At 41.2% G+C, this 57,671-nt stretch carries 46 protein-coding genes, 11 tRNA genes, 1 rRNA gene and 2 pseudogenes (2 of these 60 cut by a window edge); 53 read left to right on the forward strand and 7 right to left on the reverse strand.

Going from position 1 to position 57,671, the window contains the following annotated elements:
- The 8 genes from EKN16_RS26735 to EKN16_RS26770 all read left to right on the forward strand — a co-directional run.
- Positions 1 to 1,533 (forward strand): 23S ribosomal RNA (locus tag EKN16_RS26735); it begins 1,398 nt to the left of the window's first position.
- A gap of 126 nt (positions 1,534 to 1,659) precedes the next feature.
- Positions 1,660 to 1,735: transfer RNA gene (locus tag EKN16_RS26740), tRNA-Asn, on the forward strand.
- Between the two features lie 4 nt (positions 1,736 to 1,739).
- Positions 1,740 to 1,815, forward strand: a tRNA-Thr gene (locus EKN16_RS26745).
- Between the two features lie 28 nt (positions 1,816 to 1,843).
- A tRNA-Glu gene (locus EKN16_RS26750) sits at positions 1,844 to 1,918 on the forward strand.
- 11 nt (positions 1,919 to 1,929) lie between these two features.
- Positions 1,930 to 2,005 (forward strand) — tRNA-Val (locus EKN16_RS26755).
- 7 nt (positions 2,006 to 2,012) lie between these two features.
- Positions 2,013 to 2,087 (forward strand) — tRNA-Gln (locus tag EKN16_RS26760).
- Positions 2,088 to 2,099: 12 nt separating this feature from the next.
- Positions 2,100 to 2,175, forward strand: a tRNA-Lys gene (locus EKN16_RS26765).
- 32 nt (positions 2,176 to 2,207) lie between these two features.
- Positions 2,208 to 2,287: transfer RNA gene (locus EKN16_RS26770), tRNA-Leu, on the forward strand.
- 367 nt (positions 2,288 to 2,654) lie between these two features.
- Here the strand turns inward: EKN16_RS26770 and EKN16_RS26775 are convergent.
- Positions 2,655 to 2,981: an iron chelate uptake ABC transporter family permease subunit gene (locus EKN16_RS26775; protein ID WP_408636323.1), complete on the reverse strand. Its 327-nt coding sequence runs from the start codon at positions 2,979 to 2,981 to the stop codon at positions 2,655 to 2,657.
- Complete coding sequence (locus EKN16_RS33270; RefSeq protein ID WP_232016038.1) at positions 2,954 to 3,409, reverse strand: iron chelate uptake ABC transporter family permease subunit; 456 nt, start codon at positions 3,407 to 3,409, stop codon at positions 2,954 to 2,956. Before EKN16_RS33270 ends, EKN16_RS26775 begins: the two co-directional genes overlap by 28 nt.
- 357 nt (positions 3,410 to 3,766) lie before the next feature.
- On the opposite strand from EKN16_RS33270, the gene EKN16_RS26780 reads away from it, so the two are divergent.
- The 24 genes from EKN16_RS26780 to EKN16_RS26895 all read left to right on the forward strand — a co-directional run bounded on the left by EKN16_RS26780 (position 3,767) and on the right by EKN16_RS26895 (position 30,624).
- Entirely contained in the window at positions 3,767 to 4,627 is an 861-nt protein-coding gene (locus EKN16_RS26780; RefSeq protein WP_125663973.1) for an ABC transporter ATP-binding protein, read from the forward strand.
- On the forward strand, positions 4,624 to 5,439 hold the full coding sequence (locus EKN16_RS26785; protein WP_125663975.1) for a hypothetical protein: 816 nt from the start codon (positions 4,624 to 4,626) through the stop codon (positions 5,437 to 5,439). The genes EKN16_RS26780 and EKN16_RS26785 overlap by 4 nt, the downstream gene beginning before the upstream one ends.
- 135 nt (positions 5,440 to 5,574) lie before the next feature.
- Positions 5,575 to 5,649, forward strand: a tRNA-Gly gene (locus EKN16_RS26790).
- A gap of 8 nt (positions 5,650 to 5,657) precedes the next feature.
- Positions 5,658 to 5,734 (forward strand) — tRNA-Arg (locus EKN16_RS26795).
- Between the two features lie 26 nt (positions 5,735 to 5,760).
- A tRNA-Pro gene (locus EKN16_RS26800) sits at positions 5,761 to 5,837 on the forward strand.
- A gap of 9 nt (positions 5,838 to 5,846) precedes the next feature.
- Positions 5,847 to 5,920 (forward strand) — tRNA-Gly (locus EKN16_RS26805).
- A gap of 236 nt (positions 5,921 to 6,156) precedes the next feature.
- On the forward strand, positions 6,157 to 8,958 hold the full coding sequence (gene ppc, locus EKN16_RS26810) for a phosphoenolpyruvate carboxylase (protein WP_125666717.1): 2,802 nt from the start codon (positions 6,157 to 6,159) through the stop codon (positions 8,956 to 8,958).
- Between the two features lie 351 nt (positions 8,959 to 9,309).
- Complete coding sequence (locus EKN16_RS26815; RefSeq protein WP_125663977.1) at positions 9,310 to 10,233, forward strand: EamA family transporter; 924 nt, start codon at positions 9,310 to 9,312, stop codon at positions 10,231 to 10,233.
- Positions 10,233 to 10,799, forward strand: a complete 567-nt coding sequence (sigW, locus tag EKN16_RS26820) for an RNA polymerase sigma factor SigW (RefSeq protein WP_125663979.1) — start codon at positions 10,233 to 10,235, stop codon at positions 10,797 to 10,799. Before EKN16_RS26815 ends, sigW begins: the two co-directional genes overlap by 1 nt.
- 147 nt (positions 10,800 to 10,946) lie before the next feature.
- Positions 10,947 to 11,573 carry a zf-HC2 domain-containing protein gene (locus tag EKN16_RS26825; RefSeq protein WP_125663980.1) on the forward strand — a complete coding sequence of 209 codons (627 nt, stop codon included), beginning with the start codon at positions 10,947 to 10,949 and terminating at the stop codon, positions 11,571 to 11,573.
- Positions 11,574 to 11,710: 137 nt separating this feature from the next.
- Positions 11,711 to 12,550, forward strand: a complete 840-nt coding sequence (cdaA, locus tag EKN16_RS26830) for a diadenylate cyclase CdaA (RefSeq protein ID WP_125663982.1) — start codon at positions 11,711 to 11,713, stop codon at positions 12,548 to 12,550.
- Positions 12,543 to 14,015, forward strand: coding sequence for a CdaR family protein (locus EKN16_RS26835; RefSeq protein WP_164523002.1), 1,473 nt, complete (start codon positions 12,543 to 12,545; stop codon positions 14,013 to 14,015). The genes cdaA and EKN16_RS26835 overlap by 8 nt, the downstream gene beginning before the upstream one ends.
- Before the next feature lie 24 nt (positions 14,016 to 14,039).
- Complete coding sequence (gene glmM / locus EKN16_RS26840; protein WP_125663986.1) at positions 14,040 to 15,386, forward strand: phosphoglucosamine mutase; 1,347 nt, start codon at positions 14,040 to 14,042, stop codon at positions 15,384 to 15,386.
- A gap of 1,096 nt (positions 15,387 to 16,482) precedes the next feature.
- The gene (gene glmS / locus EKN16_RS26845; RefSeq protein WP_125663988.1) at positions 16,483 to 18,315 is read left to right on the forward strand and encodes a glutamine--fructose-6-phosphate transaminase (isomerizing); all 1,833 of its coding nucleotides are present in this window, start codon (positions 16,483 to 16,485) and stop codon (positions 18,313 to 18,315) included.
- A gap of 134 nt (positions 18,316 to 18,449) precedes the next feature.
- On the forward strand, positions 18,450 to 18,788 hold the full coding sequence (locus EKN16_RS33275; protein ID WP_232016040.1) for a hypothetical protein: 339 nt from the start codon (positions 18,450 to 18,452) through the stop codon (positions 18,786 to 18,788).
- 748 nt (positions 18,789 to 19,536) lie between these two features.
- The gene (locus EKN16_RS26855) at positions 19,537 to 20,718 is read left to right on the forward strand and encodes a ComEC/Rec2 family competence protein (protein WP_125663990.1); all 1,182 of its coding nucleotides are present in this window, start codon (positions 19,537 to 19,539) and stop codon (positions 20,716 to 20,718) included.
- A gap of 15 nt (positions 20,719 to 20,733) precedes the next feature.
- A complete protein-coding gene (locus EKN16_RS26860; RefSeq protein WP_125663992.1) occupies positions 20,734 to 22,101 on the forward strand; it encodes an ABC-three component system protein in 1,368 nt (455 codons plus the stop codon).
- Positions 22,094 to 22,642, forward strand: a complete 549-nt coding sequence (locus EKN16_RS26865; RefSeq protein ID WP_125663994.1) for an ABC-three component system middle component 1 — start codon at positions 22,094 to 22,096, stop codon at positions 22,640 to 22,642. Before EKN16_RS26860 ends, EKN16_RS26865 begins: the two co-directional genes overlap by 8 nt.
- Positions 22,639 to 25,494, forward strand: coding sequence for an AAA family ATPase (locus EKN16_RS26870; protein ID WP_125663995.1), 2,856 nt, complete (start codon positions 22,639 to 22,641; stop codon positions 25,492 to 25,494). The genes EKN16_RS26865 and EKN16_RS26870 overlap by 4 nt, the downstream gene beginning before the upstream one ends.
- Before the next feature lie 28 nt (positions 25,495 to 25,522).
- Positions 25,523 to 26,695 (forward strand): phospholipase D family protein, encoded by a 1,173-nt coding sequence (locus EKN16_RS26875; protein ID WP_125663997.1) that lies wholly within the window; start codon positions 25,523 to 25,525, stop codon positions 26,693 to 26,695.
- A gap of 193 nt (positions 26,696 to 26,888) precedes the next feature.
- Positions 26,889 to 28,253 (forward strand): AAA family ATPase, encoded by a 1,365-nt coding sequence (locus tag EKN16_RS26880; RefSeq protein WP_125663999.1) that lies wholly within the window; start codon positions 26,889 to 26,891, stop codon positions 28,251 to 28,253.
- Between the two features lies 1 nt (position 28,254).
- The gene (locus EKN16_RS26885) at positions 28,255 to 29,334 is read left to right on the forward strand and encodes a hypothetical protein (RefSeq protein WP_125664001.1); all 1,080 of its coding nucleotides are present in this window, start codon (positions 28,255 to 28,257) and stop codon (positions 29,332 to 29,334) included.
- A gap of 470 nt (positions 29,335 to 29,804) precedes the next feature.
- The gene (locus tag EKN16_RS26890; protein WP_125664003.1) at positions 29,805 to 30,143 is read left to right on the forward strand and encodes a helix-turn-helix domain-containing protein; all 339 of its coding nucleotides are present in this window, start codon (positions 29,805 to 29,807) and stop codon (positions 30,141 to 30,143) included.
- 187 nt (positions 30,144 to 30,330) lie between these two features.
- Positions 30,331 to 30,624: a hypothetical protein gene (locus EKN16_RS26895; protein WP_125664005.1), complete on the forward strand. Its 294-nt coding sequence runs from the start codon at positions 30,331 to 30,333 to the stop codon at positions 30,622 to 30,624.
- 353 nt (positions 30,625 to 30,977) lie between these two features.
- Here EKN16_RS26895 and EKN16_RS26900 read toward each other — a convergent pair whose 3' ends face one another.
- Complete coding sequence (locus tag EKN16_RS26900) at positions 30,978 to 31,760, reverse strand: DODA-type extradiol aromatic ring-opening family dioxygenase (RefSeq protein ID WP_125664007.1); 783 nt, start codon at positions 31,758 to 31,760, stop codon at positions 30,978 to 30,980.
- A 149-nt stretch (positions 31,761 to 31,909) separates the two neighbouring features.
- On the opposite strand from EKN16_RS26900, the gene EKN16_RS26905 reads away from it, so the two are divergent.
- The gene (locus tag EKN16_RS26905) at positions 31,910 to 32,233 is read left to right on the forward strand and encodes a winged helix-turn-helix transcriptional regulator (protein WP_125664009.1); all 324 of its coding nucleotides are present in this window, start codon (positions 31,910 to 31,912) and stop codon (positions 32,231 to 32,233) included.
- Positions 32,234 to 32,376: 143 nt separating this feature from the next.
- Here the strand turns inward: EKN16_RS26905 and EKN16_RS26910 are convergent, their stop codons facing one another.
- Positions 32,377 to 33,837 (reverse strand): IS1182 family transposase, encoded by a 1,461-nt coding sequence (locus EKN16_RS26910; RefSeq protein WP_125664011.1) that lies wholly within the window; start codon positions 33,835 to 33,837, stop codon positions 32,377 to 32,379.
- 152 nt (positions 33,838 to 33,989) lie between these two features.
- Positions 33,990 to 34,619, reverse strand: a complete 630-nt coding sequence (locus EKN16_RS26915) for a nitroreductase family protein (RefSeq protein WP_125664013.1) — start codon at positions 34,617 to 34,619, stop codon at positions 33,990 to 33,992.
- Between the two features lie 557 nt (positions 34,620 to 35,176).
- Between EKN16_RS26915 and EKN16_RS26920 the strand changes: the two genes are divergently transcribed.
- Positions 35,177 to 36,379 carry an IS110 family RNA-guided transposase gene (locus EKN16_RS26920; protein WP_125664015.1) on the forward strand — a complete coding sequence of 401 codons (1,203 nt, stop codon included), beginning with the start codon at positions 35,177 to 35,179 and terminating at the stop codon, positions 36,377 to 36,379.
- A gap of 151 nt (positions 36,380 to 36,530) precedes the next feature.
- Here EKN16_RS26920 and EKN16_RS33575 read toward each other — a convergent pair.
- A pseudogene (locus EKN16_RS33575) lies at positions 36,531 to 36,686 on the reverse strand (DUF6262 family protein); the annotation flags it as partial.
- Between the two features lie 17 nt (positions 36,687 to 36,703).
- Between EKN16_RS33575 and EKN16_RS33580 the strand changes: the two are divergent.
- The 17 genes from EKN16_RS33580 to EKN16_RS27005 all read left to right on the forward strand — a co-directional run bounded on the left by EKN16_RS33580 (position 36,704) and on the right by EKN16_RS27005 (position 54,405).
- Positions 36,704 to 36,829: a hypothetical protein gene (locus EKN16_RS33580; RefSeq protein ID WP_269462715.1), complete on the forward strand. Its 126-nt coding sequence runs from the start codon at positions 36,704 to 36,706 to the stop codon at positions 36,827 to 36,829.
- A gap of 489 nt (positions 36,830 to 37,318) precedes the next feature.
- Positions 37,319 to 38,296, forward strand: coding sequence for a LacI family DNA-binding transcriptional regulator (locus EKN16_RS26930; protein WP_125664017.1), 978 nt, complete (start codon positions 37,319 to 37,321; stop codon positions 38,294 to 38,296).
- A 32-nt stretch (positions 38,297 to 38,328) separates the two neighbouring features.
- Positions 38,329 to 39,270, forward strand: a complete 942-nt coding sequence (locus tag EKN16_RS26935; protein ID WP_125664019.1) for an alpha/beta hydrolase — start codon at positions 38,329 to 38,331, stop codon at positions 39,268 to 39,270.
- A 299-nt stretch (positions 39,271 to 39,569) separates the two neighbouring features.
- Positions 39,570 to 40,580, forward strand: a complete 1,011-nt coding sequence (locus EKN16_RS26940; protein WP_125664021.1) for a LacI family DNA-binding transcriptional regulator — start codon at positions 39,570 to 39,572, stop codon at positions 40,578 to 40,580.
- A gap of 369 nt (positions 40,581 to 40,949) precedes the next feature.
- On the forward strand, positions 40,950 to 42,329 hold the full coding sequence (locus EKN16_RS26945; protein WP_125664023.1) for an ABC transporter substrate-binding protein: 1,380 nt from the start codon (positions 40,950 to 40,952) through the stop codon (positions 42,327 to 42,329).
- 97 nt (positions 42,330 to 42,426) lie between these two features.
- The gene (locus EKN16_RS26950) at positions 42,427 to 43,308 is read left to right on the forward strand and encodes a carbohydrate ABC transporter permease (protein WP_125664025.1); all 882 of its coding nucleotides are present in this window, start codon (positions 42,427 to 42,429) and stop codon (positions 43,306 to 43,308) included.
- The gene (locus EKN16_RS26955) at positions 43,308 to 44,132 is read left to right on the forward strand and encodes a carbohydrate ABC transporter permease (protein WP_125664027.1); all 825 of its coding nucleotides are present in this window, start codon (positions 43,308 to 43,310) and stop codon (positions 44,130 to 44,132) included. Before EKN16_RS26950 ends, EKN16_RS26955 begins: the two co-directional genes overlap by 1 nt.
- 119 nt (positions 44,133 to 44,251) lie before the next feature.
- Entirely contained in the window at positions 44,252 to 45,208 is a 957-nt protein-coding gene (locus EKN16_RS26960; RefSeq protein WP_125664029.1) for a carbohydrate kinase family protein, read from the forward strand.
- A gap of 12 nt (positions 45,209 to 45,220) precedes the next feature.
- Entirely contained in the window at positions 45,221 to 46,690 is a 1,470-nt protein-coding gene (gtfA, locus tag EKN16_RS26965; protein WP_125664031.1) for a sucrose phosphorylase, read from the forward strand.
- A gap of 338 nt (positions 46,691 to 47,028) precedes the next feature.
- On the forward strand, positions 47,029 to 47,886 hold the full coding sequence (locus EKN16_RS26970; protein WP_125664033.1) for a M15 family metallopeptidase: 858 nt from the start codon (positions 47,029 to 47,031) through the stop codon (positions 47,884 to 47,886).
- Positions 47,887 to 47,923: 37 nt separating this feature from the next.
- Positions 47,924 to 48,445 carry a VanZ family protein gene (locus tag EKN16_RS26975; protein ID WP_125664035.1) on the forward strand — a complete coding sequence of 174 codons (522 nt, stop codon included), beginning with the start codon at positions 47,924 to 47,926 and terminating at the stop codon, positions 48,443 to 48,445.
- Between the two features lie 40 nt (positions 48,446 to 48,485).
- On the forward strand, positions 48,486 to 49,181 hold the full coding sequence (locus EKN16_RS26980; RefSeq protein ID WP_125664037.1) for a response regulator transcription factor: 696 nt from the start codon (positions 48,486 to 48,488) through the stop codon (positions 49,179 to 49,181).
- Positions 49,174 to 50,283, forward strand: coding sequence for a sensor histidine kinase (locus EKN16_RS26985; RefSeq protein ID WP_125664039.1), 1,110 nt, complete (start codon positions 49,174 to 49,176; stop codon positions 50,281 to 50,283). The genes EKN16_RS26980 and EKN16_RS26985 overlap by 8 nt, the downstream gene beginning before the upstream one ends.
- A 9-nt stretch (positions 50,284 to 50,292) precedes the next feature.
- Positions 50,293 to 50,715 carry a Rossmann-fold NAD(P)-binding domain-containing protein gene (locus EKN16_RS26990; protein WP_164523004.1) on the forward strand — a complete coding sequence of 141 codons (423 nt, stop codon included), beginning with the start codon at positions 50,293 to 50,295 and terminating at the stop codon, positions 50,713 to 50,715.
- Positions 50,716 to 50,837: 122 nt separating this feature from the next.
- Positions 50,838 to 52,481: a helix-turn-helix domain-containing protein gene (locus tag EKN16_RS26995; RefSeq protein WP_125664043.1), complete on the forward strand. Its 1,644-nt coding sequence runs from the start codon at positions 50,838 to 50,840 to the stop codon at positions 52,479 to 52,481.
- 128 nt (positions 52,482 to 52,609) lie between these two features.
- On the forward strand, positions 52,610 to 53,605 hold the full coding sequence (locus EKN16_RS27000) for an ABC transporter substrate-binding protein (RefSeq protein WP_125664045.1): 996 nt from the start codon (positions 52,610 to 52,612) through the stop codon (positions 53,603 to 53,605).
- 14 nt (positions 53,606 to 53,619) lie between these two features.
- The gene (locus EKN16_RS27005) at positions 53,620 to 54,405 is read left to right on the forward strand and encodes a hypothetical protein (protein ID WP_125664047.1); all 786 of its coding nucleotides are present in this window, start codon (positions 53,620 to 53,622) and stop codon (positions 54,403 to 54,405) included.
- A 197-nt stretch (positions 54,406 to 54,602) separates the two neighbouring features.
- On the opposite strand, the pseudogene EKN16_RS33280 reads toward EKN16_RS27005, so the two are convergent.
- Positions 54,603 to 54,739 (reverse strand): annotated as a pseudogene (locus tag EKN16_RS33280) (NAD-dependent epimerase/dehydratase family protein); the annotation flags it as partial.
- Here EKN16_RS33280 and EKN16_RS27015 point away from each other — a divergent pair.
- Together EKN16_RS27015 and EKN16_RS27020 are read left to right on the forward strand one after the other, a co-directional pair.
- Positions 54,704 to 55,888, forward strand: coding sequence for a type 1 glutamine amidotransferase family protein (locus EKN16_RS27015; RefSeq protein ID WP_164523005.1), 1,185 nt, complete (start codon positions 54,704 to 54,706; stop codon positions 55,886 to 55,888). The pseudogene EKN16_RS33280 and the gene EKN16_RS27015 sit on opposite strands and share 36 nt — an antisense overlap.
- Before the next feature lie 387 nt (positions 55,889 to 56,275).
- Positions 56,276 to 57,671, forward strand: the 5' portion of a protein-coding gene (locus EKN16_RS27020) for a spore germination protein (protein WP_125664051.1). Its footprint extends 140 nt past the window's final position; only the first 1,396 of its 1,536 coding nucleotides appear in the window; the start codon lies at positions 56,276 to 56,278; its stop codon lies off the right edge, out of view.

The raw sequence follows: 57,671 nt of genomic DNA on the forward strand, positions 1-57,671 counted from the left end.
AAGGCGAGGCCGAAAGGCGTAGTCGAAGGACAACAGGTTGATATTCCTGTACCACCGTAAGCCGTTATGAGCAATGGGGTGACGCAGAAGGATAGTGACGCGGACTGATGGAATAGTCCGTCCAAGCAGTAAGGCTTGTGTGTAGGCAAATCCGCACACTGTAAGGCTGAGCTGTGATGGGGAGGGAAAATTATAGTACCGAAGGTCATGTGTTCCCGCTGCCAAGAAAAGCCTCTAGCCAGGTGAAGGTGCCCGTACCGCAAACCGACACAGGTAGGTGAGCAGAGTATGCTAAGGCGCTCGGAAGAACTCTCGTTAAGGAACTCGGCAAAATGACCTCGTAACTTCGGGAGAAGAGGTGCCTCGGTAGGGTGAATAGCCCGAGGGGGCCGCAGTGAAAAGGCCCAAGCGACTGTTTAGCAAAAACACAGGTCTGTGCGAAGCCGTAAGGCGAAGTATACGGGCTGACGCCTGCCCGGTGCTGGAAGGTTAAGGGGAGTGGTTAGCCGCAAGGCGAAGCTATGAACTGAAGCCCCAGTAAACGGCGGCCGTAACTATAACGGTCCTAAGGTAGCGAAATTCCTTGTCAGGTAAATTCTGACCCGCACGAATGGCGTAACGACTTGGGCGCTGTCTCAACGAGAGATCCGGTGAAATTTTAATACCTGTGAAGATGCAGGTTACCCGCGACAAGACGGAAAGACCCCATGGAGCTTTACTGCAGCTTGATATTGGACTTTGGTACGATCTGTACAGGATAGGTGGGAGCCTAAGAAACCGGAGCGCCAGCTTCGGTGGAGGCACCGTTGGGATACCACCCTGATCGTATCGGAGTTCTAACCTGGTACCGTAATCCGGTACAGGGACCGTGTCAGGTGGGCAGTTTGACTGGGGCGGTCGCCTCCTAAAGAGTAACGGAGGCGCCCAAAGGTTCCCTCAGAATGGTTGGAAATCATTCGTAGCGTGTAAAGGCATAAGGGAGCTTGACTGCGAGACCTACAAGTCGAGCAGGGACGAAAGTCGGGCTTAGTGATCCGGTGGTACCGCATGGAAGGGCCATCGCTCAACGGATAAAAGCTACCCTGGGGATAACAGGCTTATCTCCCCCAAGAGTCCACATCGACGGGGAGGTTTGGCACCTCGATGTCGGCTCATCGCATCCTGGGGCTGAAGTAGGTCCCAAGGGTTGGGCTGTTCGCCCATTAAAGCGGTACGCGAGCTGGGTTCAGAACGTCGTGAGACAGTTCGGTCCCTATCTGTCGTGGGCGTAGGAAATTTGAGAGGAGCTGTCCTTAGTACGAGAGGACCGGGATGGACGCACCGCTGGTGTACCAGTTGTTCCGCCAGGAGCATAGCTGGGTAGCTACGTGCGGACGGGATAAGCGCTGAAAGCATCTAAGCGTGAAGCCCCCCTCAAGATGAGATTTCCCAATTTAGTAAGACCCCTAGAAGACGACTAGGTTGATAGGTTCGAGGTGGAAGTGCAGTAATGCATGCAGCTGACGAATACTAATCGGTCGAGGGCTTATCCTACCGCTTCTCACCATTGGTGAGAGCAAGGCTTCGGGACTTACGTGTAACAGCTAACATAAGCTAAGACAACATTTCGCAAATGTTCGTATCCAGTTTTCAGGGTGTAACAGCCCGATGTTTCATCGTTCCCTGATAGCTCAGTTGGTAGAGCACTCGACTGTTAATCGAGTTGTCACAGGTTCGAGTCCTGTTCGGGGAGCCATTTTGCTCTCATAGCTCAGTCGGTAGAGTGCATCCATGGTAAGGATGAGGTCACCGGTTCGATTCCGGTTGAGAGCTCCAGTATCACTTCTTTGAATCATTCATTCTAGGCCCGTTGGTCAAGTGGTTAAGACACCTCCCTTTCACGGAGGTAACAGGGGTTCGAGTCCCCTACGGGTCACCAACTCTCACTTCGGAGGCTTAGCTCAGCTGGGAGAGCATCTGCCTTACAAGCAGAGGGTCGGCGGTTCGATCCCGTCAGCCTCCACCATCTCTACTGGGGATTAGCCAAGCGGTAAGGCAACGGACTTTGACTCCGTCATCCCTAGGTTCGAATCCTAGATCCCCAGCCATTTTATCATTTTGAGTCATTAGCTCAGTTGGTAGAGCACCTGACTTTTAATCAGGGTGTCGTAGGTTCGAATCCTACATGACTCACCATTTTCACCTATGAAAATGGCCTTCACTAATGCGCGCGTATGGCGGAATTGGCAGACGCACTAGACTTAGGATCTAGCGGGCGACCGTGGGGGTTCAAGTCCCTCTACGCGCATTACAATCACCAAAAGACCATTAAGATCACTTGATCTTAATGGTCTTTTGGTTTTATAAACCCTATTGTAGCATGGCCTAACGTGGCTTATTTGTCTCAAGATCTACATGAACAGTATACTGAGAAACCCTTTTCTTTATTTACTGATTAAACCTATTGAATAAATAAGGGCTATCCCAAACAGCTAAACAATCAGCTGTTCTGGGATAGTCCTGTTTTTAGTACCTACGTTGGAATTATAGAGTTCAATTCGGTTCAATCTTTTAAGTAGTGGAGGCTATCCTGATCTATTGCTCAACATGCTGTTATCTTTTGCTGACTTTCCTCCGAGACACACGCATTAGGCTAAGAAAATAGGGGGTACCTATTATGACGACAACGAGTCCTGATGGTATTTCCTTGGCGCAAATACGGTCCTACCAATAAGATCGGCAGCTACGAGAGGAAAGGCGCCCAGCAGTTTAGAGACAGGTACCAGCTTATGGTGACGTGGGCCGATGAGCAACCGTGATGCATGGGGCGCAATCAATCCGATGAAGCCTATGGTGACTACTATCGAAACAGCGACCGCAGCCAGGCATACATTGATCAACCCGATCCATAATCGCGATCGTTCGACCTTCACCCCAAGGTTAACGGAGATGTCATCCATGAGCTGCAGAATGTCTAGCTTGCGTACCTGTATCCAGGCCAAAGGCAGTAAAAAGATGGGCCACAAAAGCAGCTGCTTGAGCTCATCCCAACCCCGAGCATAGGTTGTTCCCGAAAGGTTGTTCCCGAAAGCCACTCGAGCGCTACAGCTGCCCTCTTTTGAGCACGAATAACGTGCAGCTTTATCAGGGCGGATCCGACAGCAGATACAGCCATACCGAAGAGAGCGACCGCTGCCGGTTGCATCCCTTCTCGTCTGGCTAACACATAAACGATTGCTGCTGCGATTAGGGCACCTATAAAGTCGCCGAACGGAAGCCAAGCCACAGTGCATGCTGTATGAGGATAAGCAGCGTTAAGTGCTCCGACTCCCGCACCCGACGCAACGCCTACTAGGGATGGATCAGCAAGCGGATTGCGGGCGATTCCCTGCATGAGAAGCCCGCTTGCCGCGAGACAAGCGCCCGCCAAGCGGCAACTAGTATGCGGGACAGACGCATATTCAGCACATGCAGTTGACGGTTTAGGGTATCGACACGATGTGTGAAAGTCCTTAGGCTCGCCGTTTCCCGCTACTTCATATCTGCAGGTGGATTTATAATAATGATGAAATTAATGATGTTAGTTCATTCATGTAGTGAATAATTAATTTTATAATTAACCCCGTAAAATAAGCACGCTACTCTGATACAGCAATCAGCAAGGAGAATTATCATTAAAAGAGAAAAATCTTGACTCTTCTACTGAGAATAGTTATCATTAACAATAATGAGAACAATTATCACTTCTCACTATGGAAATATGCACAATGAGGGGAGAAGATTAAATATGATTCGTTTAACCACTAATCAACTAAACATTGGCTACGAAGAAAGACTCATAGTAGAAAATTTAAATATAGCGATACCTCAAGGTAAAATCACTGCACTTGTAGGAGCGAACGGCTCTGGTAAATCTACGATTCTAAAGACATTAGCACGTATCATGTCACCATCGGCTGGCTCTGTTCTATTGGATGGTAAATCGATACATAAACAATCAACGAAAGAAGTAGCGAAGCAGCTGGCTATATTACCGCAAAATCCTACTGCTCCCGATGGACTTACCGTTGCCGAGCTTGTATCTTATGGTCGTTTCCCTTATCAGAAAGGCTTTGGTTCACTAACCCGAGAGGATCGTTCCATCATACAATGGGCGATTGACTCTACGGGGATGGCTGACTTTACGGATAGACCCATTGATCAGTTATCAGGTGGACAAAGGCAGCGTGCATGGATAGCGATGGCACTAGCTCAGCAAACGGATATTTTATTCCTAGATGAGCCTACGACGTTTCTTGATATGGCTCATCAATTGGAAGTACTCGAGCTTCTGCAGAAGTTGAATGAGAGCTCCAATAGAACCATAATTATGGTTGTACACGACTTGAATCATGCTTCACGCTACGCACATCATATGATCGCTATTAAACAGGGTAAGGTTGCTGGAGAAGGCACACCTCAGGAAGTCATGACTAAAGATGTGCTCCGTGAGGTATTTGGCATTGAGGCCGATATCATTGCTGATCCTCGTTCGGGTTTACCATTATGTTTGCCTTATTCACTAGCACAAGACTTTCGTGGTCCGAATAAGAATAAACTTGATGAAACTAACTCCACGCCATTGTTAGCTGCGGTATCTGGAGGGTGAACCAAGCTACCTTAAATCGTACGGAGCTTCTTCAGAAGGAGTGCAGTATTCTATTCCGTTCAGTTGACGATGAGGTTATTCAGGAATACACATTTGACGCGTTGCTCGAGCCAGCAAATGCTCTGGGTTTCCTGCAATTTTATGCTGCTGCCATTAAAGCAGATGAGCTCTCGCCAGCAGCTACTTATTTTGCATCCAACTTACATGGGATTATTATGGCTGTACAAAGGTTAATGTCCACGGATAATGCGGTTATGAATTGGTCCTTGAGCAACTGGAGCTTGGTGCTTGTTGCTAAGGATGGGTATACAAGTTTGATGTTCCGACCGGTTGACTCCGTCATAGAGGATATTGCGCCGATAAATCGTGAAGAATGGCGAAATAAGGTACTAGCTCGCTTTTATGGAGGTACACTTAAACCGCTTATTCAAGTGATAGCTTCGGAGGCAGGGTTGAATGTTTCTCAATTGTGGGCTCTTGTCGCATCATCCTTATACTATTATAAGGAGCAAGCGGTCACCTTGTATGATGAGAAATCAATCGTATATGAACAGGTTATATCAGATTATCACTATTTGGTGAATGAAATGGATGGCTCTGTTTTTGAACGGAATCGAAATCCTCTTCAGGTAAAAATTCAACTCGTCGATAATCCATATCGTCAAGGGGAGCAAATGCCACTAAGATTCTCGTGCTGTCTTGCATATTTGACTGAATGTCGAAGTTATTGTTATTCCTGCCCCAAATTATCAAAGGAAGAACGATCTAAGATGGCGAAGGCCATTATTGCGGCGAAGGTGGGAGCAAGCTAAGGAATATCTATAAGGTAGGAGTAAATAGGCTATTTTAAATAAATTAAATCTTTTTCAAAAAAACAGTTGCATTTTATATTGAGGCATGATATATTATTTCTTGTCGCCGTTAACAAAACGTGCTGACAACGATATGCGGAAGTGGCTCAGCGGTAGAGCATCGCCTTGCCAAGGCGAGGGTCGCGGGTTCGATTCCCGTCTTCCGCTCCATATCTTTTGCGCCCTTAGCTCAGCTGGATAGAGCGTTTGACTACGAATCAAAAGGCCGGGAGTTCGAATCTCTCAGGGCGCGCCATTTTCTTAATAAGCAGATATACATAACGGGACGTAGCTCAGCTTGGTAGAGCACCTGGTTTGGGACCAGGGGGTCGCATGTTCAAATCGTGTCGTCCCGACCATATCTGTTTGCGGGTGTAGTTCAATGGTAGAACTTTAGCCTTCCAAGCTAATAGCGTGGGTTCGATTCCCATCACCCGCTCCATATTTTTAAATTCGAAGCCTTGGACTCCAAGGCTTTTTTTGTGCATTATTTTATCGCTAACGGCTATGAAAACAACTCGTGAAAAAGCTTCAACCGTACTTCAATTTGTAGTATAATAGTTGGAGTGAAAAAGGCTTATGGATGGCTAATGATATTAACGAAGTGATGACTAAATGAAGTAAAAGATGAGCTTATGATGTGGTTTTGCTAAAAGCATTACCTGAGGAGGATAAATGATGTCCGAACAAGCTGGATCTACTTTGACGACTAACCGGCCTAATTCCAACAACTTACTACGACGTGATGTGCGTTTTCTAGGGAATATTCTTGGAGATGTTCTTGTACATCAAGGTGGTCATGAGCTTTTAGAGATTGTTGAGAAAATTCGTGAGATGAGCAAAGCATTGCGTGCAGAGTTTTTGCCGGAGCTTTACGAAGAATTCAAAAAAGTTATTAACGCGCTAAACCCTGATATTCGTCATCAGGTTATTCGTGCCTTTGCAATTTATTTCCAACTGATTAATATCGCTGAGCAGAACCATAGAATTCGTCGCAAACGTGATTATGAGTGCTCTGCTGGGGAAACGGTTCAACCCGGTTCCATTGAGAGTGCTATTCTTGTTTTGAAAGATCAAGGTATTGCGATTGATGAAGTGAAATCCATTATTGAAGGTATTTCGCTTGAGCTCGTCATGACGGCTCACCCAACTGAAGCAACGCGTCGTGCTGTACTTGATATTCATAAACGTATTGCCAATGATGTAATGGAACTCGATAATCCGAATTTAACCTACCGTGAACGTGAGAAACAGCGCGAGAAGCTGTTGAATGAAGTGTTCACGCTTTGGCAAACGGACGAGCTTCGTGATCGGAAGCCAACTGTTATTGATGAGGTTCGGAACGGGATGTATTATTTTGACGAGACGTTATTCGATGTCCTGCCAAGCGTGTATGAAGAATTAGAACGAAACCTGGACAAATACTATCCGGGAGAGCGTTGGCATGTTCCCACTTATCTTCGTTTCGGATCTTGGATCGGTGGAGATCGTGATGGCAATCCTTCTGTTACATCGAAAGTTACATGGGAAACACTAACGCTTCAACGGGAGCTTGTTCTTCAGAAATATGAACATCTTTTAAAGGACTTAGTTGACCAACTGAGCTTTAGTACGAATATCATTGAGGTATCCGATGAGCTGACGGCATCCATGAAATTGGATCGTGAGCTAGTTGAGCTTCGGAATGTGGAGGTATGGCGTAATGAGAAAGAGCCTTACCGGATTAAGCTTAGCTATATGCTGGAGAAGCTGTCCAACACTCTAACTGGCTCGTCACAACGTTATAACAATGCGAATGAGCTGAAAGAAGATTTGCTTATCATTGACCGGAGCCTGCGTCATCACTTTGCGGATTACGTAGCAGATACGCATATTCGAAAATTCGTTCGCCAAGTGGAGCTATTCGGATTTCATCTTGCTACTTTGGACGTTCGGCAGCATAGCCAAGAGCATGAAAATGCATTGACTGAAATTCTTGCGAACATGAACATTGTCAAGGATTATTCATCGCTAAAAGAAGACGAGAAAATCGAGCTGCTGCATCGTTTACTTAATGATCCGCGTCCGCTAACCTCACCTCATTTTGCTTATACGGAAAGTACTCGTGAATGTATAGATGTGTATCACACCATCTATCGAGCGCAGCAGGAGTTTGGCGTCAATTGTATCTCAAGCTACTTGATTAGCATGACTCAGGGAGCGAGCGATATGCTTGAGGTTATGTTGTTCGCAAAAGAAGTAGGCTTGTTCCGTCAGGACACGAATGGTCAAGTGGAGTGCACCATACAGGCAGTTCCTCTTTTTGAAACAATTGATGATTTGCATGCTGCACCTGGAATTATGGAACAATTATTTGCTCTTCCGGTTTACCGTAAATCGGTCGAAGTTATGGGTAATTTGCATGAAATTATGCTCGGATATTCTGATAGCAATAAAGATGGCGGTGTGGTTACAGCGAACTGGGAATTACGTGTTGCACTTAATGCAATTACGAGTGCGGCAAAAAAATTCGATGTGAAGCTGAAGTTCTTCCACGGTCGTGGCGGTGCACTTGGTCGCGGTGGAATGCCGCTTAACCGTAGTATTCTAGCGCAGCCTCCTCATACAGTAGGTGGCGGGATCAAAATTACAGAGCAAGGTGAAGTTCTGTCCTCACGCTACTCGATGAAGGGTATTGCATACCGCAGCTTGGAGCAAGCGACATGGGCACTTGTGACTGCGGCGCGCTTGGCAAAATATCCAGAGCAAGAAGCTAGCGATACTGCAGAATGGGATGAGATTTCTAAAGGTATCTCCGAGGTTGCTCAGAAGAAATATCAGGATCTGATATTCCGTGATCCAGATTTTATGACTTTCTTTAAAGAATCAACTCCATTACCTGAAGTCGGCGAACTGAATATCGGTTCCCGCCCGTCGAAACGTAAGGGCAGTGATCGATTTGAGGATTTACGCGCGATTCCATGGGTATTCGCATGGACGCAAAGCCGATATTTGTTACCAGCATGGTATGCAGCTGGCACGGCTCTGGAAGACTACGTACAGAGCGGTGATCAGGAGCAGCGTCTGGAAACTTTACGCGTTATGTACGGGCAGTTCCCATTCTTCACTTCATTGATTGATAACTTGCAAATGGCCCTTGCGAAAGCGGATCTGCTGATTGCGAAGGAATATGCGGATATGATCTCAGATGCAACGATTCGTGATCGTATCTTCACGCAAATCCAAGAAGAATACGTCCGGACATCATCACTAATCCTGCAAATAACTGGACAAGTCGACATCCTGGATAATGTACCGGTTATTCAAGAATCGATCCGTCTGCGTAATCCTTATGTAGATCCACTTAGCTACATGCAAGTTCAACTATTGACCGAGCTGCGCGCATTGCGCGAAAGCGGCGAAGCAGATGATCCAATCTTGCTTCGTGAAGTGCTGTTAACTATCAACGGAATAGCTGCAGGACTTCGAAATACGGGATGATCAGATGATTGGTTTGCGTAAGCAATCGTAAGATTGATTATGCAGCATTCATCGGCTTCGGAACGCTAAATTGGTTTGCGTAAGGATGATTGGTTTGCGTAAGCAATCGTAAGATTGATTATGCAGCATTCATCGTGCTTTGGAACGCTAAATTGGTTTGCGTAAGCAATCGTAAGATTGATTATGCAGCATTCATCGTGCTTCGGAACGCAAGATGGGGTGTTGGGTCATTTTTAATAACTTGAGGGGCAGGACGCCCACGGCGGAATTGTCTGTCCGAGAAGCGTCCTGCCCTTTTTGTTATCTAAATAAGAGGTAGTTAACGTGTTTAAAACAGGGAGGCATCAGGAAATGAGCCGTAAGCCTCTGTATGGGATGTCCGTATTATCTGTATTACTTGGGGCGGTGAGTTATGGCTTACTATCGCCTTTAGTAAAACTGGCTTTTGATAAGGGATTTACCTTGGAACAAGTGACTGTGCATCAGACAGGGCTTGCTATGGTGCTATTGTGGCTGCTTGCTCTTGTGCGGTTCAAACGGTGGAAGAACCCTTTTCGCGGCGGGCAATGGGTGAAGTTATCGATTATCGGAATTGGCGGCCTCACGCTAACTACGGTATTTTTTAATCAGGCTCTTGAACGTCTTGATGCATCGCTTGCGATCGTGTTGCTTTTTCAATTCACTTGGATTACCATCTTGCTAGATAGTGTGTCGTGCAAGCAGTGGCCTGGGAAATTTCGTCTGCTAGCCATCGTAATTGTTATGATCGGGACACTGCTCGCTGTTGGAATACTAGATGAAGGTCTAGGGCGGTTTGATACGCTCGGTGTTATACTAGGATTATTATCTGCTGTGGCTTATAGCCTATTCATATGGTGGACCGGACGGCTTGAAGGGGATCAGGATCCTGTCATTCGTTCAGCTGTTATGATGAGTGCTGGCTTTCTGCTCGTTATGCTGCTTTATGGCTCTAGGGCTATATCCAGCGATGCGGAAGGTACATTGATAGGTTGGGGACTGCTGCTTGGTGTGCTCGGGCAAGTTATTCCAACAGTACTCTTCAATATAGGTATTCCGAGAATAGGCAGCAGTTTAGCGGCATTGCTTGGCTCCTTAGAGCTCCCTGTTGCGGCGTTGACCGCATGGGCTGTACTGGGTGAGTCCATTAGCTTAATGAAATTAATGGGTATTGTGCTGATCCTCATTGGGATCGGAATAGCTGAGCTACCTTCGGGGCCTAGATCGGAGCGCTTAGCAAGTTTGGAGGAAAAATAGTGATTTCTGTTGAGGCACGGTTAGCGCGATTAGCTTTAAAAGGCGATCAGCGGGCTTTTGCCGAGATCGTCGAGCTTTATCAGGACAAGCTTTACCATATGTCTTATCGAATGCTATACAATCGTCAGGAAGCAGAGGATGTTGTACAAGAAACGTTCCTGCGTGTTTATAAAAACCTTGCGCGATATGATGATGCAATGAAGTTCTCGACGTGGATTTATCGGATCGCGACCAATCTGTGTATCGATCGTCTTCGGAAGAGAAAGCCTGCTTATTCGCTTGATGCCGAGTCTACTGATCATGAGGGACTTGATGGGTATGCAATGATTCCAAGTGATAACCGAACTCCAGAGAGTGAGCTTATGCTCTCGGATACACAGCGCATTATTCATCAGGCGGTCGAGACCCTTCCAGCCAAATACAAATCGGTTATGGTTCTTCGGTATCTTCAGGAAATGTCTTTGCAGGAGATAAGTGATGTACTCGAAATGCCAGTAACAACGATTAAAACACGTGTGCATCGAGGCCGGGAATTCCTTCGTAAAAAGCTCGAGCATAAGCTATAGACGAGCGTAATGAAGCAAATGGAAATATCTTTGTTCATTAAATGTGAAATATTGGGCGCTATTGTTGTGCAAATAAGTGAAACATCATTGCTTCCCATACGTATCGTATACGACAGCGAATAAACAGCGAAGGAAGGAATGGCTGCTATGAATTGCAAAGTCGCCATCGTCTGGATACATGATTACCTAGACGACGACCTGCCCCATGATAATGTGGCTGAATTAAAGGCACATTTGTTTTCCTGCCCGGCATGCTGCGCGAGACTCGAGCAATTAGAGCGAACGGAAGCACTGGCCCACAAAATGATGGATTCCTGCGTGGTCATTGATGCCGGCCACTCTGTGCAGCTTAAAGAGCGCATCATGAGCGCCTTGCCTTACAAACGGCGTGCTGCATCGAGTTTCACAAGATGGATTCGCAATCACCCTGCTATTACCGTTGCTGCTGTCTTTGCTCTTGTGATGTTCGCTAGCTTCACGGCAATGTGGGAGCAGAATACGGATTTGACCGTTCGCGGTTCGGACCTTGCACAGGTTGTTATTGAAGGAGATACGGTTACAGTTCCTGTCGGCGCACATATTAATGGTGATCTGACGGTGTCGAATGGAACGGCCAATGTACTTGGAGACGTTGAAGGTGATGTGACGGTTATTGGAGGTTCATTATACCAAGCTTCGACCGCTCATATATCCGGACAAGTGAAGAAAATTGACCAAGCCTTGGATTGGTTTTGGTATAAAGTTACAAACTCTATGAGCAGTTTGGCTTATTGATTGAGCTGCCTCCCTAATATGGGAGGTTTTTTTGTAAAAAAAAAGGATTTGCAACCCCGTTTCTAGAAAAGAATAAGGTTAAGAATCCGTTATAAGGATTAGAGATACCTGGGTAATGGGTCGTTGGGGGTTGAGGAATGAACTATTTCGCTGATTTGACTTGGAAAGAGTGGATCAAGGATCTAATTGATATCTCCATAGTCAGCTATATTATTTATAAAATGATTTTGCTTGTTCGCGGAACAAAAGCGGTGCAGCTGCTTAAAGGAATTTTTGTTCTTGTGGGTACTTGGGCGATCAGTACCTGGTTTAATTTGTATACGCTCAAATGGTTGATGAATCAGATGTTTACCTTTGGTGTTGTGACCGTGCTTATTATTTTTCAACCGGAGCTTCGCCGGGCACTGGAGCAGCTTGGACGCGGTAAGTTGTTCAGCCGGTCGTCAGTCGTGGAGCGGGATGTCAGTGAACGTATTAATGAGATCATTAAGTCCATTAACTATATGGCGAAGCGTAAAATCGGAGCACTAATCGTGTTTGAGCGAAGTACAGGGCTATCTGACTATATTGAGTCTGGGATTCAGATGGAGTCGATTGTTAGCTCGGAGCTGCTCATTAATATTTTCATCCCGAATACGCCGCTCCATGATGGAGCTGTCATCATTAGAGGCAATCAAATTATGGCTGCCGGCTGTTACTTACCTTTGTCGGAGAATCCGTTCATTAGCAAGGAGCTTGGTACGCGCCACCGAGCAGGTATTGGTGTGACCGAGGTTTGTGACGCGGTTTCAATTATCGTATCCGAAGAAACGGGACAAGTTTCTCTTGCTGTTGGTGGAATGATTGTTCGCGATATTAAGGAAGAATCGTTGATATCCAAGCTTTTCGAAGAACTGAATACAAATCCGAAGCCTCGTGAAAGACAAGGGTCAAAGGTACCTTTCTGGAGACGGAAAGGGGGGAATGAGAATGGATAAGTGGCTTAGTAATCCCACCGCTCTCAAAATCATTTCTTTAGCCATTGGCATTCTGCTGTGGGCTGTCGTTCATTTTGATTCGGATCGTTCACCTAATACGGTAGCTTCTCTAACCGAGACGAAGGAAATTGATGGAATTCAAGTGAAGGCAATAGGCATGGATGAGAAGAACTATGCGCTTCGATTACTAGAGCCTTCAGTCGTGCATTTGACGGTTCGGGGATCACGTTCGGATCTTATTTCGGCGACCCCGAACGATTTTCAAGTGACAGTGGATTTGAGCAAAGCTACCGAAGGGCGAATGGTTGTACCAGTGACGGTGAGCCTGCCTCGCGGCTTGGAACGAGTTGATGTGAAGCCAAGCAGTGTAACCGTTGTGCTCGAGAGGATCCTTACGAAGGAATTCGAGGTCAGTGTTAAGGCGGTAGGTAATCCTGGTCAGGGCTACAAAACGGGTCAGGCCATCGTTAAGCCGAACAACCGTGTGCACGTAACCTTACCTAAGGATCAGATGGATGAGGTCTCTTTTGTAGGTGGATCCATCTCTGTAGATGGCATAGAGGAAACGGTTAACGAGAAGAAGATGAAGATTATTGTGCTGGACAAAGATGGGAACGAAATGAGTGATGCACTTGTGAACCCAAGTGTTGTTGAGGTCGAAATACCGATCACGAAGCCATTCAAGAAGCTTCCACTTCAGTTCGGATTCATAGGTAAATTACCGGATGGACTGGCGATATCCTCCTTCAAACCAAGTGTGGATACGGTCACGGTATATGGGCCGCAAGACGTGCTCGATAAGTACGATTTTTACGATGGATTGCAAATAGACTTGTCCAAGATGACGCAATCAGGTACGATAAGTCTCGACATTAAACCTGAAGCAGGCTTGTCAACGGTAGATCCGACAACGGTTACCATAGACTACACGATTGTCCCAGAATCCTTGAAGGTACTATCGAAGCTCAAGATAACGCTTATTGGACTTTCGGATGGACTGAAGGCGAAAGTTGCTGTACCAGCTAATGGTACTGTGGACGCAACGGTGAAAGGCGCACCTCTCATTCTTGCTGATATTGGAGTCAAGGATGTGCAATTAGTCGCTGACTTGAGTGGACTTGGACCTGGCAGTCATGTGGTGCCACTCGACATTCATTTGCCGCGCTTTGTGAATTCGGGTACGGATGTCCCGCTTAGCATTACGGTGGAGATTACGGATGGTACGGCAACGACTACACCTACTGCACCTACATCAGCCGGTCCTACGAGCAAAGGAGCGGGAGCTTCGGGTAATGGCAGCACCAATAACGGCACGAGTGCAAATAATGAATCAACGCCTGCTGACGGTGCAGGCACAGGTTCGGGAAATGGTACAGATCCCGGCACTGGAACAGATAACAACACAACGAATCCAAATTCTAATAACGCTCCTCAGGAGCAACCAGTTACAGCCACTAAAACATGAACAGGTTGAAGGAGATCGTACAACATGGGAAAATATTTCGGAACAGATGGTGTGCGTGGGGTAGCTAACCGAGAGCTCACGCCAGAACTTGCTTACAAAATTGGCCGCTGCGGCGGATACGTACTGGCTGGTCAAGCTGAGAAGCCAAAAGTGGTTATCGGACTCGATACCCGAATTTCTGGACCAATGCTGGAAGCAGCATTAATCGCAGGCCTGCTCTCAATTGGGGCTAGTGTTATTCGTCTCGGTGTTGTATCAACGCCAGCGGTTGCTTATTTGACTCGTGTTCTTGGCGCTGATGCAGGCGTTATGATCTCGGCTTCACATAACCCCGTAGAAGATAATGGCATTAAGTTCTTTGGCGGCGATGGCTTCAAGCTCTCGGATGATACAGAGAATGAGATCGAGCGTCTAATGGATGCTCAGACGGATGAGCTGCCTCGTCCAGAGGGCGGAGAAATCGGTTTGGTTACGGTGGAGGATCAGGCTAAGCGTCTATATATCGACTTCTTAAAAACGACAGTAGAGCATTCATTCGCTGGCAAGAAAATTGTGCTGGATTGTGCAAATGGCGCTGCTTATTCCTTGGCACCAACCGTGTTCCGTGAGCTGGGAGCAGAGGTTATTGTTGTTGGAGCGGAGCCAAATGGACTTAATATTAATGATGGTGTAGGTTCGACCCATCCAGAATACTTACGCGATGAAGTGCTGAGGCAAGGTGCAGACCTTGGACTTTCCTTCGATGGTGATGCTGATCGTCTGATCGCGATTGATGAGAACGGGGAAGAGCTCGATGGTGATTTCTTGCTTTGTATTTGTGGAGACGCGATGAAGCGGGCTGGCACGTTGAAGAGCGATACAATCGTTACGACGGTAATGAGCAATATCGGCTTCTTCAAGGCCGTTCAGAAGCTTGGCTTGAAGACTGCACAAACAGCGGTTGGAGATCGGTATGTGATGGAAGAGATGCGCCGCGGAGGCTTTAACCTAGGTGGGGAGCAATCCGGTCATGTTATTTTCCTCGATTACAATACGACAGGCGATGGTATACTTACGGGACTTCAGCTTCTGAATACACTTGTAGCTTCAGGTCAAAAGCTGAGTGAACTGAAATCATTGATGCGGAAATATCCACAGACGCTTGTAAACGTGCGTGTACAGGATAAGAGCACCTTCAAGGATAACCTAGCTATCGCTGCTGCAATTGCTGAAGTCGAGCAAGAGCTAGGGGATAACGGCCGCGTGCTGGTGCGTGCTTCTGGTACAGAGTCCCTTATTCGTGTCATGGCAGAAGGGCCTGAGAAGGAAGAGGTTGCTGCTTACGTTTCGCGTATCGTAGAAATTGTTAAAGCAGAGCTCGGCGGAGTTTAAGTGCAGTCATAAGAAAAATACGAATATGTCCTTATAAAATCATCATATAGTCGCAGATGCGGGCAGTCTTTGGGTGCAGATGAAATATCTGTACTCGGGACTGCCTGTATTTATTAGGGTGGAATTCAAGAATGATATGGCTTTGCGCCCATGACAATAGTTGGAAAACGACGAATTAGAGCGAGTAGATAACAGACTATTTTCCATCATGAAGGCCGTTTTTATGTGAAATAGTTGCACCATGGCGGTAAAATGAATATGATAGGAAGTATGATTCCAGAAATGAAAGCGAGGATCGATTGTTTCATAAGGCTACACAAGCGCCAGAGCTTGCGCGGGCTGCCCTATACATGGTTCATGCTGTAGTAAGATGAACAGCTGTAGAAGGTGGACGGCAAGCTGACGAGGTGGAGGTGTTCGGAATTTTCGGCGGGGACCTCCCGGTTATGCATTTGATCGTGAGCCGATACTCAAAACGACCGGGCGACTGGGCGGACAAAGGTACGGCATAAATGCTTGATAGGTTGTTTATGCGCAGACGGCAACGGAGGCTTGTTTGCGTGTAGGTACAGGTCAAGGGTCAGCGCTTTGCAGCGCTATTCTCCTGGCTTGGTTTGTTGTGCGGTGAGTCACTTGGGCTGCATCGTAGTCATGAAGCATAAGAGCAGCCATGAGGCTGCATGATAGTGATAAGGTTCTAGAAGTGCCTGTAAGAGAGGCTCTTTCTGTTCGAGATGAATGGCAGCGTGTTTAGAGTAGAGCTGCGCTTTATTTCTTATTGTCTTTTTCCCATTTGTTCACGGTGCCGACTGCAAGAGGCGGCTTTTGTTCAAATATCAGAAAGTATTATTTTGCTTATCTGTTTCTGATCATTTGTGGAAGGAACTTGCATGGCCGCTAGAGTACGGCGTCAGCCGTTTCTTCTTAAAATATAAGAAAGTATAAGTTTCCTCAATACTTTGCTTATATTTCAGAGGGAAGAAACTTGCTTCACCGCCAAGGACGGTGATAGCCGTTTCTTCTTGGGCCGTCTACTTGCTTATTTGTGGTATCCGTCCACTTGGGAACCTAACCCAAAATACGGAGGCTATTATATATGTGTGGAATTGTAGGCTATATCGGTAAACGCGAATCTCAGGGTATTTTGATCGAAGGACTTAAGAAGCTTGAATATCGGGGATATGACTCCGCTGGTATTGCTGTTTTTACAGAGAATGGACTTGAAGTACGCAAGACAATTGGTCGCCTTGTTAACCTTGAAGGAAAACTAGAAGGTGAGCCGTTAATCGGATCTGTCGGAATTGGTCATACACGCTGGGCAACACATGGCAAGCCGTCGGATGTGAATTCGCATCCACATACAGATAATTCGCTTAAATTCTCTGTCGTTCATAACGGAATTATTGAGAATTACCTGGATCTTAAAGAAGAGCTGGCGGCTAAAGGCTGTGAATTTGTATCCGAAACGGATACAGAGGTCATCTCTCATCTCATCGCAGAAGAGTATGACGGCAATATCGTTGAAGCGGTGCAGCGTGCGGTCAAACGGATGCGTGGTGCCTATGCACTTGGCGTATTGACAGAGTATGAGCCAGATCGTCTAGTTGCCGTTCGTAATGCGAGTCCGCTTGTAATCGGAATTGGTGATGGAGAGAACTTTATTGGTTCAGATATTCCAGCGATCCTTGAGCATACGCGTAATGTGTACATTTTAGATGACGGTGAAATGGCTATTCTGACGAAGAATGGCGTCGAACTGATGACGATCACTGGCGAAATTATTTCCAAGGAAATATTTCATGTCGATTGGGATCTGGTTACTGCGGAGAAAGCTGGATTCGATCATTTTATGCTGAAGGAGATCTATGAGCAGCCGAAGGCTTATCGCAACACCATGATGGGTCGTGTGTCGGAGGATGGTCGTTCAGTCCATTTGAAAGAAATCGGCATGACACCTGAGCAAATTCGTGGAATCAGTAAAGTGCATATTGTTGCTTGTGGAACGGCTTATCACGCTGGACTTGTTGGTAAATCTGTCATTGAAAGCTTAGCGCGTATCCCAGTAGAAACCGATGTGGCATCGGAATATCGTTATCGCTCACCGATTATTACTCCAGATACACTTGTTATTGTCGTGAGCCAATCCGGCGAAACAGCTGATACACTGGCGGCACTACGTGAAGCTAAGCGCTGCGGTGCACGGGTACTTGCGATTACGAATGTAGTTGGTAGTTCCGTATCGCGTGAAGCTGATGATGTGATGATTACACAAGCAGGACCAGAAATTGCAGTAGCATCGACTAAAGCTTACACTTCACAATTGATTGCCTTCTATCTGCTAGGTCTATATCTTGCAGATACGCTCGGTACCAAAGATCGGGAATGGATTGCAAACGTATTGACTGCGATGCATGAGCTGCCTGAGCAAGTGGAGTCCATCCTTGAGCAATCGATGGTGTTTAAGCAGATCGCTGAATCTATGGCCAAACACGATAATCTGTTCTTCATCGGGCGTGGCGTGGATTTTGCAGTCGCTCAAGAAGGCTCGCTTAAGCTAAAGGAGATTTCTTATATTCACTCCGAGGCCTATGCAGCTGGTGAGCTCAAGCATGGTACATTGGCGCTGATCGAGGAAGGTATTCCTGTGATCTCTGTTATTACGCAGGAAGAATTGTATGAGAAAACACTTAGCAACATTAAAGAAGTGAAGGCTCGTGGCGCCCATGTTCTCGCAATTGTAAATGCAGGACTCGAGGATGAAGTTGCGAAGTCTGTAGATGAGATCTTCGCGATTCCGAAGACTCTGCCCGTGCTTGCACCGGCGTTGTCGGTCGTGCCTCTGCAGCTGATCGCGTATTACGCTTCGCTGGCTCGCGGTAATGATGTGGATAAACCGCGTAATTTGGCGAAGAGTGTGACGGTGGAGTAGGGCGGGAGTATACACTTGTTTTTGTGTCTGGTGACATTAAAGTTAGTGTCTTGACATTATAGTTGGTGTCTTGACAATAAAGTTAGTGTTTTTACAACAGAGTTGGTGTCTAAAGGTTTATTAAACAGCGACTTTTGGTTAAAATGGAAATAGGATCATCTAGAATTGCAGAAAAACAATTTATAGCTAATGGCTTCGCCCTTTGTTTTCAGAGGGCGAAGCCATTAGTCGTTTTAAGGGGAATATCGGGGTACAGAGGACGTTTTATCGGGGTACAAAGAACATTTATGGAGGTGAAAAAGTTGTCTATGAGGGGCGAAAGAAAAAAGGTAATGCAAAGCAACTACATTAAAAAGGGAAGAGGCCAAGGTGCTGGAGAGAATTATCAGCCGTTTATTCAAGCACATGACAATAAGATTGCTTCAGAAGGCTGGTTAACGCGGCATAAAGGATGGAAGACCAGGCATTGGTAATAACACTATTCATTTGTTTCACATCCCTTCTTTTAATTACGCCTCTGTTAGAGGGACATATAATTTTATATCGAAAAAATTCAAACATCATTGAGATTCTAAATTAGATTTTTCAATATCATACTTTTGAACTGAGCTCATGAAAAGATATGCCTTTTTAATTTTACCATACCGGACTCTTTAACTACTTAATTTGTTACAAATTATAGGTATTTTGGCAGGTATGCCAGATCTTTTGTCGAAATATTATAACGTCGGCAAATGCACGAAAAGTGATTCCTAAATTTAGAAAATACATGAGTAGGACTATTCCAGTAGTGTATCAAAATAAACCTAGCTAGTTCTTCAGAATAAGTGAAAATAGAATAGATCGGAGTATAAAGATTTTGTGAAAACGATTCTTCGAAGCAGTTTGAATATAAAATCGATATCCGATAATTAGCAATCTTGCATACTGTAAACCACAATTTTTCATTTCTTTTGCAATAGTATATGGAATGCAGCTTGAGGAGTATTACAGCAAGGTATAGGAGAATGCATATGATGCATATCTGTCATTGTAAAATGAAACAAGGGGAAAATTACGTTTTAAAAGAGAAAACTATCCTTATAACAAGGATTCAAATTATTCTTTGCCTTGGAATTTGGAAAGAAAAATATATATAAGGAACCAAACTATAAGATCGAAGTGTATTAGAATAATTCTATTATTAAAAGGGTGGGTCCAATATATACCTCGAGAATTGAAATGTTTCCGGCTAAAAATGGTGATACATTTCTGGTTAGTTGCTTTGGAGAGTCAAATGTAAACATTCTTATAGATTTGGCTTACCTCCATACGTATAAAAATTATGTAAAACCTGTTCTTTTAAATAAGAAAACAATGGGTGAATCCCTAGATTTAATGGTTGTTACACATATCGATCAAGATCATATTGCCGGTGCAATTTCCTTTTTAGAAGATAACGGGACTTGTGAAGCTCCTAATATAATTGAAGTGAAGGAAATTTGGCACAATAGTTATCGACACTTATCTATTAGCCAGCATGAGTATCAACTGAATAAGACGGAGAAAGAAATCATTGAGAAAAAAGTTGTTTACGTTGAAAGAGATTTTGATAGTAGGACTCCTATAAGTGGAAAACAAGGCTCTAGGCTTGCAGGCCATATATACTTAAATGGTTACAACTGGAACGGATCTTTTAGTGGTAATGCAGTTTCTTATAATAAAACTCCCATATTACTTGATGACGGGGCAGTTAGTATCACAGTACTTTCTCCGACTGATATTGAGCTTAAAGATTTAGAGAGAGTGTGGAGAAAGGAACTGCGTCGAACTTTTCCTAGGATGTCATTGACATCGGATCCATGTTTTGATGATGCTGTAGAATATGTTAATGAATATCTTGAACCCAAAGGGGCCGGTATAGGTAGAACGAATGTATCCGCGACAGGTTCTATAAAGAAATTGTCAATGTCGTCCTTTTTTGAAGACGGTGATGAGATTAATGCTAGTTCCATTACATTTATTTTAGAACATAAAGATAAAAAAATGCTTTTTTTAGGAGATTGTCCACCCTCAATAACAATTCGACAACTTAAAGCTCATTTCTCTACTACAGAGGTACCGCCATACTTTGATTTAATTAAAGTTTCTCATCATGGAAGTCAATTTAATACGAATATGGATCTCCTTAATATGGTCGATTCAAAGAATTACTTAATATCTACTAATGGTTCAGGTCACGGGCATCCTGACATGGAGACCTTATCCAGAATAGTTGCTAGAAAATCTACATTTACAAGAAATTTATTTTTCTCGTATCCAACCCCTTCAGCCATCTCAATGAATAAGGAAGAATTGAAGAAGGAGTTTAATTATGAAGTATTTTACCCAAGTACTGAAGAGAGTGTAATAGTACACCTATAACTAGGGGGAGCATCAGTGAATCAAAATGATTTTAAATCTATTGCTAAAGTACGTTGTGGGAGTGAGAATGGAACAGGCTTTCTAATAAATGAAACTACGTTGATAACAGCCAGACATGTTATTGACGATAATTTAGATCCGAACGAGTTAAAACCTGTGTTTATTATATTCGAAAATAATATTGAAATACAGGCAACGGTTATTTTTCCAAATGAGCCTTACGTTGGGGTGGATTTTTCGATTTTGTCGTTGCCTGAAGGGGGAGGATATTCTCCCACACTACCACTAAGTATACAAGGGCTTGAGTTAAATGAGAATTGGCAAGCCTTTGGATTTCCGGATACTCAGAAAGACCGGGGGCAACCATTTCGAGGAACCATATTACAAGTGTTTGATGAGAGTGAGGAATGCGACTTTGATTTAGATTTGGCTTGTGAAATTCCTGTAATAACGGATCCTAAATTTATAACGCATGGAGCATCGGGATCACCTATAGTAGTTAACCGTGCGATAGTCGGTATTATGAAAGATAAACCAGCTGGTGGAGGAATTATCGGCGCTACTTCGATTAAACGTTGCCTACCGATACTAAGGGCAATGAATATATCCGTTTCTATTCGAGATATAAGTTATAGCGAAATAGAAAGTTCAAGTGCACTTAGTGTAGATGGGATGACCATCTTTGAGAGGCAATATGATTCCGAAAAAGAAATTGTTATGGGATTAATTGAGGACTTTCCACCAGAAACACATCCTATTTTAATGGAGAGTTTAATTCAATCTATAGAAATTATTATGAAAACAGATGCAGAGAAACTTCGGACATTCTTTCAACGCTACAGACATCCCTTTAATGGATTGAGTACTGTTTCAGGCATAGAGCAACTACTGGAGTTAATAACTATCCTGAGATGTGGATATAAAGAGTTAAGTTTTATCCATAATGATATAAATGCAAATTTGAGTCTAGACGAAAATGAAGAGTTATTTGCAAATCTTATCTTCTCAACGAAAAGGCATGCGAAAATGCCTGAACTTGTATTAGACCTTTTTCGAGAAAAGGCAGCAACTGCAACAGGGAAAAAAGAACTTCGTCGTGGCGAGGCCCTATTCCCGTTTCCTTTAATATTGGATAATTGCAGTAAAAAAAAGGAATCTAATATATGCAGGAGATGTCAAAATGAGTTTTCTTTTGAGGATATCTTGATTGATTTCACTAAAGTTAACGAACAAGGATATTTTCAGGGTTTAGAAGAAAACAACTACAAAAGTTTAGATGGAACAAAGGTGCTGTGTGGTGACTGTATTAGAACTTTGTATAATCACGTAACTAACTTAGAAGAATTAAAGTTTCATGTTAGGGAGATGAACAATTTTGATTGAAGAAATTGCAAGATTTTTTGAAGAAAATGAGTATATAAAACTAAATCAGCTTAAGTTCAATTATCTTAATGCAGTATATGTTTCGACTGAGCAGATTTACGGCTTTGTTCATTTTGAAACCGAAGCAGAGTTGAGAGAAAACTGGGAAAAAGCTGCTGATGAATTAGCTGTTAAATTGCAGAGTCGTTTGAATAAAGAACTCCATATGCTTAAATGGGATGTTTATCTTATAGTTATGATCTCACAAAATCAAATTGACACATCATATCGAAAATTAATAGAGAATGATAGACACTATTTTAGAAAAATTGTTATTACAAAAAATGATGCACCATACATAAACAGAATTCCCTTTGTTCTTGATTTAACCAGTGATAAGGACCTACTTATTTTTAATGATAACGAGTTTTATGAAGAGTTCCGAGAATGTCTGAAACAAGCAACATTAAGTAAGTTGCCTCAGGACTTCTTTAACCCTAAGTTAACAGCGGATCAATTGATTAATTATTTTAGTTCAATTAAAAAGGATGATTCAAATTGAAGATAAGATCATTGAAGATATGTGGGTTCCGAGGATTTTCTGATGAAACTATATTCCGTTTCAATGATGCGAAGGTAATCTTACTATATGGCCCAAATGGGCATGGAAAAACATCAGTTTTTGATGCTATTGAATGGGGACTTTCTGGAGAAATTCACAGATTTAATCAAGCCACTGATGAAAGAAATAGAACCCGATTCATTAGGAATATGCATACAAGTCCATTAAAAGAGACGTATGTAGAAATAGATCTTATTGGCCCTAATGGGGACATTGTTAAAGTAAAGAGAACATGTACTGCAAGACCTCAGGATATGACGGATTATGGAAAACATAAATTGGAGCTTCACTTGCCAACGCCTATTAATGGTAGAACCAATTTTAGGGATGCTGATGCGGAGAATCTGTTAAAAAGATTATTAATAAAACCTGCTTGGATTGAAAAAGTTGAAGTATCCCGTGGACTACATCTTACTCATATTTTGGGGCAAGAGAAGTTAAATGAATTTCTTCGAGGAATGAAAGACGGTGATAGATACGATTCTCTTTCGTTGCTGTTCGGAACCGAGCATTTTTTGAGATATAAAGATATATATAATGAACTGATCAAAAAAATAAACGATCGAGTTAATCAAATAGAAGGCCAAATTACTGAAGGTAGTCGAAAAAAGACTGAAATAAAAGAGTCTATTGATGAATTGAATAAAAAATTTTCTGATTCAAACCAGAAGCCTTTGAGCGTTGCCCTTAGCGAATATAAGGACAATTTTTTAGTTCCTGAAAATCTGTTTGAAAAAGAGGATTGGAACGCTTTAATACCATTAATTGAGAAGGAGACCGAGACGCTAAAACAGAGAAGATATGATTTAGAAAATAAGGAACGGCGTATTCATGATCTGGAAGATAGTAAATCAAAGTGGCTGACTGATTTGGAGAAATTAAAGATAGAAGTAAGCAGATTGGAAAAATTAAAAATCCACCGTAATGATTACAATATGCTTAATTTGGTTTTTAACCTGACCAAACGCAACAACCAATATGAGGAGTCTCTTATTTTCATTAAAGATAAGAATATAGAAATCGACACTACTAAACAGGCAATCGAGGGAATTAATGCTTCGGTGCACATCTCTGATAACTTCATTAAAGTAGTTGCAGAGAGCATAGAAAATTTAAGGAACAATAAATATGACTTAATCAAGGATGTCCAAATTGCACATGAGAATTTTATTTGGAAATCTAAAACATCGGAGCTCTTGAAATTTATTAGTGTATCTCAATCTTCTATTGTAGATGTATCGAGTATCCATGCTAGTACGAGTAGCTCACTGAAACTTTTAGAAGAATCTGTTTTAGCATTACATGGTATAGATCAGAAATATAAAAATTTTCTTAGTGGCTTATCTGATTATCTATCCGTAGAAGATGAGATAAATAGTTGCCCTGCTTGTGGAACAGAGGGGATTAACAAGCCACAATTACAACTACGAATTCAATTGGAACAAGCCCAAATTCATCATGAACTGCCTTTATTGGAACAACAAATTAAAGAGATGAAAGATAAATTTGAAAAAGAGAAAACTAAATTAAATGATTTGAATTCGGATATTGAAAAATCTTATTTAGAAATCAAAACAATTCTAAAAAGCGCTGAAGAAGAATGTCAGAATAAGAAAGACCATATGTTGAAAATGGAAAAAGAAATACAGAATTTGAATGCTCAAGTAGAATTGAGGAATAAATCCATTCAAGAATACAATGAGGATTTACTGAGAATTGGTTTGAATGAAATTACAGAAAATAAAATGGGCAAATTACTACAGTTAGAGCAGCAATTCGCAGCAAATTTAATGGTACTAACAGCAGAGGAAAAAGACGATTTACCTCAGGAAATTAAAAAAACAGAAGAAATTATTGCCGAAAATCGAGCTTTTGTTGAATCTTTTATAAGTAAAATGTTGCTTGCGGGTGCGCCTTCGCTGGCTAAACAGTGGAGTATTGAGGAGATAAAGGGTTTTATACAAGATGCTTTGAAAAATGTACAGAGTGAAAAAGAGAAGCTGATTCAACTAGAATCAGTAGTTATTAAGTCGATTACTGCAATAGAAAATGCTAAAGAAGAATTGTTATTAAAGACACGTCAGGAAGAAATGCGTGTGCAACAGAGTCACTTAGAGCAATTAGACCAACTTAAAAAAACAGCAAATGCTGACCAGGAATCTGTCAAAGATTTAATTAACAATGTTAAACCAGCCGTTGATCAATTAAATGAAAAAATGATTTCTGAATTATTCGATACCATTCAGAAAATCTTCTCTCGAATTAATTCTCATCCAGTTTATAACCATATTAATTTTAATAAAGAATACAGGCACAAATCTTACAAATTACTGATTTTAGTCATAAATGGATATCTTGAAAATCAAACACAGGCAAATGCAACGTACATATTCAGTTCAGCACAAATTAACTCGATAGCACTATCTTTTTTTATGGCTATGGGTGTTCACCAACAGTGGTCCAGTCTACAACTTATGGGTATGGATGATCCAATTCAAAGCATGGATGAGATTAATGTTTTATCACTGATTGATTTAATTCGTTTATTTATGGAAAAATATGATAAGCAGTTTATTATCTCAACCCATGATTATAGTTTTTACCAAATGATGTTGAAAAAATTTAGAAATCAAGATATTGCGGTAATTGAGTATGAAGGATATAGCGAAAAAGGTCCGCTTATAAAGCAACAAGTTAGCAAAGATGCAGAAACAGAGAATGTATTGATTATACCTGCTGAAGATCCAATCTCGAGATCCAAGTTATTAGAACTTAATGATGCATCATTATAACAAGTTTTCATCTTAAGAGGAGGTACTAATGGCGGTAAGTTTAGTATCTAATGATTTATTGGAGCGTTTTAAAGGATTATTAGATGAAACTGAGAATGAATTAAATATTATTTCCCCATTCATTGGAACGCAAACCGCTACTCTATTGGCAGATTGGCTAATATTGAATCCCACCATTAGTTGCAACATTATTACCAGGTTTTATAGGGAGGATTTTGTAGAGCGAGTTAGCAGCATTTACGGATTAGAACGCTTGCTTCATGCAAAGGCGAAAATTTATGCTTTAATCGATTTACATTCCAAGCTTTACTCGTTTGATGCCCACTCCGTTATCATAGGTTCAGCCAACTTTACACAAGGTGGCTTTTTATCAAACCACGAGGTCTGTGTCATAATGGAGGATGAGCCAGAAATAACTGAAAAGGCAAATGAATACTTCTACGATTTGCTAGGTCAAATTCAAATGGATGGTAATGGGGTTGTTACCCAAGAATGGATTGATGAAGAAAAGAAATATGTCCCTCATCTAGCCGCTAATCAAAGGAATAGAAAGGTCACCTACTCTAATATTTCAAAAAAGGGTGTCGTTCTAAAGAAAATGGTACATCCTGATTTGTTTGAATCGATTCTAGAGAATTCAAATGATTATGATGAGGTTACTGGTTACTGGTTAAAGTTTGAAGGTACTGGTGAAGACCGTATTCCTAATGATTATAATTATAAGCAAATGAAGGGTGAACGTAGACGTACTTTAGATCTCACGTATTTCCCCCGAAAACCAGGCAGCATTCAAAGTGAGGATACGCTTTTCTTAACTATTGTGAGTTATGATGAACACGATAAGCCGACCCCTATGATTGTTGGATATGCTAAGACAAGTGGGTTTAAGAAAGAGAATGTAGTAGATGATAGTGACATTGAAGAGTATCCCTGGGTATATCGATTTCCATTCTTTGTGGAGTTTACAAGTGGTAAGGTAATTAATGCCCCGATCAAGTACGGTATTCGATTAATTGATGTTTATAATCATTCAGGTAAGGTAACATTCCCCTCACTAAGAAAACGTAGTAATGTCAGTCAAAGGACTTTGCAAAGTATGCATTTTAGGCGATCTCATATTAGAATTACTCAAGAGGCGTATGACTACTTAATGAATGAATTAAATGCACGTTTTCGTACTTATGGAGAAATTATTTTGTAAGTCTTTTGTAGTGTAAGTGAATAGATCTGATAAGAGGTAAATACGTTTTAGATACCAACTTTAATGTGAATACCAGACACAAACTCTTTAATGTCACTGAAGACCTAATCTTAATTGCATTATAGGTGGAAGAGGAGCGGGTAAATCTTTTATATTAGAATCACCATAATATTGAATATATAATGAGGTGCGTATGTTTATAAAAGAATTATCAATAAAATCATACAAGAATATTAATAATTTGAAACTGAACTTTAATAAACCTGTAATTAATTATTTTGACGAGATGAACCTATCTGTTCTTGTAGGTGAAAATGGAACCGGGAAAAGTTCAATACTTCAATTTATGACTCAGGTATTTTGCCCAAGGGCGAGATATCAATACAGGCAAACAGTAGAAAACTCGAAATTCTCCATAGAGTACGAATTAATGGGAGAGCTGATCGAATTTAATAGTAATACGGATTATCCCTTGGAGCATCCTAAAAAATTAATTGTTTCTTCATATGCAGTTTTTGATCAATTTGCAAGTCGATATCCTTCAGCAAGTTCTGGTAACATATATTTTGATGCTCCTCCAGAAACTACTTATATATATTCAGGACCGGCAATTGCTAGAACTTCAACACTTGAGCCGCTTATTTATGCAATTTTACAAGCAATCTATTTGCCTGAAGTGATGGTTAAAAATAAAGGTTCCTACAAGAGATTATTAGATAGAATTGGATTTAAAAAGGTTGCATTCATTGAAATTGCGCAAGAAAATAAAGTTGTTAGATCAGAGTACAATAGGATGTATGGTTTGGCTAAGGAAGATTCAGTACCAGAACTCGATCTGTTAATTGATAGCTTAAAGACAATGAAAATTGATGCTAGAACTTTAAACAAAGACATGAAACTAGACTCATTAAAGGCCAGCTTAAATTATATAGTCACGCCTGAGATGTTAAAATTTCATCTTGAAGATCTCCTTCGGAAAATTATATATCAAGTGATGCATATAGGAATTAAAAATATTTGGTTAGAAAGCAATGATGGAAAATATGTACGGTTAACAGATCTAAGTTCAGGAGAACTAACGATGTTATATAGGTTTTTACCATTAATCACTAATATTGATGACAATTCCGTTGTATTTATTGATGAGCCTGAAACGCATTTACATCCAGTCTGGATTCAAAAGTTTGTTGAATACTTAACGGAACTCTTTAGTGAATATAAAACTCATTTTATATTAGCAACACACTCTCCATTAATTGTATCGGATGTTCCAATGGAATGTATTGTGGGTTTGAAGAAAAATAAAAATCATATTTTTCAATATGAACCTAAAGATCGAACCTTAGGTGGATCGTCTAATGATATTTTGCGGGATGTCTTTGGTTTAGAAAAAAATTCTGGAGAGTTCTCTTTAAATCAAATATTAGTGATTAAAAAATTGCTTGAAAGTAATGATTTTGAAAAAATAGAATCAGCGCGTATTATGTTTGATGATTTAAGTACAACAGCAAAAAAGTTTGAAATTTATAAAAAATTCAGGGACATTTTAGGGGATTAGAATGAATCAAGCAATGCTCTCGAAGGAGTTTAAAACATATGAATTTACCCATTCTTTTATAATTGATGTTCTTACGTGGGCTAAAGACAATCCGGGTACTACTATATATACAGATATTAATAAGTCCACTATGACAATTAATTTAAAAAAAATGATAAATACTAATAGATTTAGAGGTAAACTACAGGCTTATGTGCTCTCATTATGCAATTGCAATGAAATTGAACTAGTTTACGAATATTATTTATCATTTACGCATAACTATTTTAAAATTCTTTCAGGACAAATTAAAGTAAGCATTAATTTGACTAAGAAAACAATAAGTGAGATAAAACCTTTTTTTGATTATGTTTATAACAATCTTTTGGACTGTAAATCATTATGGGATGTCTATAATTCTAATGCAAAGTTTGTAAAAAGAAATGAACTTAGAAAATTATTAAGTAAAAGTTACAAGGTTTGTCCTTATTGTGATCTAGTTGATATGAATGATCCAACTTCAAGCAACATGGATCATTTTCTTCCATTGTCTGAGTTCCCTTTCTTAAGCGTTTTTTGGGGGAACATTGTCTGTGCTTGTTCCATATGTAATGGACATCAGATTAAAAACAATAATTGGGCAATTCCAATTCTACATCCATATATTAACGGTATACATAATAATACTAGATTTATTTTTAACAAAACAGATAAAAGTATACAAATAGAGCCAATACATTTGTATGATAACTCACCTGAAGTAAACTTTATAAAAGTACTTAAACAAAATATTAGGTATAATAATTTATGGGATTATGTGCAAAACGAAGAGAACGAAATTGTCGAGGAAGTATGTGAACTTTACAATGCATATAAGGGAGATAATTGGAAGCCAATACATGTAATTCGTTCAGTTGAATTTAGAAGAAGAGAACATTTATCTAACATTGGAAAGATAACTCATTCGAGATTAAGAATGGGTTATTGTGATTATTTTGTATTAAAAGAAGCGGAATTATCGATGAAATTTTTAGAAAGTGAAAATAAAAAGAGACAAATGAGGATTAAAGAACGGCAGCAATTGATCTTTGAAGAGTGTTGACAATAGCTTATTCAGGTTTTGGAGAAATGCTATTTAGTGAATTTAACAAGCATTCATGCATTCCCTAGGATGTTCAAGAGGCGTAAGAATGAATGAACTATAAATAAACGAATTCATACTCTAAGGTAAATTATTTTGTAGTTCTTTTAGTAAGTTCAAGTATATAGGTCTGGAGAATAGCAGGAAAGTTTCAAACACAAACTTAAATGTAACATTCAGTCACAAACTTTAATGGCATTGCATGTTTCATACCCTTTTTCTAGACACCAACTATATTGTAAATTTAGATAAGGGATAAAAACTCAGAATTTATTGATTTTACTTAGTTTTTTAGACACCAACTATAATGTCACTGAACATTTGTCCCGTGATAAAAAAGTGTGGAACCAGTAAAAAAAGTATGGAACCGCTGAAGTCAGTCCCGATGAGCATCACGTCATCGGGACTTTATTATTATCTGGGGGTTATGAATGAATACAATTGGACAGCGTTTAAAAAGAATTAGAAAGATCAATGAACTTAACCAGGTTGAGTTTTCTAAAATAATAGATGTGTCACAGGGAACTTTAAGTGAAATTGAACAGGATAAATACTATTCCTCAACTGAAACTATCATGGCTTTACACACTAATTTCAGTGCTGATATTCATTGGATCTTGTTCGGAAGAGATACCTCTCGAGAAGAAAAAAACATGTATGATGACTTGAAGAATGATGAAGTAAACCTATTGAATACATATAGAATTCTGGAAAAACAAGATCAGGAAGAAATTATTGATTATATAGATTTTAAATTGAAGCGTCGTTGAGTTTAGATAACTGATTTATTACAATAAAGACTTGTTCTTAGCAATAATGCATGACTAATATGTGGAACCCTTTATGATTAACTATCGTGTCCCGTTAGCCACACATGCAGCGCAAGCGCTGCACCAAAGATGATGGAAGTAAATGCGTTCTTCCATGGGAGTTTAGAAACCAAGTAGCTTCCTGTTCATGGCAACCATGGCCCTCATCATGAACGATGAATCGTTTAAACGACAGTACGAAGTGGATGTAAAGACGAAAAGTATGAAGCCGATGCGCTCCGTGATGAAGCTTTGCGACAAGCTTGCTCGCCTTCTCGTTGCCATGGCACAAAGCGGCAAAGCTTACGAACCAGATCGTGCTCTTTCTGTGAAACAAGCTGCCTTACCGCTTCTCAATTGGCACGAAAACTGGCTTATTCGCAGGATCTCAAGATTGCACGGAGTACCGGATTGCATTGAGCAAAAGGGCCCAGACCCGTAGCGTTAGGAAGACCGGCCTCCACCGACCGGATAGGCGTAACGAAGGAATGAGAGGGCATCGACCCGTCGAGAAATGGGAGTGAAAGCCTCCGGAGGTAAGTGGAGCAGCGTGCAGCAGAGCAGTAAAAAAGGAGCGAAACTTCGCCCCTTCTGTTCCCGCATGCGCTTTGGTTGCCGAATTTGACGGTACAATGCCTTTTCTGTCCAGATAGCAATTTATCCTAAGGTGAGATCCTGCGAATAAGCGAGTATTCGTGAGTAAATTGCATTGTACCGAGGGAGCTTATTCAAGATATCCCTATAGATATTTTTGATAGAAACAATAGTTTCACATCGTTTAAGTTGCTATAATGATCACTCACCATATTGATAGACGCTGTTCATGATCACGTCCATCACTAAACCTTGAAATAACGTCTTTGTAAATTCGTTTTGATTAGCTGCTCCCATCGTATAAAAAACAGGAATGAAATGTTCTTTTGCTTGTGGAGGAACGGCGATCTTTGCATTAGGCGCAAGTTCTTCGTAACGAAAGAGTGAATCCAGATCCCATTGTTTCATGTGATTTTCCAACCATTTCTCGAAACCTAAAACCAACGATTTGACTGCCGACTTATCCTTAGCTCTTAATAGACCGAAATTGTGTACGGTTACTCCGCTGCCGATGATCAGCACGTCTTGTTCCCGTAATGGGGCAAGCGCCTTTCCAATCGCATATTGCTCCGCAGGAGTCAGACTCGGATTTACCGACATCGCGATCAAAGGAATGTCTGCATCAGGATACATCCTCTTGAGAATCGTCCACGAGCCATGATCCAAACCTCGTTCACGTTCAGCGCGATTCGCTATGCCAGCTGCGTTCAATAGTTCCTGTACCTGAAGGGATACCTCTTTGCTTCCTTTTGCCGGATATTTTACCTGGTAGAGCTCATTCGGAAATCCCCCAAAGTCATACATCATGGAATACTCATCAATTTCGCTAATCATCTGCACATCACTTTCCCAATGTGCGGAAAACAAAATAATTGCTTGGGGACGGGGGAATGTTCGTCCGAGTTCTTCTAAATAACGTGAATACGTTGTATCTTCTACGGCGAGCATTGGAGTACCATGTGTAATAAAGAGTGATGGAATCATTATCTTCAAACCTCCACGCTGATTTTTTAGCTTTCAGTTGATTATCAAGTACAATCACAATATTATAGTAGTAGGCTTATATTTAGAAGTAGTCATAATTTTGTGACGTAGTTATAAAAACAGGACTATTGGAAAAGTGAGGTATTATTATGACACATCGTTTGTCAGATGAATTAATTTGTCCAGTATATCGACTTCAAAACATCATTGGAGGGAAATGGAAAATTATTATTTTGTATGAATTAAGCACTCAAACAAGAAGGTTTAATGAACTTCAACGTTCTATCCCCGGTATTTCAAAAGGAATATTGACACAACAACTGAGAGAGCTAGAAGCAGATCATATGATTCACAGAGAGGTATATAAAGAAGTCCCGCCGAAAGTGGAGTACTCGTTAACAACTTTAGCACAAAGTTTTATCCCTATAATACAGAGTATGGATGAATGGGGTAGGAAATATTTGGAAAGTTAGTTATGCAGTTAAAAAAGATGACTCCTGTGCCATACGAGGCCACTGAAAAACTTGCGTTTTTAATTAGTTGAAGGCATGCTTCAAATCAAAAAGGCGATATTCCGCTCAATTTCGAACGGAATATCGCCTTTCTCTTTATTCTTTTATTTTGATTCTTTCATAAGTGTAATGATTCGCTTGAGATTAACAGAAAATATCACCATGGCACCTTGCATGTGCATACCAATTAAACCCGAGGAAGATGCCACATCGTACCCGTGTCTGTGTTTGAGTTCACTATTTTTTGCCTCAATTTTATAGCGCTCTTTCGATTTCTTTTTGAAATCATCGCTGTTTTGAAATACTTCTTGTTCCTTATGTTCTGTGGATTTGATGGTTACAGAATAGGTTTTACTTTTCGCTCCTTCTTTATAACACCCATTCCTCATCGGGCATATTTTGCATTTTTCAATATCAAACATGTAGGTATCCTTTTGGTTTTCATTCATACCTTTCTTCCCTGTGCGCGCTTTGCGAATCGCCATATGTCCTGCTTTACAAACGTACATTGCAGCATCCTTATTGAACTCAAATTCATCCTCTTTTTTACGAATACCTTGCGTAATATTGGGATTTAACTTGGCTACCAATTGTAACTCATTTTGATTTGCGTACTGAATATTATCTTTTTCCGAATATGCAGTATCACCAATCACTGTATCGATTTCCATTCCTGTTTCACGGCTTTTTTCGATCAATGATTGGAGCTGTTTCCCATCACTTTTTTCACCAGTTGTAATTACCGCAGCTGTAATTATCCGTTCTTCATTCATCGCAATATGTGTTTTATAGCCAAAGAAAGAGGAGTCGGCTGTTTTGTGACCCACTCGGGCATCAGGATCATTCGAGGATTTAAGGTGCTCACGGTGATCTTCTACAATCTCTTTTAAATAGTTCAGCTTTTCTTTTACCTTTGGGTATTCGCGTATCGATTCTTCTTTTTCGACGATATGAATGACTTTTCGGCAGTAGTCCAGTTCATCTGTCAATTCGTTTGTCGTTGTTTTTGCTGGGAATTTTTCTTTCATTTTTTCATCGATTTGATAAACTGCCTTTCGTAGCAGTTTAGATTTCTCCATCAAGATCTCTTGAGGTGATTTCTGATTGAATCTTGCTTTCGTGTGTGTGGCGTCCACAATAATGGCGCTGCTTTTTATAATTTCTTTTTCTAATGCGATTTCCACTGTTTTTTGAATAAGAAGATCAAGCAGGTTGATATCCTTCAAACGAAGTTTGCGAAACTTTGTTAATGAACTCGGATTGATGACCCCATCTTCTGGCGCCATATCCAAGAAATATTTAAAGGACATGTCATATTTGGATCGTTCTACGATATCCACATCTGATAAATCAAAAATCGATTTTAGTAATAAATATTTGAACATACGAATGGGAGGTACTGCATTTCGCCCGTTATCGAGGCAATATTTATTCTGTAATTCTTCTTGGACAAAAGAAAAATCAACGAGGTTACTCATTTGGCGCAGCATATTATCTTTAGGCACTACGATATCGTAAATGGCCATAAATGGACTAAGGTTAAGGGATTGTTGGTTTGAAATCATCCGAGACACCACCTGAAATTAATAACTTTATTATACAGGAAAACAGGATACCTTTCCTCGAAATGGAGGTAAGGTATCCTGTTTATAAAATTAGGACTTTTTCAGTGGCCTCGTGCCATACCATACAGGAGTCATCTTTTTGGCTCTATTCGTTATCTCCAAAATGTCACTTCATCGACCGGGAATCGATACGATCCGCGACCCTCAGCTGCAGCTTTACCAACTGAAATAATCATAACCGGGACATACCGCTCTTTTTTCAAACCAAATGTTTCTGCAATATTTTCCTTGTCATAGCCACCCATTGGGTTCGTGTCGTAACCATGTGAACGCGCAACGAGCATAAACTGCATGGCGACAAGCCCAGCATCGGTAAGCACCCAATCTCGCAATTCACGTTCTGACATATTTGCAACACGCTGCATAAGCATGGGTTGAAATTGATTTTTGATTTCCTCAGGCATAAAACCTAGTTCGACGGTTTTCGAGAACATTTTCTCGAATTTTTCACTTGCTTGTAAATCGCCGAATATCGCAATAACCGCTGATGAAGTTGTCACTTGGGATTGGTTATGCGGCGCCAACTTCGCCAGCTTTTCTTTACCCTCAGGTGTATCAATTACAACAAAACGGTAAGTTTGTGTATTGGATGTTGAGGGTGCACGCATCGCCTTTGCCAAAATTTCAGTCATTTCTTCTTTACTTATTTTTACTGAAGTATCATATTGTTTTACTGAGCGACGGTTCAATAGAACCTCATTAAAATCATTGGTTACTGTCATTGTCTTTTTCCCTCCTGGTTCGTTTGTTGGTACAAAGCCATGCACTTATCTTCCAAACTTTCAATATCAAGTTCGATCTCAATATTATATTAATAGACGTATTTATAAAAGTAGTCATTAAATAATGACCTAGTCACAAAAACAAGACCATTGTGTATAGTATGGATTAATTTCTATGATGAAATGATAATGATCTGTAATCCTCACCTGATCTATCCATACTCTTCAAGCAGCCTGCTGAAGACTTTCAGCAGGCTGTTTATATCCCTACTTTCTCCACAAAACAAAAATCAACCCTGACTATCCTGCCCGTTCGTATTATAAGGTCACCAGATCTTTCTGGTAGACCTTATTTTTGTGTGGTCATAAGATTACGGTAGCCGGGGATCGAACGTTTCTGCCCGTGGGACTTGGATCCCGAGAGCTATTCCGTTCATCCCCCCTACTTGTTAAACCATGATTAGGCTGGTTGGGACAGAGATCCCGGATAACAAGCGATACTGTGGACGACAAGAAGGCTAGGGGTTGCCGGCGAATATCAGATCAGGAGTGGTTGAATGAACCCTGTTATTGGATTGGATGTATCTAAAGGAGAAAGTCATGCACAAGCTTTTTCAGATCGGGGAACGCCCTACGGAAAGACCTTCCGGTTTAAGCACGATCTTGACGGATTAGCGTCCTTCCTCCGTTATCTTCAAGACTTGGAGTCCTTTACTAGGCAGCGTCCGGCCGTTGTATTAGAAGCAACGGGCCATTATCACAGCCCAGTCATTCAGTTCCTGGATGAGCATCCGTATCTGTACATTATTATCAATCCGTTCCTTTCACACCAAGCAAAAAAGAGCCAATTACGCAAGGTGAAAACGGATGTTGCTGATGCGTATCAACTGGGGGAAATGTTCTACAAAGAAGAGCTGGAGCCTTACAAAAAGCGGGGTCAGTATCTGATGAATCTCCGTTACCTGACTCGGCAATATGAGTCTCTGACGGGTATGTATGTCCAAGCAAAGCTGCAGTTTCAGGCGGTGTTAGATCAGGTCTTTCCGGAATATCATGGCGTGTTTGGCGACCTTTATTCGAAGGTGTCACTCCGTTTCCTGGCTCTATACCCAACGTCTCAATCGGTGCTGGCCATGTCTGAGAACGACGTAACGGTTCGGATACAGCACCTTGTGGGACATGTCAACTCTAACCGGTGGTCGCTGGAACGGGCACAGAAGCTAATAGCTGCAGCAGAGCGAAATCCCTTTAGGGAGACTGCTTTTCCGAGTCATTTAATTGCCTTAGAATTGCTCATTAACTTACTTCTTCAATACCAAGAGCATCTAGCGAAACTTGATCAATCCATAGAGGCTCTGGCTGAAGAATTACAAGAGTATGATTTAGTCCAATCGATACCCGGCATTGGCACCAAAATTGCTGCAACAATTTTAGCTGAAATCGGGGAAATTGATCGGTTCGATCACGCAAAGAAACTGGTTGCGTTTGCCGGTATTGATCCAAGTGTGTTTGCTTCCGGCAAGTTTACAGCAACACGAAATAAAATCACCAAACGCGGTTCTAGGAGGCTTCGGACAGCCTTATATCAAGCTGTAAGGTGTGGTCTGAAAGGCTCACGTAACAAAAGAATAAGAGCTTATTACGATAAAAAGCGTGCAGAGGGAAAACTGTTTAAAGTAGCTATAATCGCGTGTGCAAATAAACTGCTCCACTGGATTTTTGCGATTTTGACCAAGAAAGAAGCATTCATCCTAGACTGAATATGCAGCGCTTAGATATGGAGGAAAACCTTCCCAATATCTGTGGGACGGTTATTTGTCATATCCTTTTTCCAGTATAGCATCCTTCGTTTTGTTCATTAATAAATAAATATTGACAAGCTATTAGCTGGAATAGCTCAATGAAGTGCAACTAAAATTTTTCATAAATCTGAGCATAAGCCTTTTTCATTTCTTCTCGTAATCCTTTGTTCTCGTTCTCCAGTGCTTTGATTTTGCGTTTTAACGTTTCGATGAGTACATCCTTATTCGCATCATTCATCTCACGCTTTACTTGCTTTGGAGTAGGTCATTTAAGTCGTTTAAATGGTGAATTTAGTGAACGGGAAACCAATGCAGAAAGAAAAGAAGCAATGGAAAAAAGACAAGCTCTTATTAATTCAAGCGCATGGATTAACGCTATGCACCTTTATTCGGCACGGGACAACATAGTTAAACACCCGCAATTGAAACAACAATTACCTCAGAGAACTTGCTTAAGCATTCATCCTCACAAAGTAGTATTAAAATCGAAACTTCGATTAAAAACCGAGCGACTATGTTACGAAGGAAAAGTGAGAAACAAAGGGGTCGTTAGAGCGGGAACTTAAGCAAGTCAAGAATTACTTCCATCTCTTTGGACAGGGCTGACATGATTCGACATATAGGATAATTTCACAACGATCGCATCAGTTGATTGGAAATCTTGGCATACTGATGTATGAGACCCACTTAAGAAGACATGTCAACCGCTTGACACAACTTGTTGCTAAACATATACTTTAGCTACATTAATAATTAGTCTTCTATAAAAGTCAGTCACTCGTAGAAAGTTGACTCATACATTATCTCTAAGAACAGAGAAAATACCAATATATAAGAATAGAAAAAGAGTGCACCCCTGACAATAAAACAGGTAGGCTCATTTTGGAGGAAGGTCCAATGGCGACGATTAAAGATATCGCGGAGAAAGTAGGTGTGACTGTAACTTCTGTATCCCGAGTGCTGAACAATAGGGGATATATCAGTGAGATGCTTAAGAAGAAAGTACATGAAGCGATGGAAGAACTGAACTACCAACCCAATGAAGTTGCCCGGTCCTTGATTCGAAAAAAATCAAATATTATTGGTCTTATCATTCCGGACGTCTCCCACCCGTTCTTTGGTGAAGTGACATACTATATTGAATATTACGCAGACAAAAACGGATACAAATTATTGCTTTGTAATTCGAAGTTAAACAAGCTGAAAGAAAAAGAGTATATCAATATGCTAAAGGGAAGTCAGGTAGATGGCATTATTATGGGCAGCCATACGATGGATACCAAAGATTACACGTCCATCAAGTTACCGATGGTGACCTTAGATCGTCAGATTACGGATACAATTCCCTATATTTCATCAGACAATTATAAAGGGGGAGAGCTGGCTACAAATTTGTTGATAAAAAAGGGTTGCAAGAAAATCGCGCATATAAGCGGCAATCTCCATCTTAATCTATTGGCAAAACTGAGGCACGATGCTTTTAAGAAAGTAATCTTAAACAAGGGAATTGAGCACATAGTTTTGCAAACAGATTTAAACGGGTTCAATTACGATGAATATGAACAGCTCGTGTCCGCAATGTTTCAGGAGCATCCGGATATTGATGGCGTATTCGCGAGCAGTGACATCATCGCCGCTCAGGTTCTTAAAGAATGTTATCGAATCGGTAAGTCCGTTCCGCAGGATGTCAAGATTGTTGGGTACGACGGGATTCAGCTAGGACAATTGATCACCCCCGGTATTACTACGATTAAACAACCAACCAAGGATATCGGGAAAATGGCTGTAAGTCTCATCATTGAGCAGATTGAAGGAGAAGATGTACCGAAAGAAAATATCTTGCCGGTGAAATTGATCGAGAGACAATCAACTTAAAGTTTATTCAATATTCATTAAAGGGGATTAGTATGGACTTTGAAAGTAGAGTATTACCGGAGCTAAGATCAACGTTGGCTGTACTTCCACAATTGAACTTGCCATATGATTTGGAGAATTTCCGCAACTTCCCTATACCAGAATGTGAGAAGTCTCCGGATGTTGCGATTAAAAACCTGATGATTGCCGGGCCTGCTTCAGAATTGTTAATTAAGATTTATGAACCGGCAAACAGAATGGATAAAAACTTACCTTCATTATTATGGATCCACGGCGGAGGGTATGTTCTCGGTCATCCAGACTCAGATGATGCCTTATGTGAACGCTTTGTTGTGGAAGCCAACTGCGTCGTTGTTTCTGTCGATTATCGTCTGGCTCCAGAGCATCCTTATCCTGCGGCGATCGAAGATTGTTATGCCGCACTGAAGTGGATGGCTGACTCTGCTGTAGAATTAAATATAGACATAACAAGAATAGCCATCGCCGGGGCTAGTGCAGGAGGAGGATTAACGGCGGCCCTTTCTTTAATGGCTCGTGATAAAGGTGGCCCCGCTATTTCTTTTCAAATGCCATTATATCCGATGATTGACGATCGTAACCTATCAGTCTCCAGTCACGAAATTACCACAAACAATTCTGTTTGGAATCGTACCAATAATGTAGCAGCTTGGAGTCTATATTTGGGAGAACTCTCAGGCGGTGACATTTCTCAATATGCTGCCCCTTCAAGAGCGGAGAGCTATCTAGGATTACCACCTACATATACATGCGTTGGACAATTAGATCCATTTCGCGATGAAACAATTGAATATGTATCTCGGCTAGCCGAAGCTGGTATAGACGTCGAATTTCACTTATACCCAGGATGCTTTCATGCTTTCGAATTAGCTGTCCCGAAAGCGGAAGTCAGTCTACGTGCGAGCAAAGGATATGTCGATGCTTTAAATAGAGCTCTGAATCATCAAGTGAAATAGGTTTGGTTTATTTATGTTCACCCATTTGGGCTTGATCATACTATATCTGTATCGTTGCTAACACTAACGGAGACTATGGAAAAAGCGGTTGCTTCTGCAGCCGTTTTTTTTCTAACGAGCAAGTGAGCATAAATACTTCAATATTGTTAGCGTTGTTATTGTACTACATTTAGCATTTTGTTCCTGTTATAATGTAACGAGCGTTAATTCTTTAATACAGAAGATAAAAAGAGAGTATTTTGGTAGCGTTTTCGTTAATATTACATCTATTTCGTAGTAAACATGAAGGAGGAACTCTGATGCCAACTATAGATGATGTGGCTAGGAAAGCGGGAGTTTCAGTCACTACCGTATCCCGCATACTCAATAATCGGGGATACATAGGTAACGCCACACGAGAAAAAGTATATCAGGTTATGAAAGAGATAAATTATCAACCAAATGAGCTTGCTCGATCATTGTTTAGGAAAAAATCAAATTTGATTGGCCTAATTATTCCTGAGATTGCACACCCGTTTTTTAGTGAGCTGACGCAATATATTGAATACTATGCGTTCCAAAATGGATATAAGCTGTTATTGTGCAATTCAGAACATGATCGGACAAAAGAAAAAGAATACATTGATATGCTGAAAAAGAATCAAGTGGATGGCATAATCATGGGAAGTATGTTATTGGAAACCGATGATTATCTGCAATTAAACCTACCTATAGTGTCCTTTGATAGAAGTATTGCTGATCACGTTCCTCTTGTAACTTCTGATAATAATAACGGCGGTCTATTGGCGGCAAAAATATTGATCGATAAGGGTTGCCGACAACTTGCATTTCTTTATGGAGGGATAAAAGGTTATTCCGGAAATTATTTGAATAATAAGAGTATGTTAGCGGGACTCAGATATGATGGATTTTCTTCGGAATGCAAAAGAAGAAATGTCGAGAATTTGAATTTTTACCTAGAAATCAATAATTTTGCGAATCTAGACAGTATTGTGGAGCAGATCATTTGTTTTTTTCAAGAAAACAAAAATGTTGATGGAATATTTGCAACGAGTGATGTAATTGCAGCATATGCAATTCAAGCGTGTTCAAAGATGGACAAGAAAATTCCTGAACATGTCAAAATTGTTGGTTATGACGACGTTATTCTGGCTTCGCTGATGGCTCCCTCTGGAATTACAAGTATTAAGCAACCGATTGAGGAAATGGCCAAACAATCGGTAGAATTAATTATAAAACAAATCAATGGTGAGCATGTGGAAAAGGGATACACATTAGAAGTCACATTAGTGGAGAGAGGGACTACGTAGCAAAAACCAATTTAGGTTTGGGCTATTCATTTCCTTTAGCGCCTTTAATTGTCGCTCTGCACCTCGTCCGTTTTCTGGTCGAAAGCTAGGGCGACTTTGTTTTTTCTACTCGTACGTTTCATCGCTACATCCCCCCCCCTAATTGTATCTTGTATCCTATTCCTACCTGCTATAATTTATCTCCTAACATGTTTCTTGCCCCAAACATGTTTTTTGCGCATCACGAATGAGATTTGTCGTGTAGTAACATAGTAACAGTGTAATAAATATATTATATGTCAACCGCTTGACACACTATATGTCAAGCGGTTAATATAAAGTTGAGAGCGAGTTGTTTGCGCTTTCAAAATTATCTTTGGGGGAATATAAATGAAAAGATCCAAGGTTCTATTTTTAGGGGTATGTATTGCATTAGTTCTTTCGTTGTTAGCAGCTTGCTCTAAAGATAATACAAAAAACAATGCATCAGGAACTTCAAGTGAGCCGAGCGAATCACAACAAGCTACCGGTTCTGCATCGCAGTCATCCAAGGAAGTGAAGATTACATTTTTTAATACGTCGGCAGAAATAAATACGGTGTTTGAGAAGCTTTTCAAAGTCTACAAACAAGAGCACCCGAATGTGACAGTGGAGCTGATTCCTACGCCAATCGGAGGGGCGCAGATTGAGAAATTCCAATCACTTCTGGCCTCCGGAAATCCAGCAACAGTCGTTAATCTAGATGCGGGAACGATTTTTCAATATAAAGACAAATTCCTCGATTTGGAATCTGAGAAAGCAAAATATGCAAAACTCGCATTACCAGGTGCAATAGATGGTGCATTGCTTGACGGCAAGTTTATCGGCGTACCTTATTCTGCACAAGGATACGGATTGTTATATAACAAACGTGTAGTTGAGGAAGCAATCGGTGGGGCTTTCAATCCGTCAACAATCAAAACACGCAGTGATCTAGAGAGTTTATTTAAGAAAATCGAGGCTGCCGGTAAAGCTCCGGTCATAATTCACGGTGCGGATTGGTCCTTGGCCGCTCACTATCTAGGCTTGGCATACTCGTTGCAGTCTAATGACGTGGAGAAGAATCGTCAATTCGTAGAGGGTCTGAAAAATGGCACTGTCGATTTGTCGACGAACCAAGCGTATAACGGCTTGATGGATACATTCGATTTGTTGAAAAAATACAATGCTCGGAAAAACGATCCTCTTGTTGCCGACTATAATAAAGATAGTTTGGATTTTGCAAAAGGCGAAGCAGCCTTCTATTTTATGGGAGATTGGTCATGGTCAGTTATTGGACCACTTAAGAGTCGTGATAAAGATTTCGGGATACTTCCCGTTCCGATCAGCGATAACCCTGCTGATTTTGGGAATTCACAGGTTGCCTACACTGAGCCGAAATTGTTTGCTATTGACAATGCGGGCTCGACACCTGAGCAACAAGAAGCGGCTAAAACGTTTATTGAATGGATGATTACAAGTGAAGCCAGTCAAAAAGCAATTATTGGTGAAAGCGGCCTTGCAATGCCTTATAAAAACTTAAAGGTCGAAAGTTCAAATCCAATGTCTAGTGCCATCTCCAACTATGTAGCTGATGGCAAGACTATTAATATCGGGGTCATCAACTACTTACCTTCGGATTACTGGGCGAAGACCGGCGCTTCAATGCAGAAGTATTTGGTGAACAAGATTGATCGTGCGGGACTAACGAAAGAAGTTCAAGATTACTGGAAATCAACTGCCGGAAAATAAAAATAGTCCACTAGTATGATAATAAAAGAAGGGTATCCGGTAATTGCCGATACCCTTCAATTATTTACCAATTTATTGACAAGAGGATGTAATGGCTATGACAAACAAGAAATTTTTACAGAATACGGGCACTTTTTTGCTCTTCGGCGGACCCTCGATATTTGCTTTTTTTTCAGTTATTTTGATCCCGTTTCTTTTTGGACTATACCTAACGCTTACGAATTGGGACGTACGATTAGGGGATCATACGTTTCTCGGGTTCGCGAATTATGCGGAAGTATTTCGTGATAAGGTTTTTTTAACCCAGTTATGGTTCACATTGAAGTACGTTTTTTTTACGGTTGTACTTGCCAACGTCGCAGCATTCTTTCTTGCGTTTGCATTGACAAGCGGGTTTAAGGGACAGCAATTTCTCCGGACGGGTTTTTTTACACCCAATCTCATCGGCGGTCTTGTGTTGGGCTATCTATGGCAGCTCCTGTTTTCTCAAGTCCTGCCCTATCTAGGTGAAAAATACGGATGGACCCTATTCGAAACTTCTTGGTTGACAGATACGGACAAAGGATTCTGGGCATTGGTTATCGTGTCGGCTTGGCAATTTATCGGATACCTGATGATTATTTACATTGCCGGATTCATGAGCGTTCGAGTAGACGTTTTAGAGGCTGCAAGCATTGACGGAGCAAATGGATTAACTAAGATTCGAAAAATCATCCTTCCGCTGTCCGCGCCAGCGATTGTGATTTGTATTTTCATTTCGATTTCACGTTCCTTTTTGACTTATGATCTGAATTTGGCTTTAACCAAGGGAGGGCCATTCAATTCTACTGAGTTGTCTGCCTATCATGTCGTTCAAAAGGCTTTTCTTTCAAATGAATATGGAGTAGGGCAGGCAGAAGCCGTTGTATTATTCGGGGTTGTTGCCATTATCGCTTTGACTCAAGCGTACTTTTTGAAAAAATTGGAGGTCGAAGAGTAATGCGCGGTCTTAAAATATCGATATTATTGAAAACAATTTCCCTTTATATATTATTACTGGTTTTTTTGTTTCCTTTCTTAGTGGTTATACTGAATACTTTTAAATCGACCCAACAATTCGTAGAAAATCCGCTTTCCTGGCCAACTCAATTTAATTTCAGCAATTACAAAACAGCTTTTAAGGATATGGATTTTATAACGGGATTTTTGAACTCCAGTTTGATTACGATTGTAAGTGTATTGATTATCATTTTTTTCTCGTCAATGACAGGTTATTTGTTTGTTCGTTTCAAATGGAAAGTGAACAGCATATTATTCTTTTCTATGCTGGCATCTATGACGCTACCGTTTCAGGCGTTGATGATTCCTTTGGTTGTCATATATGGAGATCTTGGAATTCTTAATTCAATAGCAACTTTGCTCTTTATGTATTTGGGATTCGGTGTTCCTTTTGCCGTGTTTACATTCCATGGATTTATAAAAGGAGTACCCCTTGAGTTGGAAGAATCAGCCTCCATAGACGGAAGCTCAAGACTTCGAACTTTCTTTCAAATCGTTGTTCCTTTGTTGAAGCCGGTAATGGTAACTCTCATTGTTTTGGATACGCTTTGGATCTGGAACGACTATCTCTTGCCGAGTTTGCTGTTACAATCTCCTAACATGAGGACGTTACCGCTTTCTAACTATGGGTTTTTCTCAACTTATTCCGTTGATTATTCCCCTTTGATGGCCGGGTTAATCATGACGATTATTCCGGTACTCATACTTTACCTCATACTTCAAAAACATATTATTAAGGGTATTACTGAGGGAGCTTTAAAATAGGACCATGTTGACTGCCAATGGACGGGATGAGCTACTTGCGCATCCCGTCCCAATTTGGAAACGATATCGGGAGAATTCATATTCCCTATAAAGATTTTTGTTAATGAGGAGGACATTATGTGTTTGGATTCGACGATAAGATAGAGTTTCAAAAAAACAACAACGATATCTTAACCGTAGGAGAAATTCTTATAGATATGATATCTACTGAATATGGCGATAATTTTGAATCTAGTACTTATAATAAGCTTTTCGGTGGATCTCCTTCCAATATTGCTATGAACGTAAAAAAATTAGGCATTCACTCCCTTGTAGCTTCAGCGGTGGGTAAAGATGGTTTAGGTACGTTTTTGATCAATCAACTACGTAATGCGGATATCGATACGAATTGTGTTCAGCGGACTGATTATCCGACGAGCCTGGTCGTTTTAACAAAGAGTAAATCATCTCCCACGCCTATATTTTATAGAGGGGCAGATTATCATTTAGCTTTTACTCCGGTCCTTGAAGAATACTTGATAAATTCAAAGATCGTTCACTTTTCATGTTGGCCTATATCGATGGTGCCAGTCCGTCATTCGATCGAAAAAGTGATTGAAAAGGCAAGAGAGAATCATATTCTGATAGGTTTCGATCCCAATTATCACCCGATGATATGGCAAAGAGGCGAAGATGGTATTAGATATGTTAAATCCATCATAGGCAAGGTCGACATTATAAAGCCTTCCGAGGATGATGCAGAAAGATTGTTTGGCAAAGATACACATGAAAATCAGATAAGAAAGTTTTTAGAACTGGGTGCAAAACTTGTAATCATGACCTTGGGTAAGGAAGGCGCAATCGTTTCTAATGGGATAGAGACGGTTAAATATAACGCCTTAGCCACAGATGTTGTAGATACGACAGGAGCAGGAGATGCATTTTGGTCAGGATTTTATACGGCAGCGATTAAAGGATATACAATTAGAGAATCGCTGGCATTAGGCTTTGCGGTAAGTGCGTATCAGCTGAAATATACCGGTGCAATCGTGGATTTGCCGAAGCTAGAAGTCATAAAAGAACGATATGGATTATAGGAGGCTCCCAGTATGGCTGTTAAAAATCAGGTGCAACTTATCACTTACCCCGATTCCTTAGGTGGAAATTTGAAGGCTCTTAACCAAGTCCTTATCGAGCATTTTTCAGATATATTTAAAGGTGGAGTTCATATTCTGCCTCCATTTCCATCTTCGGGAGATAGGGGATTTGCCCCATTGACTTATCTGGAAATCGATCCGAGTTTTGGTACTTGGGAGGATATAAGAGCCATTGGAGAAAACTTCGATGTATTGATCGATTTAATGGTTAACCACATTTCAAGGCAATCTGATTATTTTCAGGACTTTCTTGAAAGAGGACGAACATCCGAATTTGCTGATTTATTCCTAACTTTGGACAAGCTTTGGGAGGATGGCGAGCCAGTACCAGAAGATATTGCAAAAATGTTTTTGCGTAGACCATTCCCGTATTCTGCTTTTACTATTAAGGAAACAGGTGAAGAAGAAAAGGTATGGACGACGTTCGGTAAGACGGATCCTTCTGAACAAATTGACTTTGATATTAAATCTCGGAAGTTTAAACAACTCATTACGGAATTTTTTATGAACTTTAAGAAGCAAAACGTAAAGATCGTAAGGTTGGATGCGGTAGGATATGTGATTAAGAAGCTTGGAACAAGCTGTTTTTTCGTTGAACCGGAAATATACGAATTCCTTAATTGGATCATGGACCTTGCAGATTCATTAGAGATTGATTTGCTTCCTGAAGTTCACGCACACTATACGACCCAATACAAGCTGGCGGAGCACGGCTGTTGGATTTATGATTTCATACTTCCATACAGAGTACTTGATACTTTGATCAATAAGTCCAGCGATGATCTCTGTCAGTATCTCAGAACTCGCCCTGAAAAGCAGTTTACTATGCTGGACTGTCATGACGGCATTCCTGTTAAGCCGGATATGGATGACCTAATAGATACGACAGAAGCAAGAAAGTTAGTGGATGTTTGTCTAGAAAGAGGCTCGAACCTTAGTCTCATTTTATCCGATAAGCATAAGTCTGATGATGGATTTGATGTTCATCAAATCAGGTGCTCGTATTACTCCGTTCTGAATTGCGACGACGACGCGTACTTAGCGGCCAGAGCCATTCAATTTTTTGCACCAGGGATACCCCAGGTATATTATGTTGGACTACTCGCAGGAGAAAATGATCTTGAAGGCGTTAGGAAAAGCACAGAAGGTCGAGAAATCAACCGCCACAACTTTAGCATAGAGGAAATTAACCAAGCTCTTGATAAAGAAGTAGTTCAGAGACTTTTAGAGCTGATAAGGTTTAGAAATGAGTATGGTGCTTTTAATGGGAAGTTTTCAGTTCTAGATTCACCTAAGAATGAAATTCGCCTTGCATGGGAAAAAGATGATCAGTCTTGTAGTCTGTTTATCAATCTTCAAACAAACAAGTCCGTCATTGAGTATAGGGATGAGGACGGTAAAGTAGTCGAATATGTTATATAACCTCAGTGCTGAACATCCCACAAATTGGTTCCGGAGATTTTTTACATGTGATAATTATTGTTGTTGTTCAGTTACATTAAAGTTTTTTACTGAGTGTAATTGTATAACACCAAGTCTGTCCCGATGATATGAAAATCATAGGGACTTTCTTTCTATTAAGGGGAGCTATGTAGAGAGCATACGGAAGGAGCACTGTCTAAAGCAGGCTGATTCGTACAGTCTTTGAAGTATGCTTACCCTCGATGATGTAGAAGTTTAAGAAAAATTTTATATTTAACCCCCTTTCTTTTTATATAGTTTTCCTTATCCTAGAGTGAATGGTTAGGAGGAAACTAAAGATGAAGAAGTGGGTTTTTTGGCTTGTTATACTTTTATTGCTTGGTTATGGAGTTGCTCAATATAAACTGAAAGTCGTTAATGAGAAACCACCGGAAGAAGACAATCAAAAGCAAGAGGCGACTTCTCAAATGAAAGAGCTTAGAGTAACAAAAGATCGGATTTACGACGGCAATTTACTGTTGGTCAATAAGGATCATCCTGTGCCGGCAGGTGGCGAAGAGTCCGAAGCGGTCAATCTGTTTCAGCATAAGGAACTGATGAAGGGATTCATCGTGCTGGATAAAACGATTGAGTTGTCGCCGAGCCTGGTGCACAAATTCTCAACAATGATTGAGGCGGCAGAAAAGGATGGAGTTAACCGATTTTTAATCAGCAGCGGTTATCGGGACAATGAAAAACAAAATGAGCTCTATCGACAAATGGGCGCTGATTATGCGTTGCCAGCAGGCTACAGCGAACATAATCTGGGTTTATCGCTTGATATCGGATCTACGAAAGCGGCGATGAGTAAAGCGCCTGAAGGAAAGTGGCTGAAAAAAAACGCATGGAAATACGGATTTATCTTACGTTATCCGGATGACAAAACGGCAATCACAGGTATTCAGTCTGAGCCCTGGCATTTTCGCTATGTGGGTTTGCCGCACAGCGCAATTATGAAGGAAAAGAATTTTGTCCTAGAACAATATTTGGATTTCTTGAAAGAAAAGAAGACGATTAAGACTGTTGTAGATCATCAAACCTACGAGATCTCTTATTATCCAGTCTCTAAAAACACAACGATCCTTGTTCCAGCGAATGGTCGCTATGAGATATCTAGCGATAACATGGGCGGTGTCATTGTGACCGTGTATTCGTGATCACGGTGTATCAGTCTCAAGAAAGTGAGGATGGCGAATGAAACATCAGAAAAGATTGAATGATATTAAGATCCAAGTCCTGTTTATCCTGTATGTGTACACGTTATTCAAGATTATTCTATTTAAGTTCGGCTCAATCGACATGACATTTCTCTGGCAGCAGCTTAAAATGAGTCTGGGGAATCCTGATTATATCAGTAGGCAATTTCAAAAAGGTAATCTGATTCCCTTTAAAGAAATATCCAGAACGGTTCATAGTTTATCAACGCATGGCCTCATTAACCTTGTTGGGAATTTCGCGATATTCATGCCGTTCGGTATTTTTCTTGGTTTAATGTTAAGAAACAAAAAAATATCAGGTATAAAATTGTTCATACTTTCCTTAGGTTTAAGTCTAATTTTGGAATGCGCACAGGCCTTATTCTCTATTGGAAATTTTGATGTCGATGATCTCATACTAAATTCAAGTGGCGGCTTGATCGGGTTCATTTCTTTCAAGTTATTCGTTAAGGCAGTAACTGCATCAAGTGTTATTCAACCACATGGCAGGTCGATCTGATACAATGAAGCGATACTAGGGTGATATAGAGGTGGAACGAATGAAGTCGATCACAATTCTGATAGCGGATGATGAGGCAGAGATCTCCGATCTGATAGAGCTGCATTTAGAAAAAGAGGGTTACCGCTGCATTAAAGTATCTAATGGACTGGAAGCTGTTTCTGTTGTTCAGACGCATTCCGTTGATTTGGCGATTTTGGATATCATGATGCCTAAGATGAATGGCTATGATGCAACCAGGCAAATTAGAGCTCAGCATCATCTGCCGATCATTTTTTTAAGCGCCAAAGCGACCGACCTTGATAAGATTACAGGACTGGTAAATGGAGCGGATGATTATATGACCAAACCGTTCAACCCGATGGAATTGGTTGCTCGCGTGAATGCTCAGCTGAGGCGTTCCACGCAGTTGAACCAGCCTGCCACAGCGAACAAATCTGTTCTGGAAGCAGGTGGATTGATCATTTATCCTGAACAACGCACCGTTAGCCTTTATGGTGAAACGATTGAGATAACTCCGAAAGAATTTGATATTCTGTATCTGCTAGCCAGTCATCCGAAGAAAGTCTTTAGTGCGGAAAACATCTTTCAACAAGTGTGGGGTGATGCCTACTATGAAGGCAGCAATACGGTCATGGTACATATTCGAACCTTGCGGAAGAAGCTTGGAGAAGATATTCATAAAAACAAACTAATCAAAACCGTTTGGGGGGTGGGATATACATTCAATGGCTAAAATGATCCGAAGTTTTCGATTTAAAATAGTTAAACTCTTTGGTTTAAGTATGCTTTTCTCCGCTTCTGTTACCTATCTGCTCTACAAAGCTCTCCAGCTCTATTATTATACGACCTTGTTTGAAAATCCATTAACTAAAGTCCGTTATTTCATGAGGAATATTGGAGATATTAACTTCTTTTTGATTATTTTCATTCCTCTCTCCTTTTGTTTTTTCTATCTCCTCACCAAACGTTATGCCGATTATTTTCGTGAAATATCGATCGGAATTAATCAGCTAGCCAATGGCGATTTCAACAGTCGTATCCATATTCCATCCAATGATGAATTCGGGGATATTGCGCAAGACATTAATCTGGCAAGTGAAAAATTGCAGCAAGCTTTGGAGAGAGGAAACTATGCAGAAAACAGCAAGGAACAATTGGTCTTGAATTTGGCTCATGATTTGCGTACGCCGCTAACTTCCGTTTTAGGTTATTTGGATTTCATTCTTCAGGACGATCAGCTGAGTGCAGAACGAATCAAGCACTATACGAACATTGCTTATACCAAGTCTCAGCGATTAGAAAAGCTCATTGACGAGTTATTCGAAATCACCCGAATGAACTATGGCAAGCTTAACATTGAAAAAAAACAAATCGATCTGAGCGAGCTTCTCATCCAGTTAAACGAGGAGTTATACCCGGCCTTTGAGAAAAATAGCTTAGCAACCCGTTTGAATGTGACCCCGCATTTGATGGTTTGGGGTGACGGTGAGCTGTTGGCACGCGTATTTGAAAATCTGCTGACGAATGCCATTCGCTATGGAAAAGATGGCCAGTATATCGATATTAATTGCCATACTGACGCAGAAGAAGTGGTCATTCAAGTGGTCAATTACGGGGGTTGCATTCCTCCGGAGGAGCTGCCGCATATCTTCGATATGTTTTTTACCGGTGATCAAGCGCGAACACATCGTGAGGGCAGCACTGGCCTGGGCTTGTCTATTGCGAAGAATATTGTAGTGCAGCATCAAGGTGCAATTTCGGCCCAGAGCAGTGTCATTTATACGCTTTTTGAAGTCCGATTACCACAAACAATCGTATCCAAAGCAATTAGTTAACTACTGATTTTGCGTAAAGCTGGTTATCAAGTTGATGTCTATGATGGTATTGCGACTGCGGATTTACCGAACACGATAGAGGATGCCGAGATTCTGGTCGTACAGCTTCAGCAAGTTACGGAGGCGCTTTTGGATCAGATGCCCAGTTTAAAGCTGATTGCCAGAGAAGGCATCGGTTTGGACAGTATTTCGCTGCAGGCTGCGAGTAAACGCGGGATTACGGTAATGAACGTGCCGGATTATTGCTTGGAGGAAGTAGCCCTGCTGCATCATCCTAAAGCAATCGTGACCAACCATATTGCTTGGTATTCCGAGCAATCGGAAGCGCGGCTGCGAAATTTGACTTCTAATCGCATTATCGACTTCCTCGAGGGAAGGGAAATCCCGAATATTGTGAACAAAAAAGCATTGGAAAGTATGACCATCAAGTGAATTGTCTGCATGCTTCGCTTCGTATATGCTCTAACTAGTAATTTAAGCTTACACATTGAAATTGCGATGAGAATAAATGTGAGCTAATATGTTCTTAGTTAGTAAAAGGGTGGTGAGCTTGCTTGGTAGATATAGATAAAGAGAACATTAAACATAATGAATATGCCTCACTCGAAGGTATGACCTTCAAGCTTCGGGAAATTGAACAAATCAAGAACAATACGAACGAATGGAAATTAAAACTTCAGTTTATCGAGTCCCACATGATTTTTATAGCGGCTAGCGGTCAAGGCTGGCTTAACATTGACGGTCAATTCATCGAACTGCGACAAGGCAGCGTTTACGTTTGTACGCCTGGTCAACTCATCGAAGCAGCTGCGCAATCATTTGATGAACGCGGGTTTTATCATTTGCGATTCGATGTTCTTATAGATGACCCTTCATCATCCAATTCTATGCAGATTATCAAGCGGAATAGCCACTTTCCGTTAAAAGGGGAAGTTATCGTTTCATCTCCGGTTTCCGTTAAAGTTTTATGCGAAACGATTTACCTTTGCTTGCAGAGCAAGGAACCTTTAAACCCGGTTCGCGGTCAAATTCTCTTTCAAGAAGTGCTGTATACGATCCTGCAAGATGCTCTTCTTGTTCAAGAAAACGATTCGGAAGCTGCGCTAGAATATGTGAGAGGCTATATCGAACAGCATTATCAGCAAGATCTGACGATCGAACATTTGGCCAAGGTGGCAGGAATCAGTTCCCGTCATTTTATGCGATTATTTAAAAAAAGGTATGGCTGCAGCGCGATCGAGTATTTGGCAGTCTTTCGGATTACTCAGGCGCAGCAGCTTATTAGGACAGGCGGAGAAATTCGTCTCCGGGATATTGCACGGCATGTAGGCTACCATGATGATATTTATTTTCGGCGCAAATTCAAACAAATATCGGGTGTGCCTCCAGCGACATATATGAAAAACAGCAGAAACAAAATAGTTGCTTATCATTTCTCCAACATTGGACAGCTGATGTCTCTTCAAATCATCCCATGCGCCGCACCAGCCGATCACCCCTGGACCGATTATTACAAGAGAAAGTATCAAACGGATTCGGTTCTGCCGCTGAGTTCATCTCAATTATTAAAGAGAGAAGAGATACGGCTTGCTGCTCCCGATTTTATCATCGGCATTGATAATCTTGTACCTGTCGATGAACAGGCCAAGCTCAGAGAAATCGCCCCCGCGTTTTTTTTACCCTGGATGGAGAACGATTGGCGTATGCATTTACGCTTAATAGCGAAGTTTCTGGACAGGACAGCAGTAGCCGAAGCTTGGCTTGAAAATTATGATCGAAAGGCTCGTTATGTACGAGAACAGGTAAATTTCTTGGTCAAGGATGACAATCTCCTCATCCTGAGAATTACAGGAGATAGCTATAACGTATTGAGCAGCAAAAGCCTGGGCACGGTGTTTTACGACGATCTGCATATCGCGCCCGCGCGTGGAGTCGATCACATGAAGCGGGATCAGCAGGTGACACCAGCTCAACTAACGGATATTGATGCGGATTGGTTATTGCTCATCGTGGACGATGATGCCCTATCGCAATCGAGTTGGCAAACACTCATGAACTCTGAGCTATGGCGTGATCTGAAAGCAGTCAGGAATAGACGGGTAGATTTCCTCCCCTCGTACCCTTGGGTAGAATATACAGCTTTTACCCATGATCTCATGCTTGATGAAGCGCTGAGGCTTTGGCGGAATCGTGCATAAAAAAATGTCGCTATTGTCAATATACCAAAATTGTAAATTCATCTATACTCCTGTTATATGATAATGATAATCATTTTTAATAGACGGTTGTCATTTGTAAATTAGATTTTCAGGAGGAGCACCGAGGAATGAAGCGAAATGGACGTTTGATTGCAGGATTAGTTATCGTATTGTTAGTCATGTTATGTACTGCCTGTGCAGCTGATAAAACCGAGTCGAATAAGACCGGCACTGCATCTGGAAATTCTGATAAAACGAATGCAGGAGTATCAGATAAACAGCGTGTTATAGCAAGCTTGAAAGGAGACATCACTATTCCAACTGAGCCCCAAAGGGTCATTGGACTTTCTGTTGTCTACCCGGAGTTATTATATGCACTTGGCGTTACGCCCGTTGCGGTTCAAAACTACCATCAGGATTTCCCATCCTACCTAAAGGAACCATTTAAAGATACGTTGAAGATGGGAATTGCCCAAACGCCTGATTTTGAAGCAATTCTAGCATCTGAGCCTGATTTAATTATTGCCCCCACATGGTGGGCCGATAAGGATTACACTCAACTTTCCAAAATCGCACCAACCGTGCTTTTGCCGCAGCGGGATAATTGGCGTGATGAATTGCGGGATATTGCAGATGTTCTGGGTAAGAAAGATCAGGCTGAAACGGTCATTCAGGATTTGCAACTGAAAGAAACCGAAGCCAAGAAGAAGCTCCACACCCTTGTTGGAGACGAGACGGTCATGTACATGATGATTATGGCAAAGGAACTCGTTATTTATGGTGAAAATATTGACCGAGGCAGTTTCATCCATAAGCAGTTAGGACTGAAACCTGTTAAAGATTTTCCGCAGAGTGAGCTCAGCCTTTCGATTTCATTGGAGGTAATACCCAAATATAATCCTGACCATATCATTTTACAGCTAGATGATGAGGCCAGCGAAGAAGTTCAGAATAGGTATAAGGATATGCTGAATAGCTCGTTGTGGAAAAACATGACGGCGGTAAAGAAAAATCAGGTCTATATGATGGGAGGCAAGGAATGGTTTAGTCTGGGCATGTCTCCTTTGGCTGACAGCTATGCCATTGACGATGTCGTTCATGCTTTTGAAAATAAACAAAAATAACGGGAGGGCATGCAATGGGCACGGTTGACTTTCAACAGCTGGAAGAGAAGTTTTTCCTGACTTTGTATGAGCCCGAGAAAACTGTGCTTACCATGCCTGCATCTGATCTATTAAATGCAGAAAATATGATGCGCTTGATCGACACGTACAGCCCGCTCATCAAAGCAAAAGAACGCTCTACAGCGGCAGTGTTTTTTATCAGTTGGTATGCGGGAGTATGTTGTGCGATGCATCATATGCTGTTCCGTAGCGATGCGGTGATATTGGATTTATCATTATCTAATTTATCCGTACAATTATATGCAGGTGATCAATATCCCCTTTTTTCATTTAAAATCAACGAAACGCGTTTTAGGAAAATGCCGATAACGGACCGTAACACTTGGCGTAAGAAATCGCTCGATTCATTTTACAGGGAACACGTAACGCCCTTGATTGAAGTTCTATCCCAACTGGCTCAAATGAGCGCCATTCCTTTATGGGGGCAAATCGTTAATGCATTATATGCTCAAATGGAAGAAGAGTGGGGCGAAGCTTCGGAGGAGGAAAGCAGGAAGACTAACGTTTTTCATTTTCAAATGCTTATGAACGGTATCGATTCCAGCGCGTTCGGACTCCGCAAAAATCCGTTTGATATTACACTCAGATTCATTGAACATCCGAATATCCCTGAGCGAAAAATAGTATTGAAAACAGCCTGTTGCCTTGCTTATCGCTTGGATACGGAATTTGGCTATTGTTATGAATGCCCTCGATTGAAAGAAAAGGATCGGGCATTAATGAGAGCGAATGCTATCTGATGAATAATCTCTACTTCCAGCTTGGGTACACGTTTCTTGATTATGATTGTGGTGGGTTTGTTCTATGAGGACACCTGGTTACATAAGCTAGTTCGTTCACCGAAGAATCAATCAAATGAGTTACACAGTTTTTTAACATCAGACTTGAACCCCGTAATTGTAACTAATTACGGGGTATTTTTGTATTGTTAAGCGAAGATGCTTCCCAGCCCTTCTGCTTCGATGGCTAGTTGGTAAGCTTCTGCTGCATCTCTAGTGTCAATATAACTCCATAGAATGCGTCACGCTGCTCGGGGTCATGGATGAACGCAGGGAATCGTTCATACGCCTCAGGCAATCTGTTGTTTCATACCACGACAAAACGAAGGAAGAATTTCTGCTGCATGCGATAACCGCTTTGGTGCATAATGGCGCCTTTTCGCTTTGCGACGGTATGAATCCGGACGGCACCATTGCGTCGGAAGTTTATACCGATGTGATGAAAAATGTCTTTGACGAAACTCGTAAATATGAACAATATGTCAGCGGAAAGATGTTGAGTAATGTATCGATCTGGGTACCCACCCATTCGAAGTTTACTTGGAACAACAATGGAAACCGTATTAGCGAGCTTGTAGGGGAGGATTTTCTTGCAGGTCAGGTTAGTATGGCGTCCATAGTAAGGGAAAATAACATCCCATTTGATGTTATTGCCAGCCGAAATCTAAAAAATGTCGAAGATAATATTCTAGTTGTATCTGACGTCGCATCTATCCGTGATGATGAAATGGATGCCATCGAGAGCTATGTACGCGGTGGTGGTAATTTATATGTAAGCGGGCATATCGGACATCCAAGATTATATGAACTGTTGGAAGTTAAGGATAGGGGAATGACGGAACATAGTTTTACCTACATGAACCCGACAGAAGCAGGAATCGAAATGTTTGAGGGATTTAACGCAAAAAATCCGTTATCTGTAGATGGAAAACAGCATATTGTCGAAATTAATGGGCCTTGTAGTGTACTGGCAACGATTTCGCTGCCATTTACCATGGAGGAAGGGGAGCAATTTGCCGCCATTCATTCCAATCCCCCAGGTGCAGCTACGGATATGCCCGCGATTATTTTGAAAAGTGTAGGAAAAGGGAAAATCATGTGGCTGTCAGCGCCCATAGAAAAATCCAAGCCTTACATGAGCAAAAGGGTCGTGCATAAACTTTTAGAATCGTTGTACAGTCAATGGGAATTCAAATCAAATGCACCGAGCTGTATCGAAATAGTAGGATGGAAGAAAGAGCATAAACGATATTTTGCGGCAATCAATCAACAGGAGGAACTGCCTATATCCCCGATATATGACGTGTACATCGAGATACCCGGAACAATCAAGGAAGCAAGGCTTCTGGAGAGAGAGGAAAAAATTTCGATAGAATACGACGGAAAAAGGTCTAGAATAAAGTTACCTAAAATAGATATATTCCATATTGTTGAGGTTGAATAACATAAGCACAAGATGCTTGATCAACTCTAGCAATGACGTAACTAAGGAAGTTAAAAATATTAAATAAGGGGCTGTCTCAAAAGTCATTTCCGGAAAATTCAGTCCCCACTTTTCACGTAATATTCGGGTAAAGAAGAACCTTCAGATCCACTTTCATAGTGGCTTTGAAGGTTCTTTTGCAAATATTATGGGATTCGCTCACTTGGGTCTACCCTTTTGGGACAGCCCCTTTCAGAAGCGTCTTACTTTTTTCATACCAATTCGAGTGCGGACCTGCGGTTTGCCGCCAATAGGCTCTTTTGGAGCATAGTGTAAAAATTCGGAATAATTACCTTTTTTCACGGGAAACCTATCGTTTAGTATTTAAGTAAGGATGGGGTTGAAATCATGAATTTTTTCGAAAGATGGTTTGGTGGAAAAAAAACGATTTCAAAAAAAAAGTTATTCTCCCATAATCTTAACCAACCAATCTCTGAAAGTCTCGCCATTAATTTGGATATCTTAAAACAATTATTCAGTTATACCCCCGATCTTGTTATCCGTCATATTCAATTGAAAACGGGGAACACTACTTTGCTTGTTTATTTGGATGGACTGATTGATAAAGAATCGGTAGAAAATCACATCTTACACCCATTGATCCATGAATTAGATTCCATGAAAAATATAGAGTCATCGACTACGATAGGGAAGACAGAAACGGTAGCCTTATGGCTTGATATTGAACAATCGATTTTTGAAGGTAAAAGCATCCTGTTTATTAATGAACATCCCCATGCGCTCGCTTTGCATACTCAAGGCTGGCCTCAAAGAGCTATTCAAGAGCCCCAAATCGAATCGACATTGAAGGGGTCACATCAAGGGTTTGTTGAAACGTCCGGGCAGAACATTGCCCTCATACGCCGATATCTTCCTAATCGCGAAATGAAAATCAAGGAATCTACAGTCGGATCCCGGGCGAAAACGAGAATTTCGATGTTGTATCTAGAAGATGTCGTTCAACCTGACTTCGTGAAAGAGATGGAGGATCGCCTACAGCAAATTGACGTGGATGCCGTATTAAATACAGGAGAATTGGTGGAATTTATCGAAGATCATCCGTTCAGCCTGTTTCCCCAGCTAGCATTGACGGAACGTCCCGATTCCGCAGCATCCCATATTTTACAGGGAAGAATAGCGCTTATTGTCGATCATTCACCGAGTGTGATCATTGCTCCTGTAAACTTTTCGGTGTTCTTTCAAAGCATCGATGATTACAGCAATCGCTGGATCATCGCTTCTTTTATACGTTTGTTACGTTATTTAGCCTTTATTACCACGATCTCTTTATCGGCTATCTATATATCCATTGTTTCGTTTCATTATGAATTATTGCCTTTGGATTTGTTGTTATCGATTGGGGAATCCAGAGCGAGAGTTCCTTTCCCACCGATTATAGAGGCGCTTCTCATGGAACTATCCTTAGAGATGTTAAGAGAAGCAGGCTTACGCCTCCCAGGTCCCATTGGACAAACAATAGGTGTTGTAGGAGGGATCGTCATCGGTCAGGCGGCGGTACAAGCGGGAATCGTAAGCAATATTATGGTAATTATCGTTGCGCTTACGGCCATTTCCTCTTTCATTGTACCTGATTACGATATGTCATCTTCCTTACGTCTATTACGCTTTCCAATGATGTTTCTTGCTTCTTTGTTCGGAATGGTGGGGATTGTAATTGGACTGATGATTATCGGGGCTCACCTTATCTCCATGGAATCGTTTGGTGTCCCCTACGGAAGTCCGA

The sequence above is a fragment of the Paenibacillus baekrokdamisoli genome (assembly GCF_003945345.1).
Taxonomy (GTDB): domain Bacteria; phylum Bacillota; class Bacilli; order Paenibacillales; family Paenibacillaceae; genus Paenibacillus_Z; species Paenibacillus_Z baekrokdamisoli.

Coding starts and splice junctions, on each gene's coding strand:
- EKN16_RS26945 (WP_125664023.1), top strand. CDS start 40,950: ATGAAAAGATCCAAGGTTCTATTTTTAGGGGTATGTATTGCATTAGTT.
- cdaA (WP_125663982.1), top strand. CDS start 11,711: ATGAACTATTTCGCTGATTTGACTTGGAAAGAGTGGATCAAGGATCTA.
- EKN16_RS26835 (WP_164523002.1), top strand. CDS start 12,543: ATGGATAAGTGGCTTAGTAATCCCACCGCTCTCAAAATCATTTCTTTA.
- EKN16_RS27005 (WP_125664047.1), top strand. CDS start 53,620: ATGGGCACGGTTGACTTTCAACAGCTGGAAGAGAAGTTTTTCCTGACT.
- EKN16_RS26935 (WP_125664019.1), top strand. CDS start 38,329: ATGGACTTTGAAAGTAGAGTATTACCGGAGCTAAGATCAACGTTGGCT.
- EKN16_RS26890 (WP_125664003.1), top strand. CDS start 29,805: ATGAATACAATTGGACAGCGTTTAAAAAGAATTAGAAAGATCAATGAA.
- EKN16_RS26900 (WP_125664007.1), bottom strand. CDS start 31,760: ATGATTCCATCACTCTTTATTACACATGGTACTCCAATGCTCGCCGTA.
- EKN16_RS26975 (WP_125664035.1), top strand. CDS start 47,924: ATGAAACATCAGAAAAGATTGAATGATATTAAGATCCAAGTCCTGTTT.
- EKN16_RS27000 (WP_125664045.1), top strand. CDS start 52,610: ATGAAGCGAAATGGACGTTTGATTGCAGGATTAGTTATCGTATTGTTA.
- EKN16_RS26885 (WP_125664001.1), top strand. CDS start 28,255: ATGAATCAAGCAATGCTCTCGAAGGAGTTTAAAACATATGAATTTACC.
- EKN16_RS26825 (WP_125663980.1), top strand. CDS start 10,947: ATGAATTGCAAAGTCGCCATCGTCTGGATACATGATTACCTAGACGAC.
- glmS (WP_125663988.1), top strand. CDS start 16,483: ATGTGTGGAATTGTAGGCTATATCGGTAAACGCGAATCTCAGGGTATT.
- EKN16_RS26895 (WP_125664005.1), top strand. CDS start 30,331: ATGGCAACCATGGCCCTCATCATGAACGATGAATCGTTTAAACGACAG.
- EKN16_RS33580 (WP_269462715.1), top strand. CDS start 36,704: ATGGTGAATTTAGTGAACGGGAAACCAATGCAGAAAGAAAAGAAGCAA.
- EKN16_RS26980 (WP_125664037.1), top strand. CDS start 48,486: ATGAAGTCGATCACAATTCTGATAGCGGATGATGAGGCAGAGATCTCC.
- EKN16_RS26855 (WP_125663990.1), top strand. CDS start 19,537: ATGTTTCCGGCTAAAAATGGTGATACATTTCTGGTTAGTTGCTTTGGA.
- EKN16_RS26905 (WP_125664009.1), top strand. CDS start 31,910: ATGACACATCGTTTGTCAGATGAATTAATTTGTCCAGTATATCGACTT.
- glmM (WP_125663986.1), top strand. CDS start 14,040: ATGGGAAAATATTTCGGAACAGATGGTGTGCGTGGGGTAGCTAACCGA.
- EKN16_RS26955 (WP_125664027.1), top strand. CDS start 43,308: ATGCGCGGTCTTAAAATATCGATATTATTGAAAACAATTTCCCTTTAT.
- EKN16_RS26915 (WP_125664013.1), bottom strand. CDS start 34,619: ATGACAGTAACCAATGATTTTAATGAGGTTCTATTGAACCGTCGCTCA.
- EKN16_RS26780 (WP_125663973.1), top strand. CDS start 3,767: ATGATTCGTTTAACCACTAATCAACTAAACATTGGCTACGAAGAAAGA.
- EKN16_RS26970 (WP_125664033.1), top strand. CDS start 47,029: ATGAAGAAGTGGGTTTTTTGGCTTGTTATACTTTTATTGCTTGGTTAT.
- EKN16_RS26940 (WP_125664021.1), top strand. CDS start 39,570: ATGCCAACTATAGATGATGTGGCTAGGAAAGCGGGAGTTTCAGTCACT.
- EKN16_RS26920 (WP_125664015.1), top strand. CDS start 35,177: ATGAACCCTGTTATTGGATTGGATGTATCTAAAGGAGAAAGTCATGCA.
- EKN16_RS26985 (WP_125664039.1), top strand. CDS start 49,174: ATGGCTAAAATGATCCGAAGTTTTCGATTTAAAATAGTTAAACTCTTT.
- EKN16_RS26930 (WP_125664017.1), top strand. CDS start 37,319: ATGGCGACGATTAAAGATATCGCGGAGAAAGTAGGTGTGACTGTAACT.
- EKN16_RS26950 (WP_125664025.1), top strand. CDS start 42,427: ATGACAAACAAGAAATTTTTACAGAATACGGGCACTTTTTTGCTCTTC.
- ppc (WP_125666717.1), top strand. CDS start 6,157: ATGTCCGAACAAGCTGGATCTACTTTGACGACTAACCGGCCTAATTCC.
- EKN16_RS26880 (WP_125663999.1), top strand. CDS start 26,889: ATGTTTATAAAAGAATTATCAATAAAATCATACAAGAATATTAATAAT.
- EKN16_RS27015 (WP_164523005.1), top strand. CDS start 54,704: ATGGATGAACGCAGGGAATCGTTCATACGCCTCAGGCAATCTGTTGTT.
- EKN16_RS26910 (WP_125664011.1), bottom strand. CDS start 33,837: ATGATTTCAAACCAACAATCCCTTAACCTTAGTCCATTTATGGCCATT.
- EKN16_RS26815 (WP_125663977.1), top strand. CDS start 9,310: ATGAGCCGTAAGCCTCTGTATGGGATGTCCGTATTATCTGTATTACTT.
- EKN16_RS26875 (WP_125663997.1), top strand. CDS start 25,523: ATGGCGGTAAGTTTAGTATCTAATGATTTATTGGAGCGTTTTAAAGGA.
- gtfA (WP_125664031.1), top strand. CDS start 45,221: ATGGCTGTTAAAAATCAGGTGCAACTTATCACTTACCCCGATTCCTTA.